This window comes from Nonomuraea sp. NPDC049378 (genome assembly GCF_055586745.1).
The window spans coordinates 7,481-52,911 of the sequence record NZ_JBVJHP010000001.1; the positions used below are offsets into that span (position 1 = coordinate 7,481).

32 protein-coding genes are annotated in these 45,431 nt (G+C 74.0%); 25 read left to right on the forward strand and 7 right to left on the reverse strand.

Features of this window, described 5'->3' with window-relative positions; genetic code table 11:
* Positions 1 to 880: glycoside hydrolase family 3 C-terminal domain-containing protein (locus tag ACZ6SA_RS00035; protein ID WP_465825706.1), on the forward strand; the 880-nt coding region annotated here is incomplete at its 5' end.
* 109 nt (positions 881 to 989) lie between these two features.
* On the opposite strand, the gene ACZ6SA_RS00040 is transcribed toward ACZ6SA_RS00035, so the two are convergent.
* Positions 990 to 1,712 (reverse strand): phosphotransferase, encoded by a 723-nt coding sequence (locus ACZ6SA_RS00040; protein WP_465825708.1) that lies wholly within the window; start codon positions 1,710 to 1,712, stop codon positions 990 to 992.
* 300 nt (positions 1,713 to 2,012) lie between these two features.
* Here ACZ6SA_RS00040 and ACZ6SA_RS00045 point away from each other — a divergent pair, with 300 nt between their 5' ends.
* From ACZ6SA_RS00045 to ACZ6SA_RS00055, 3 genes are all read left to right on the forward strand, one after another.
* A complete protein-coding gene (locus ACZ6SA_RS00045; RefSeq protein WP_465825710.1) occupies positions 2,013 to 2,576 on the forward strand; it encodes a matrixin family metalloprotease in 564 nt (187 codons plus the stop codon).
* Positions 2,576 to 3,352 (forward strand): hypothetical protein, encoded by a 777-nt coding sequence (locus ACZ6SA_RS00050; RefSeq protein ID WP_465825712.1) that lies wholly within the window; start codon positions 2,576 to 2,578, stop codon positions 3,350 to 3,352. Before ACZ6SA_RS00045 ends, ACZ6SA_RS00050 begins: the two co-directional genes overlap by 1 nt.
* A gap of 78 nt (positions 3,353 to 3,430) precedes the next feature.
* Entirely contained in the window at positions 3,431 to 4,567 is a 1,137-nt protein-coding gene (locus tag ACZ6SA_RS00055) for an FAD-dependent oxidoreductase (RefSeq protein WP_465825714.1), read from the forward strand.
* A 21-nt stretch (positions 4,568 to 4,588) separates the two neighbouring features.
* On the opposite strand, the gene ACZ6SA_RS00060 is transcribed toward ACZ6SA_RS00055, so the two are convergent.
* Positions 4,589 to 6,217: an AMP-binding protein gene (locus tag ACZ6SA_RS00060; protein WP_465825715.1), complete on the reverse strand. Its 1,629-nt coding sequence runs from the start codon at positions 6,215 to 6,217 to the stop codon at positions 4,589 to 4,591.
* A gap of 199 nt (positions 6,218 to 6,416) precedes the next feature.
* Between ACZ6SA_RS00060 and ACZ6SA_RS00065 the strand changes: the two genes are divergently transcribed.
* Positions 6,417 to 6,890, forward strand: coding sequence for a hypothetical protein (locus tag ACZ6SA_RS00065; RefSeq protein WP_347642256.1), 474 nt, complete (start codon positions 6,417 to 6,419; stop codon positions 6,888 to 6,890).
* Positions 6,891 to 6,901: 11 nt separating this feature from the next.
* The gene (locus tag ACZ6SA_RS00070) at positions 6,902 to 7,696 is read left to right on the forward strand and encodes a hypothetical protein (RefSeq protein ID WP_347642255.1); all 795 of its coding nucleotides are present in this window, start codon (positions 6,902 to 6,904) and stop codon (positions 7,694 to 7,696) included.
* Between the two features lie 23 nt (positions 7,697 to 7,719).
* Here the strand turns inward: ACZ6SA_RS00070 and ACZ6SA_RS00075 are convergent, their stop codons facing one another.
* Positions 7,720 to 9,423 (reverse strand): PP2C family protein-serine/threonine phosphatase, encoded by a 1,704-nt coding sequence (locus tag ACZ6SA_RS00075; protein ID WP_465825717.1) that lies wholly within the window; start codon positions 9,421 to 9,423, stop codon positions 7,720 to 7,722.
* A 288-nt stretch (positions 9,424 to 9,711) separates the two neighbouring features.
* Between ACZ6SA_RS00075 and ACZ6SA_RS00080 the strand changes: the two genes are divergently transcribed.
* Complete coding sequence (locus ACZ6SA_RS00080; RefSeq protein WP_465825718.1) at positions 9,712 to 10,167, forward strand: GNAT family N-acetyltransferase; 456 nt, start codon at positions 9,712 to 9,714, stop codon at positions 10,165 to 10,167.
* A gap of 70 nt (positions 10,168 to 10,237) precedes the next feature.
* Here the strand turns inward: ACZ6SA_RS00080 and ACZ6SA_RS00085 are convergent, their stop codons facing one another.
* A complete protein-coding gene (locus ACZ6SA_RS00085) occupies positions 10,238 to 10,978 on the reverse strand; it encodes an SDR family oxidoreductase (protein WP_465825720.1) in 741 nt (246 codons plus the stop codon).
* Between the two features lie 226 nt (positions 10,979 to 11,204).
* Here ACZ6SA_RS00085 and ACZ6SA_RS00090 point away from each other — a divergent pair, with 226 nt between their 5' ends.
* The 11 genes from ACZ6SA_RS00090 (at position 11,205) to ACZ6SA_RS00140 (ending at position 33,974) form a co-directional block, all read left to right on the forward strand.
* Positions 11,205 to 13,934, forward strand: a complete 2,730-nt coding sequence (locus ACZ6SA_RS00090; RefSeq protein WP_465825722.1) for an AAA family ATPase — start codon at positions 11,205 to 11,207, stop codon at positions 13,932 to 13,934.
* A 166-nt stretch (positions 13,935 to 14,100) separates the two neighbouring features.
* The gene (locus ACZ6SA_RS00095; protein ID WP_465825723.1) at positions 14,101 to 15,843 is read left to right on the forward strand and encodes a DJ-1/PfpI family protein; all 1,743 of its coding nucleotides are present in this window, start codon (positions 14,101 to 14,103) and stop codon (positions 15,841 to 15,843) included.
* A gap of 154 nt (positions 15,844 to 15,997) precedes the next feature.
* Positions 15,998 to 17,044 (forward strand): SAM-dependent methyltransferase, encoded by a 1,047-nt coding sequence (locus tag ACZ6SA_RS00100; protein ID WP_347642248.1) that lies wholly within the window; start codon positions 15,998 to 16,000, stop codon positions 17,042 to 17,044.
* Positions 17,045 to 17,261: 217 nt separating this feature from the next.
* Entirely contained in the window at positions 17,262 to 17,561 is a 300-nt protein-coding gene (locus ACZ6SA_RS00105) for a muconolactone Delta-isomerase family protein (RefSeq protein WP_443150696.1), read from the forward strand.
* Positions 17,562 to 17,772: 211 nt separating this feature from the next.
* Complete coding sequence (locus ACZ6SA_RS00110; protein ID WP_347642246.1) at positions 17,773 to 18,165, forward strand: hypothetical protein; 393 nt, start codon at positions 17,773 to 17,775, stop codon at positions 18,163 to 18,165.
* Positions 18,166 to 18,411: 246 nt separating this feature from the next.
* Positions 18,412 to 19,914: a class I adenylate-forming enzyme family protein gene (locus ACZ6SA_RS00115; protein ID WP_465825725.1), complete on the forward strand. Its 1,503-nt coding sequence runs from the start codon at positions 18,412 to 18,414 to the stop codon at positions 19,912 to 19,914.
* A gap of 70 nt (positions 19,915 to 19,984) precedes the next feature.
* Positions 19,985 to 26,518, forward strand: a complete 6,534-nt coding sequence (locus tag ACZ6SA_RS00120) for an amino acid adenylation domain-containing protein (RefSeq protein WP_465825726.1) — start codon at positions 19,985 to 19,987, stop codon at positions 26,516 to 26,518.
* Positions 26,519 to 26,567: 49 nt separating this feature from the next.
* Entirely contained in the window at positions 26,568 to 32,063 is a 5,496-nt protein-coding gene (locus tag ACZ6SA_RS00125; protein WP_465825727.1) for an amino acid adenylation domain-containing protein, read from the forward strand.
* A complete protein-coding gene (locus tag ACZ6SA_RS00130; RefSeq protein WP_465825729.1) occupies positions 32,060 to 32,332 on the forward strand; it encodes an MbtH family protein in 273 nt (90 codons plus the stop codon). Before ACZ6SA_RS00125 ends, ACZ6SA_RS00130 begins: the two co-directional genes overlap by 4 nt.
* Positions 32,329 to 32,598 carry an acyl carrier protein gene (locus tag ACZ6SA_RS00135; protein ID WP_443150690.1) on the forward strand — a complete coding sequence of 90 codons (270 nt, stop codon included), beginning with the start codon at positions 32,329 to 32,331 and terminating at the stop codon, positions 32,596 to 32,598. The genes ACZ6SA_RS00130 and ACZ6SA_RS00135 overlap by 4 nt, the downstream gene beginning before the upstream one ends.
* A complete protein-coding gene (locus ACZ6SA_RS00140; protein WP_465825731.1) occupies positions 32,595 to 33,974 on the forward strand; it encodes a condensation domain-containing protein in 1,380 nt (459 codons plus the stop codon). Before ACZ6SA_RS00135 ends, ACZ6SA_RS00140 begins: the two co-directional genes overlap by 4 nt.
* 229 nt (positions 33,975 to 34,203) lie before the next feature.
* Here ACZ6SA_RS00140 and ACZ6SA_RS00145 read toward each other — a convergent pair whose 3' ends face one another.
* Entirely contained in the window at positions 34,204 to 34,734 is a 531-nt protein-coding gene (locus tag ACZ6SA_RS00145) for a hypothetical protein (protein ID WP_465825733.1), read from the reverse strand.
* Positions 34,735 to 35,048: 314 nt separating this feature from the next.
* On the opposite strand from ACZ6SA_RS00145, the gene ACZ6SA_RS00150 reads away from it, so the two are divergent.
* On the forward strand, positions 35,049 to 37,181 hold the full coding sequence (locus ACZ6SA_RS00150) for a SpoIIE family protein phosphatase (protein ID WP_465825734.1): 2,133 nt from the start codon (positions 35,049 to 35,051) through the stop codon (positions 37,179 to 37,181).
* A gap of 67 nt (positions 37,182 to 37,248) precedes the next feature.
* Complete coding sequence (locus ACZ6SA_RS00155; RefSeq protein WP_465825736.1) at positions 37,249 to 37,698, forward strand: hypothetical protein; 450 nt, start codon at positions 37,249 to 37,251, stop codon at positions 37,696 to 37,698.
* 22 nt (positions 37,699 to 37,720) lie between these two features.
* Here ACZ6SA_RS00155 and ACZ6SA_RS00160 read toward each other — a convergent pair whose 3' ends face one another.
* Positions 37,721 to 38,635: a LysR family transcriptional regulator gene (locus ACZ6SA_RS00160; protein WP_465825737.1), complete on the reverse strand. Its 915-nt coding sequence runs from the start codon at positions 38,633 to 38,635 to the stop codon at positions 37,721 to 37,723.
* Between the two features lie 105 nt (positions 38,636 to 38,740).
* Here ACZ6SA_RS00160 and ACZ6SA_RS00165 point away from each other — a divergent pair, with 105 nt between their 5' ends.
* The 3 genes from ACZ6SA_RS00165 to ACZ6SA_RS00175 all read left to right on the forward strand — a co-directional run bounded on the left by ACZ6SA_RS00165 (position 38,741) and on the right by ACZ6SA_RS00175 (position 41,165).
* Positions 38,741 to 39,565, forward strand: a complete 825-nt coding sequence (locus ACZ6SA_RS00165) for an isocitrate lyase/PEP mutase family protein (protein ID WP_465825738.1) — start codon at positions 38,741 to 38,743, stop codon at positions 39,563 to 39,565.
* Between the two features lie 70 nt (positions 39,566 to 39,635).
* Positions 39,636 to 40,544: an aldo/keto reductase gene (locus ACZ6SA_RS00170; protein WP_465825740.1), complete on the forward strand. Its 909-nt coding sequence runs from the start codon at positions 39,636 to 39,638 to the stop codon at positions 40,542 to 40,544.
* 87 nt (positions 40,545 to 40,631) lie between these two features.
* Positions 40,632 to 41,165 (forward strand): GrpB family protein, encoded by a 534-nt coding sequence (locus ACZ6SA_RS00175; RefSeq protein ID WP_465825742.1) that lies wholly within the window; start codon positions 40,632 to 40,634, stop codon positions 41,163 to 41,165.
* 3 nt (positions 41,166 to 41,168) lie between these two features.
* On the opposite strand, the gene ACZ6SA_RS00180 is transcribed toward ACZ6SA_RS00175, so the two are convergent.
* Complete coding sequence (locus tag ACZ6SA_RS00180; RefSeq protein ID WP_465825744.1) at positions 41,169 to 43,004, reverse strand: bifunctional copper resistance protein CopD/cytochrome c oxidase assembly protein; 1,836 nt, start codon at positions 43,002 to 43,004, stop codon at positions 41,169 to 41,171.
* A 210-nt stretch (positions 43,005 to 43,214) separates the two neighbouring features.
* Here ACZ6SA_RS00180 and ACZ6SA_RS00185 point away from each other — a divergent pair, with 210 nt between their 5' ends.
* Both ACZ6SA_RS00185 and ACZ6SA_RS00190 read left to right on the forward strand, forming a co-directional pair.
* The gene (locus tag ACZ6SA_RS00185; protein ID WP_465825746.1) at positions 43,215 to 44,330 is read left to right on the forward strand and encodes an acyltransferase family protein; all 1,116 of its coding nucleotides are present in this window, start codon (positions 43,215 to 43,217) and stop codon (positions 44,328 to 44,330) included.
* 93 nt (positions 44,331 to 44,423) lie between these two features.
* Positions 44,424 to 45,293, forward strand: a complete 870-nt coding sequence (locus ACZ6SA_RS00190; protein ID WP_465825748.1) for an aldo/keto reductase — start codon at positions 44,424 to 44,426, stop codon at positions 45,291 to 45,293.
* The last annotated feature ends 138 nt before the right edge of the window (positions 45,294 to 45,431 follow it).

The following is a 45,431-nucleotide window of genomic DNA, read 5'->3' on the forward strand; positions in this document are numbered from 1 at the left end:
AGTCGAGGCGGCGGTCGAGGCGGCGGTCGAGGCGGCGGTCGAGGCGGCGGTCGAGGCGGCGGTCGAGGCGGCGGTCGAGGCGGCGGTCGAGGCGGCGGTCGAGGCGGCGCGGCGGGCGGAGGTGGCCGTGGTCGTGGTCGGCACGAGCCCGGAGATCGAACGGGAGGCGGCCGACCGGGCCACGCTGGCGCTTCCCGGCGCGCAGGACGGGCTCGTGCGTGCGGTGGCCGCCGCCAACCCGCGCACGGTCGTCGTCGTCAACGCGGGCGCGCCCGTGCTCATGCCGTGGCGGAACGAGGTGGCCGCCGTGCTGCTGGGCTGGTTCGGCGGGCAGGAGTTCGGCGACGCCCTGGCCGACGTGCTGCTCGGGACGGCCGAGCCGGGCGGCCGGCTGCCCACCACCTGGCCCGGTGAGGAGGCGGACGTGCCGGTCCTGCGGACCGCTCCTGCGGACGGGGTGGTGGTCTATGAGGAGGGCGTCCATGTCGGCTACCGCGCATGGCTGCGCGCCGGAACCGCGCCCGCCTACCCTTTCGGGCACGGGCTCGGCTACACGAGCTGGGAGCTGACCGACCTCGCCGCCACCAACGGCGAGGTGAGCCTGACCGTGCGCAACACCGGCGGGCGCGCGGGCAAGCACGTGGTGCAGGTGTACCTGTCACGGGAGTCGAGCGCGGTGGACCGGCCGGTGCGCTGGCTCGCCGGATACGCGGTGGTGCGCGCCGTCGCGGGGCAGTCCGATCGGGTCACGATCCCGCTCCCGCGCCGCGCGTTCCAGCATTGGGACGGCGGCTGGCGGACCGAGCCGGGCGAGTTCACCGTCCACGCCGGCTCCAGCGTCGCCGACCTCCCCCTCACCGCCCGGATCAGCGCGCCGTAGGGCGACCGGCCCTCCCCGACCAGTCCTCCCCCACCACCCCGATCCGCGTTCCGCAGGGCGACCGGCGGGTAGGCGCTCTCCCGATCCCGCCGGCGGGCGCGGATGCGCGCTAGCGCGGGAAGTCGTCGAGTTCGCGCACGGCCTGGTCGAGGTCGTCGGCGACGCCGCGGCGCAGCAGCCTGGCGTAGAGCCCGTCGCCGGTGACGCCCAGCCGGCGGATCAGGGCCGCACGAGCGCGCATCTGCGCCTGGGCGTCGTCGATGAGGGTCTTCGTGCGGCCCTTCCATCCGTACGCGTCCAGGAACCGGCGCAACCGCGCGGGCCGCGTGTCGAACTGGGTGAACCCCTCCGCGGCGGCCACGTGACGGGCGTGCAGCGGCACCCAGCACAGCGCCAGCGCCGCCACGTCGGAGTCCACCGTGGTGGGGCCGGCGAAATCCCAGTCGAAGAAGCCGACCAGCCGCCCGGCGTGGTAGGCGGCGTTGAACGGGCTGGCGTCGTTGTGCGCGATGACCAGCCCGGGCTCCCACGGCCGGCCGGTGCGCCAGTGAGCGTCCGCGGGGGGCACGAAGTCGGCCACCGTCTCGTGGTACGACCTCAGCCATGAGGCCACCTGCACGAGCGTGTCCTCGGTGCGGGTCCACCGGGGCCACACCAGGGCGTCGCCGACGGTGTCGCCTTCGAGATAGGTGAGGATCTCGCATCCGTCCGCGTCGATGCCGAGCACGCGGGGAGCGCCGTCGAATCCTCTGTTCTCCAGGTGCCGCAGCAGCTGGTGAACGGACGCCGTCCACGCTCGCACCGGCCGCCGGACCTGGGATCCCACGCGCACGGCGCCCCCGTCGTTTCCGCCTCCGAGCCGACTCCCGGTCACGAGCGCCTCCCAACGGGCTCCGGCCGGGCGGCTCACGTCGATCGATGGTTCCCTGCTCCGTCCTTGCCCCCCGTGAAATCTCGCACGGGACCGCGTCCGCAGCAAGGCCACGGACGGCCGTTCCCGGACGCCCGGGAGGCGGGCGTGCTCACGACGCCGGCGCGTGAGGACGGTGGTTCGCGAACGGAAACAGAAAGGAAACACCGGCCGCCCTAGAAAGATCGTGTTCCGCAATGCCGCGATCGAGGAGGTTTCCTGGTGAGGCATGCTCCCCGTCACCACCGGACGGCCACGGGCGTGGTCGTCGTGGGGCTGGTCGCCGCTGTTGTACCGCTGTCCGCCACCCCTGTGTCGGCGCACAGGAAGGACTACGGGCAGAAGTGGTCGAACTTCAGCTATCACCACGTGACCAGCTACAACGATCAGTGGAAACCGCCCATGACGAAGGCGCCGCAACGCTGGTCGGGACACGCCAGGGTGGCCCTGCACAACGCTTCGGGCGCCAACTGCAACGTCAAGGTGGGACGCTACAGCTCGTCAAGCTTCGGGCACTACTACAGCTACCACGTCAACGGCGGGTCCACGGGCTGCTACATCACGCTCAACGCCCGCACGATCGCCAACAGGGCCAGCCGGTTCCAGAACTACGTGCACAGCGTCTTCACGCACGAGCTCGGCCATGCGCTGAGCCTGGGGCACAACGAGCGCAACGACTCGATCATGTGTAAGTGCCGCAACCGGAACACCATGACGCGCCGCCAGTCGCACGACAACAGCGACGTGACGGATTACTACACCACCGGCTACACGAGGAAGTTCTGATGGCGAAGCGACACCTTGCCACGCTCGCCTTGGGCGCGGGCCTCGTCTTCTCTGTGGCGGGATGCGGAGGCGGAGCCGCCACGACGACGGCGGTCTCCATGGACCGGGCCGGCGCGCGGGAGGCGGTCGTGTCGGCCGACTATCCGGCCTTCGCCTCCGTGAAGGAGATGTGGGACGACGCCGACCTCGTGGTGCAGGCCAACGTCACCGGCATGCGAACCGCGAGGGACAAGCCCTCGAAGATCCTCGAACCCGGCGACGAGGGATACGACGACCCCAAGGCCAACCCCCTGTACGGGCTCACCCCCGATGAGCTGGCCGAGGCCAGGAAGGTGGCCGAACAGGAGGTCGGCGACATCGTCACCATCGCCACGGCGGACATCACCCACGTGTTCAAGGGCGATCCTGCCGGCGTGCGCTCCGTCGAGGTCCGGCAGCTCGGCGGAGAGCTCGGCGGAGAGCTCGGCGGAGAGCTCGGCGGAGAGCTCGGCGGAGAGCTCGGCGGAGAGCTCGGCGGAGAGCTCGGCGGAGAGAAGCTGACCGCGCTCGACGAGGTCAAGCTCGCCCAGGACAGGAGTTACCTGCTGTTCCTGCACGCCTGGGACGACACCGGGGACCACACCATGGTGAGCCCGGAACAGGGGCAGTACGTCGCGACGGGCCCGGACGGCAGGGTGGCGACGTCCGCGAAGCCGGGCGACACGTACGCCCCGCTTCCCGGCAACCGGCTCCAGGTCACCCGCGCCGCCCTTGACGAGCTCGCGAAGTCGGACTGATCGGCGCCCCGGCCGGGCCGGCGACCCAAGGCTCTATAAAGTGTAGTACTACATTTTGTAGAGCCTGGGAGGCCGCCGGTGCGGGTGCTTGTAGCAGGAGCGGGGATCAGCGGGCTGGCGGCGGCGCGGGGACTGCTCGCCGCCGGGCACGAGGTGGTGGTGCTGGAGCAGGCGCCGGGGCTGCGGCTGGGGGGCGGGGCCATCACCCTGTGGTGCAACGGCACCGCCATCCTCGGGGACGTCGGCGTCGACCTGGAGGGCACGGGGCAGCGGCTGACGGCGATGCGCCTGCGGACCGCGGGCGGCCACCCGGTGCTGGAGCTCGACCTGGAGGCGCCGGCGGAGCGGTTCGGGTCGGCGGCCCGGGTGCTGCCGCGCGGCTCGCTGATCACCCTTCTGGACCGCGGGCTGCCGGAGGGCACCGTACGGTTCGGCGCGCGGGTCACGGAGGTGCGGGCCGACCGCGACGGCGTACGGGTGCGGACACGGGCGGGCGAGGAGCACAGCGGCGACTTCCTGGTGGGCGCCGACGGCGTGCACTCGCGGGTGCGGGCCCACGTCCTGGGCGACGCCCCGGCGGCGCTGACCGGCGCGGCGATCTGGCAGGGTCTGACGCCGGCCCCGTTCGACCTCGGATCGGTCACGACGCTGATGGTCGGCCGGCAGGGCGACTTCGGGTACGCGAGCGCGGGCGACGGGCTCATGCAGTGGTTCTTCGACGTGCCGTGGTCGCCTGACGCGCCGAGGGAGGACAAGCCGCTGGAGATGTTGCGCCGGCGGTTCGCGGGGTGGGCCTCCCCGGTCGAGCAGGTGCTGGACTCGCTGCGCGACGGCGACGCCGAGTTGTTCCCGCACACCCGGCACAAGGTGCCGTGCCGCTGGGGCGAGGGGCGGTGCGTGCTGCTCGGGGACGCGGCGCACGGCATGCCGCCCGTCGGGGCGCAGGGCACCAACCAGGCGCTGGAGGACGTGGCGACGCTGGTGGACTGCCTGGCCGCGGTGGCCGATCCGGCCGACGTCGTCGGCGTGTACTCCGCCAGGCGCAGGCGGCGGGCGGCCCTGGCCTCCACCGTCGCCTCGAACACCCTCGCCGTGTCCGGCCCGCGGACGCTGATGCAGAGCGAGCGCCTCATGCGCATGAACGGCGCCGCACCGCCGCGGCTGGCCACCCGGGGGTTCGGCCGCCTGCTGAGCGCCCTCAGCGACCGGATCTGACACCCTTCGGCGGCGGGGGTGTCAGTCCCGCCGCCCCATCTCCTCGATCACGCGCCGGGCCCACGCCACTTCGAGCTTTCCCGTGGGCGTCCTGCGCAGCGCCGGGAGGAGCACGACGGCGCGCGGGACCTTGTACCCGGCCAGGCCGCGGCGGACCCAGCCCTGGAGCTCCCGCTCCGTCAGGGTGCCGTCCGGGGTGGCGACCACCGCCGAGACGCGCTCGCCCCACGTCTCGTCCCGGACGCCCACCACGATGCAGTCCGTCACGCCCGGGTGGGCGAGCAGCGCGTTCTCGACCTCCTGGGGGAACACCTTCTCGCCGCCCGTGTTGATCACACCGGAGCCCCTGCCGAGGAACCGGATCGCGCCGTCCGCCTCGACCTGCGCGAGGTCGCCCGGGATGGAGTGGCGGACACCGTCGATGACGCGGAACGTGGCCGCGGTCCTGGCCGGGTCCTTGTGGTAGCCGAGCGGCAGCGGGCCGGCGTAGGCGAGCACCCCCGTCTCCCCGCTGCCGGGGACGACCTCGGCGCCCTCGGGCGAGACGACCTTGGTCGCGGGGACCGGCAGGAAGCGGCTCGGCAGGTCGCCGGCGGAGGAGGTGACGGCGAAGGCGAACGGCCCGCCCTCGCTGGAGGCGAGCGCGTCGATGACGGTGACGTCGGCGCGCGCGTGCAGGGCCCGCTTGAGGCCGTCGCTGAGGACCGTACCCGAGCTGATCACCGACGTGAGCGACGCGAGGTCGTGCGGCCTGCCGGCCTCCTCCGCCGCGACGAGCTCGTCGACGAGTGGCCGGCAGACCGCGTTGCCCGCCACGATGATCGTGCCCGCCCGCTGCGCGGCGACGGTCTCCCAGACGTGCCGCGCGTCGAGCCCGCCCTCGCGCGTGGTGATGACCCGGCCGCCGGTGAGCAGGGCGCCCATCGCGTTGAACAGCCCGGTGGCGTGCATGAGCGGGACCACCGGCATCGTCGCGGGCGCCCGGCCCCGCGCACGCGCGCTCTCCGCGATCCGCGCCGCCTCGTCGAGCGTCGAGGGCGGCTCGGACACGCCCAGCGGCCGGAAGACCGGCACCGTCAGCGAGTGCAGCAGATCGCCCTGCCGCCAGATGACGCCCTTCGGCCGGCCCGTGGTGCCGCCGGTGTACATGAACAGCCGGTCCGAGCTCGGCCGCGACGCCGCGGGCCTGGGCTCCGTGACGGCGAGGAGATCGTCCAGGCCGGCCGCGGGAGGGCCGGCGGCGCCGTCCGCGGGCGCGCCGGCCCGTACGAGCAGGCGCAGCGTGGGCACCGTACGCGCGGCGTGGCCGACGTGGGCGGCCAGCTCGCCGCTGAAGACGATCGCCGCCGCGTCGGCGTCCCTGAGCACGGCGGACAGTTCCTCCCCGGTGTAGCGGTAGTTCGCGTTGACCGGCACGGCGCCGAGCTTGAACGCCGCGAACACGGTCTCGAGGTAGGCCGCGCCGTTGTGGAGGTAGCAGGCCACCGTGTCCCCCGGCCCGACCCCGGCCCGCTCCAGCGCCGTGGCCAGCCGGGCCGCCCGGTCCTCGAACTCGGCGTAGGTGCGGTCCCCCCCCGGCTCCGCGATGGCCACCGCGCCGGGAAGGCGGCGGGCGACGGCCTCCCAGATCGTGCCGATGGAGACGTCCATGGATCAGTCTCCCTCCCGGCCGCGCCGGCGCCGCCCGCGCCACATGGTAGGCACGGACCTGATCCGGGCGACACCGCCCAAATGACCGGGCGGTGGGTGGACAAATGACGTAGCCGCCTGGATTCTCCCTCTCGCGGGGGACGTTCCTCCCCGGGCCAGGGGAAGAGGACCGCGGCGAGCGGCGTCTACGGTGACGGCCATGACGCGTTCTGATCGGCCACGACGCTGGCCCGCGTACGCGGTGGCGGGGCTGTTCCTCGGTTACGCCGCCGGGAAGGCCGCCTTCGCCACGCAGGCCCGGCTCGGGTTCCCCGGCGGCCCGCCGGTTCCGGCCTCCGAGGCCGCGAGCTACTTCATGGACGCGGCCACGGCGCAGTGGCTCGCGACCGCGTCCGGGGTGGCGGGGGCGGGGATCGTCCTCCTCACGGTCCTGCCGCTGGGCCGCCGGGTGCCCAGATGGCTGATGCTGCTCGTGCTCGCCGGGATGGCCGCGGCCGTCGGCGGCGGCGCCGGCATCATGGCCGTGGACGGGTTCGTCGGCGTCGGCGTGGGCTGGCAGTGGTACCACGGGCTGCTCGGGATCGCCGTGATCGTGTTGTTCCTGGAGACGATCCGGTCCTACGCCACGTCGACCGGGCGGCGGCGATTTGTCGGCGGTCGGACCGGGCCCTAAAGTCACGCCACGTGAGACTTTTCATGATCACGGCGCTGGCGGGCACCCTCGCCGCGCCGCTGACCGGGCCGCCGACGAGCGCGGCCGCCGGGGGAACGACGGTCCACCCCGTCGACCGCAAGGAGCTGACCGCCAACCCGCTCTACCAGGCGGGTCCGCTGCCCAGGACGACCTGCGGGGAGTCCCCGGTCAGGCGCGGCGACCGCAAGCTGGCGCGCGCCTACGTCAACGCGGTCGTCGCCTGCCTGGAGCGCACCTGGAAACGGCACCTCACCGGCGCCGGGCTGCCGTACGAACCGGTCCGGGTGCGGCACATGAACCGGATCCCCAGGAACCACTGCGACCTGGCGGTGGACGGCGCCGACTCCCAGGCGTGGTACTGCGAGGAGACCCGCACACTGATCTTCCAGATCGGCGAGGAGTGGGCCGCCAACCCCTCCGACCTGTGGCTGTTCCACACGGCCGCCTCCATGTACGCCTACCACGTGCAGTATCTGACCGGCATCTCGGCCGCCCTCGGCGAGCTGTCCGCCGACGGAAAGGCGGAGTACCGCGAGCAGTCCCGGCGCTACTTCCTCCAGTCCGCCTGCCTGGGGGGCGCCTTCATGAAGAGCGTCTGGCCCATGAAGGGGCGCTCCGCGAAAGACTGGCACCGCTTCAAGTCCCTTCCGGTCGGCGACCAGGACGGCAGGAACAGCTGGTACGGCACGACCGCCACGGTCCGCTCCTGGGTGGCGCGCGGTTTCGCCACCGGCCACCCGGGTTCGTGCAACACCTGGGAGGCCGCGTCCGCCAAGGTGACCTGACCTGCTCCTCCCCCCCGCGCCGGTCAGCCGGGGATGCGCAGGGCGAGCATGGCGACGTCGTCGTCGTTGTCGGAGGGGCGCACGCCGGCGAGGAGCGCGTCGCAGATCGAGCCGAGCGGCTGGTCGACCAGGGACGAGGCGTACCTGGCGAGCCTGGCCAGCCCGTCGTCGAGTGAGTGGCCAGGAGACTCGATCAGCCCGTCCGTGTAGAGCAGCAGGACCGAGCCCGGCGGCAGCTCGACGGCGGCGTCCTCGCGCGCGGCAGGCAGCCCGGTGCCCAGCATCAGGCCGCTGCCGTCGTCCAGGAAGCGGGCCCGCCCGTCGCGTTCGACCAGGAGGGGCGGCAGGTGGCCCGCGTTGGTCCAGCGCAGCCGCCAGGCGCCGGCCGGCTGCTCCACCCGGGCGAAGATGACGGTGGCCATCGTCGTCTCGGCCATCCGCACCACCGCCTCGTCCAGCCGGTTCACGATCTCGCTGGGAGGCTTCTCCACCTCCCCGGCGTACGCGCGCAGCATGTTGCAGACCTGGGCCATGCCCGCCGCGGCGTCGAGGTCGTGGCCGACGACGTCGCCGATCACCAGGCCAGTCGCTCCGTCGGACAGGACGAAGGCGTCGTACCAGTCGCCGCCGACCTGGGAGGCGTCCGGCGCGGGCAGGTAGCGCCCGCTCATCAGCAGGCCGGGCACGCGGGGCAGCGTCGGCAGCAGGTGGCGCTGCATGGTCTCCGCGACCCGTCGCTGCCGCTCGTACAGGCGGGCGTTGTCGAGCGCGAGCCCGGCACGGCGGGCGATGTCCTCGACCAGCAGGAGGTCGGCCGACGTGAACGCCCCGGACCGCTCGGAGCGCCCCAGGGTCAGGGCGCCCACCACCTCCCGGACGCCGCGGATCGGCACGATGGTCGCGGAGTGCATGCCGGTCTCCTCGAACAGCTCACGCTGCCTCACCGCGATGTCCGAGTCGGGACTCCCCTGGTAGTCCTGCGGCCCCACCAGCGCGGGGGTGACTCCGCGCAGCGCCCGCGACAGGGGCATCGACGATTCCTGCGGCACCGGCGGCATCGGTCCTTCCAGGTCCCGCCGGTGCACCCGTACGCCGTGCTCGTAGTGCACCACGGCGACGCGCGCCACCCCGCCCTCCTCGGTGAGCAGGTCCACCACCCCCCAGTCCGCCAGCAGCGGCACGACCAGGCGGATGAGCTGGCGCACGGTCTCGTCGACGTCCAGGCTGGAGGTGAGGGTCGCGGTCGTCTCCGCCAGCAGGGCCAGCCGGTCCAGCTCCGGCATCGACGACGCGGACGGCCTGGGTTGCCCCTCGGCGTGGGTGGGGGCGGATTCCCCGTGGAAGAGCACCAGCGCGCCCTCGCCTCCCTCGCCGATCCGGCAGGGAGTCACCATCCAGGAGACCGCGATCAGCGAGCCGTCCCCGCGCTCCATCCATTCCTGGTGGCCCTGCCTGGTCTCGCCGGAGATGAGGGCCTGCCGCATCACGCACCGGCTCCGCGGCAGGGATTCGCCGTATTTCCCGCGGTGCAGCAGGTCGTGGGCGTCCTTTCCCAGCAGGGTCGAAGCGGCGCGGTTGAGCATCTGCTCCGCCCGGGGGTTGATGCCGACGATGTGCCCCGCGTCGTCCACCACGTACGTCGCGGCGTCGGAAAGGTCTCGCAGCTGGAAGGTGCGCTCTCCCTCCGCCGCCAAGGACCGTCCGGCGTCCCCTGCTGGAACGTTCATGGGCGGCTCCTTCCCCCGTGCTGCGATCTCTACCCAGCGACCTCCCATATCACCATCTACCTATTACGGACATTTCATGACAGCGTGCGCTTATCGCGCGAACCGGCGCCGGCAGGGCTCCTCAAACGCGACCGGCCTACCAGTCGCCCGGATAGAGCTGGCCGCGGATCGCTCCGCCGGGGAACTGGGCGGTGCATGCCGGCCGGAGCGCGCCCGCCGCCCCCTCCGGAACCCGGCCGGCGCCGGCCTGGCACGCTATGCCTGACACCCGGCCGTAGGGAGACGTATATGAAGATCGTGGTCGACGACCTGTCCAGCCCGGAGATCGCCATATTCCTTGACGAACACGTCCAGCAGATGCGGTCCATCACGCCCTTGGAGAGCAAGCACGCGCTCGACCTCGACGGGCTGCGCGAGCCCGGAGTCACGTTCTGGTCGGTCATGGACGGTGACGCGGTCGTCGGCTGCGGAGCGATCAAACGGCTGGACGCCGGCCATGCCGAGGTGAAGTCGATGCGCACCTCGCAGGCGCGACGGCAGAGCGGGATCGCGTCCCTCCTGCTGGATCACATCATCGCCGAGGCCCGCCGCATGGGTTTCACCCGGTTGAGCCTGGAGACCGGCTCGGCCGAGTTCTTCCTGCCCGCCCGGAGGTTGTACGAGAAGTTCGGCTTCGCCTACTGCGAGCCGTTCGCGGACTACGAGCCCGACCCGCACAGCGCGTTCATGACGAGAACCCTCTGACGCGCGATCGGCGCACGGTACGGGCCCGCCAGGGACGCCGGCCCCTTCCGCGTTTCCTCGTGTGTGATCGCTACTTCCGCGGGCGGAGCCCGGAGGAGTCGCGGCAGGGTCCGGAGCGGGCGTACAGCGCCCTGCCGGTGATGGCGGACGCGGCGTCCGAGCACAACCACAGAACGGTATGCGCGACACCGTCAACGCCGCCGTCCGGACCGATCTCCGCGCCGCCCGGACCGACGCCCGCGCCGGCGAGCGGACCTGCGACCGGGCCGGTCGCCACGGCGTTGACCCGGACGCCGGAGCCGGCCAGGTCCAGCGCCGCCTCGCGGGTCATCTCGATCACGGCGGCCCGCGGGGCACCGGACGGCACGAGGTTGACGATGCACCCGCCGGTCCGGCGCATCGCCGGGATCTCGTACTTCAACGCCAGGGACAGGCCCCGCACCTGAGCGGCACAGTCGCACCCGCCGTCGCACCCGGCAGCGGCACAGGGAGCGGCGGCGCCGGAGGCGGCAGGGCGGCAGGCGATGTCGTTGCAGGCGGCGTCGAGGCGGCCGAACGCGCCGAGCGTCTGCTCGACCAGCCGCCGCACCGACACCGGGCTGGCCAGGTCCGTCGGGACGGCGACCGCCTGGCCGCCCGCCGCGCCGAGGTCGGCGGCCAGCGCCGCGAGGGCCTGGCCGTCGCGGGCGGCGAGCACCACGCTGGCGCCCGCCCTGCTCAGCGCGCAGGACGTGGCGGCGGCGCCGTGACCGATGCCGTGCCCGGCGCTGGCGACGATGGCGGTACGGCCGCTCAAGGCTCCGCGCGTCATGGTGGCCTCGCCCCCGGTTCGTCTCGCAGGTCCGGTACGCACCCGACGCTAGGAGCCCACCGCCGCACCCCGCATCGGCGAAATCGCCGGTCTCGTCACCCCGCCGTTGCGGGATCCCCCGCGCCCGCACGGAACAGCCGCTTCGAAGCGTCCACACCACGCACGCCGAAGAAGGTCCCGGCTTGGGATGTTTGTCATGGGTGCCGGTGCTTTCTATGCTCGGCATGTGCTGGGGCGAGCCGACGAGACGGAGTTGCTGGACTCGTTGTTGCGGCGCGCCGCGGACGGGCACGGCGGCGGGGTGGTGCTGCACGGCGAGCCGGGCATCGGCAAGACGGCGCTGCTGTCGTACGCGGAGGAGCGGGCCGCCGGTTTCCAGGTGCTCCGCGCGGTCGGCGTCGAGCCCGAGGCGGATCTCGCGTACGCGACCCTGCACCAGCTCCTCATGCCCGTGCTCGGTTCGGTCGGCGCGTTGCCTGGGCCGCAGGCGCAGGCGCTGAACATCCTGTTCGGGCGGGCGCACGGCGGCGCGCCCGATCCGTTCCTGGTGGGCCTGGCGAGCCTGTCGCTGCTGTCCCTGCTGGCCGGGGAGCGGCCGGTGTTGTGCGTCGTCGACGACGCGCACTGGGCGGACCAGCCGACGCTCAAGACGCTGGCGTTCGTCGCTCGCCGGCTGGACGACGAGCCCGTCGCGCTGATGCTGGCCGCGCGGGCCGACGAGGGCCACGGCACCGACCTGCCTCACCTGCGCAGGGTCCCGCTCATGGGCCTCGGCGGGGAGGCGGCCACGGCGCTGCTGGCCGAGCGCGCGGGCGGGCGGCGGCTGACCGACGGCGAGCGCCGCCACCTGCTGGCCGCCACCGGCGGCAACCCGCTGGCCCTGCTGGAGCTGGCGGGGAAGGAGCTCCCGCCGGAAGGAGCGCAGGAGCCGCCGGCGTTGACCGACGAGTTGCGGCGCTCGTTCCTGAGCCGGGTCCGTGCCCGGCACGCGGAGGCGTTGCCGCTGCTGCAGCTGGTCGCCGCCGACGGTTCAGGCAGCGTGGAGACGATCGAGAAGGCGGCCGTCGAGCTGCGACTCGACGCCGGGCCGCTGCACCGGGCGGAGCTCGACGAGCTGCTGACGTACGACGGGCCGAGGCTGGTGTTCCGGCATCCGCTGATGCGGTCGGCGATCTATCACAGCGCCACGCCGGGGCGGCGCGCGGCGATCCATCGTTCCCTCGCCTCGGCCTTCGACGCTCCGGCCGACCAGCACCGGCGGGCCTGGCACCGCGGTCAGGCCGCGACCGGCCACGACGAGGAGGCCGCGGAGCTGCTCGAACGCTCGGCCGAGCAGGCCGCGCTGCGCGGAGGCCCGGCGGCGGCCATGGCCGCGCTGTCGCGCGCCGCCGAGCTCACCGCGGCCGGCCCGCACCGGGGCCGGCGGTTGTGGAGCGCGGCGCGCGCCGCCGTTCGCGGGGGGTTCACCGCCACCGCCGGGGAGTTGCTCGACCGGGCCGAGCGCGAGCCCCGTCTGGACGAGGTGGACCGGATCTCCGTGGCCGCGATGCGGGCCGTGGTGACCGAGTTCATCGGCTCTCCCGAGGACGCGATGGACCTCGTCAGGCCGTGGATCCCGCGGGCGCTGCGGGTCGACCGGCGCCGCTTCACCCCGACCGTCGCGATGTACGGCGACCTCGGAACCCGTACCAACCGGCCAGGGGCCTGGTCGGAGCTCGCCGGCTGGCTCGACGAGGGCATGCCGGAGCAGGACGCCCGGGACGGAGAGGGCGGTCCTGAGGAGGCGGTGCTGCGGCTGCTGCGCGCCGCCTGCCTGGCCCGCGCCGGCCACGACCCGGGACCCGCCGTACGGGACGGCGCCGGCGTGGACGCGCTCACCGATCCGATCACGATGACCCTGGCAGGGGCGATCGCCCGGGGGCTCGGCGACCGCGAGCTGAGCCGGCGCCTGTACCAGAACGCCGGGCGGCTGGCCCGCGCCGGCGGCTCGCTGGGCGCCCTCGCGTGGAACCTCGAGTACCAGGCGGCCGACGAGCTCGCCCGCGGCAGGCTCGGGCTGGCGGAGGCCCACGCCGAGGAGGGCTGCGCGTTCGCCGCCGAGGTCGGCCAGCCGAACACGGCCTGCCGCAACCGGGGGCTGCTGGCCTTGTGCGCCGCGATCCGCGGCCGTCCCGAGGCCGGTGAGCTGGCCGCGGAGGTGCTGGCCGAGGCGAGCGAGCGCCGGCTGGCGGATGCGACGGCGTACGCCAGGCGGGCCCTCGGGCTGGCGGAGCTGGTCGCGGGCAGGCACGGCGAGGCCGCGCGGCACTTCGAGGCGGTCGGCGGGTGGGACGCGGACCAGCCTTCGGACCTGGCGATGGGCCTGGTCCCCGATCTCGTCGAGGCTCTGGTCAGGGCCGGCGAGCACGACCGGGCCGCCGTGGCCGCCGCCCGCTACGCGCGGTGGACGGAGCACACCGCGTCGCCGGAGCTGGGCGCGCTCACGGCGCGCTGCCGGGCGCTGGTCCGCGACGACGGCGGGGCCCACTACGCGGAGAGCCTGCGCCTGCACGCGCTGGCCGACGCCCCGCTGGAGCAGGCCCGTACCGAGTTGCTGCTGGGCGAGCAGTTGCGGCGCGACCGGCGGCGCTCCCAGGCGCAGCAGCACCTGCGCGGCGCCGCGGAGACCTTCCGCCGCATCGGCGCGATCGCCTGGGCCGATCGGGCGCTGGGCGAGTTGCGCGCCACCGGCGAGTCGGCGCGCGCCCCCGAGGCGGGGGCGCTGACCACGCTCACCCCCCAGGAACTGCGCATCGCGCTGGCCGTCGGCGAAGGGCTGACCAACCGGGAGATCGCCGCGCAGCTGTTCCTCAGCCCGCGCACCGTGGACTACCACCTGCGCAAGGTCTTCCAGAAGGCCGGCCTCACGTCGCGGGCCGAGCTCATGCGCATGGTGCTCGCCGAACGCCCGACGTAGGGCCCGACGTGGGGCCCGACGTGGGGCCCGACGTGGGGCCCGACGTGGGGCCCGACGTGGGGCAGGGCGCAGGACCGGCGTGATGACCGGCGACTTCACTGATTCGGTGGCGCGCCTGCCTTCCTAGCGTGAGGGGCCTCAACGTCCTTCACGTCAGGAGCCCGGCATGACGAACCACGAACGTCGTCCCGGCGGGGTACGCACCGCCGCCCGCCTCGTCTGGCACTACCTCGAACTGGTCATCGCGGCGGCCCTCGGGATGGTGCTGCTCGACCCCCTGTGGATCTCGGTGCTGGAGGTCGCCCGGTTCGACGTCTACCTCCTGCTCATGGCGGCCGGCATGGCCGCCGGTGTGGCGCTCTGGATGCTGGTGCGCCGGCATGCCTGGCCGCGGATCGCCGAGATGAGCCTCGCGGTGTTCCTGCCGTTCCCCGTGCTGCTCGTTCCCTTCTGGCTCGGTGTGTTACCGGCCGGTCCGGTGACGCTCATCGGGCATGTGATCCCGATGGCGCTTCTGGCGGCGGCGATGATCTGGCGGCGCGCGGAGTACGCGGATCCCCGGCACCGGTTCAGGTTCCGGGGCAGGTGGCTCCGCGGGACGGCCGTCGTCCTGGCGGCGCTGTTGCTTCCCGGCGCGGTCTCCGCGGTGAACACCGTCGGCAAGTTCGGCGACCTGTACACGGCCCGCGCGGACGCGGTGACCGTCCGGCCGGCGCCGAAGGAGCACGACCCGGCCAAGCCGACGGTGGCCCTGCTGGCCGGCGGCAGCGGCACGAACGTGGCGGACCTGCTCGGGCCGTACGAGGTGCTGGCGGGCACCGGCCGGGTCAACACCTACGTCGTGTCTCCCGGCTCGCGGCCGGCGCCCCTGACCGGCGGCCTGGATCTGGTGCCCGACCTGACCTTCGGCGGGCTCGCGCGGCTGCTGAGCAACCGGAACGACAAGCTCGACGCCATGGTGGTCCCCGCCATGGACGACCCCGGCCCCGCCGAGCTGGGCTCGATCACCCGCTGGCTGCGGGAACAGTCGGCCGCCGGCGCGGTGGCGATGAGCGTCTGCAACGGGGCTCGCACGCTCGCGGCCAGCGGGCTGCTGGACGGCAGGCCCGCGACCTCCCACTGGTTGCGCATGGCCGGGCTGCGCGACGACTTCCCCCGCGTCGGGTGGGTGACCGGCGTGCGCTACGTCGACGACGGGAACCTCATCACCACGGCCGGCGTGTTGTCCGGCATCGACGGCGCCCTGCGCGTGCTCGAACGGCTGGTCGACCCCGGCACCGCGCGGGAGGCGGCGCGCAGGGTGCACTGGCGGCACTACTCCCCCGGCGCTTCCACGCGGATCCCCGCGTCCGAGCTCCAGCCGCCTGACGTGGTGGTCGCGCTCAACTCCTCCTACCAACCGGGGCCTTCGTCCATCGGCATCCGGGTCGCCGGCGGCATCGGGGAACTGGAGCTGGCCTCCGCGTTCATCTCGTACACCGAGCACGCCATGGTCGGGCGCACCGTCGCGCTGGGCGACGGGCCGTTCCGCTCCAGGCACGGGCTGACCTTCGTGCCGCGCTCGACGGTCGCGGCCGCGGCGGACGGGCTCGACCGCCTGCTCGTGCCCGGACTGGACGCCGCGCGCGCGAAGGCGGTGGACGGCGTGGCGGGGCTGCGGCCGGAGTACCTCCACACCGAGGAGGAGTTCGCGTTCGATCCGGTGCTGCGCGACATCGCCCGTACGTACGACGTGCAGACGGCCCGCTGGACGGCGAAGACCTTGGAGTATCCGGTGGCCGGCGTCGGGCTGAGCGGCAGCGCCTGGCCGTGGCCGGCGACGATCGTGCTGCTGGTGCTGGTGCTGCTGGGGGGCTCCGCCGCCGTGGTCGCCCGGCTGGTGGTCCGCCGGATCCGCACGCGCCACTGATGGGCGAGTCGCTCCTGCGCGCGGGCTGACCTCCCGCTCCCGGAACCCTGCCCGGAACCCTGCCCGCCCGGCGCGTGCCTTGGCCATGTCAGGGCATGTGCCGACGTTGGGGGTCGAGACCGGTGGAAGCCGGCCTGACAGGAAGGAGACGGGGATGGACCGCGAGAAGGTCAACGAGTTCCTGGGGCGGGTCGTGGCCGACATGGCGGCCACCGAGGCCGCCGGCTCGGTGGTGGTCGGCCAGCGGCTGGGCCTCTACCGCGCGCTCGCGCAGGGCCCGGCGACACCCGAGGAATTCGCCGAGCGCACCGGCTGCCACCCGCGCTACCTGACTGAGTGGCTGCGGGGCCAGGCCGCCGGCGGGTACGTCGGCTACGAGCCGGAGACCGGCCGGTTCTCGCTGAGCGAGGAGCAGGCGTTCTGCCTGGCCGACCCGGACGGCCCGAACGTGCCGGCGGCGTTCCTCATCGCCCTGGGGATGCTGCGCTCGGAGCCGCGCATCACGGAGGCGTTCCGCACGGGCGCCGGCGTCGGCTGGCACGAGCACGACGAGGACGTCTTCGTCGGGTGCGACGCGTTCTTCCGCGCGGGGTACACGGCGGAGCTGATCCCGCACTGGATCCCGGCGCTGGAGGGGGTCGACGCGAAGCTCACCGCCGGGGCCAGGGTCGCCGACGTCGGCTGCGGCCTCGGCTCGTCGTCGCTGCTGCTCGCCAAGGCGTACCCGCGCACCACGGTTCTCGGCTCGGACTACCACACCGAGTCGATCGCGCTGGCGCGCAAGCGGGCCGCGGAGGCCGGGCTGGCCGACCGGGTCGGCTTCGAGGTCGCCGGCGCACAGGACTTCAGCGGCACGGACTTCGACCTGGTGGCGATGTTCGACTGCCTGCACGACATGGGCGACCCGCTCGGCGCGGCCCGGCGGGTGCGCGGGGCGCTGGCTCCTGACGGTACGTGGCTCCTGGTGGAGCCGCTGGCCGCGGACCGGGTCGAGGAGAACCTCCACCCGCTGGGGCGGCTGTACTACAGCGCGTCCACGTTCCTCTGCGTGCCCAGCGCCCTGTCCCAGCCGGGCGGGTACGCGCTGGGCGCGCAGGCCGGGAGCGCCGCGATCCGCGAGGTCGTCACGGAGGCGGGCTTCACCCGGTTCCGCGAGGCGGCGCGGACGCCGTTCAACCTCGTGTACGAGGTGCGCCCTTAGGCGGGCACGTCAGCCGCCCGGAGGTCACAGGCCGTACTCCTTCGCGGTGACGTACGTGACGCCGTCCTGGCGCGGGGGCCGGGCCTACCGCAGGGGATCCCGCCGCCACATCGGACATTTGTCGCGGTGAGGCCGGTTCCGATGCCCGACGACACGCGCTCACGCGTCCGGTTCTACTGGTGGGCCAGGACGTCGCCGCCCCGTCGACAGGAGAGCCATGGAATTCCTGGTGCGCACGGAGAACCTGCTGCCGCCCGACACGCCCGACCACACCCGCGACCGCCTGCGCAGCGCCGAACGCGAGCGGGCCCAGGAGCTGCGCGACGCGGGCGTGCTCAAGCGGCTGTGGCGGGTTCCCGGCCGCAACGCCACCGTCGGTCTCTACGAGGCCGGCGACCCGGCCGAGCTGCACGACGCGCTGGCGTCGCTGCCGATGTGGAAGTGGATGGACGTGACCGTCGAGGCCCTGGCCACCCACCCGCAGGAGCGGAAGGAGCCTCGCGGCTTACGAAAGTGACACGAGTCATCCTGCTCCTGGCATAGAGCATCCGGGCCGTCCGCCGGGCCGGCCAAGTGTTGGCCAAGCCCTCTCGGGAGCGTGCCGGCCTGCGGGACTTCTCCCTCCATGAGCGGTCACAGTGGGTGAGTTCACGCCTTTCTTCCCGGAGCGGAACCAACACCCACGACACGGCGAGCGCTCCGGGCTCTTGCGGACAAGGGAGTCAGACATGCTCGAGCGCGTCCTCACCGCTACCGCGGCGACCGCGGCGACACTCGCTCTGGCCGCCGCCCCCGCCCTGGCGGGTGACGGGCCCCGGGTGGCCACCTACGACGCGCGCGAAGGCTCCGTCCTGGTGGACGCCGACCGCAAACGGATCACCGTGTGCGACAAGGTCCGCGACGACACCTCCATCAGGACCGAGTACACCACCACCCGCGACCAGGAGTGGACCGCCCAGGCGCCCCAGGGCGGCTGCCGCACGCGCCGCACCTGGCTCACCAGGATCACCGGCTTCCGCTTCTGCACCGGCCACATCAACCTGGGCCGCATCGCGTGGGACGGGTGCCGCCAGCGCGTCAGGACGCCCGCGGAACTCCGAGCCTGGCCCAGGCGCCGCTGAACCCGGTGGCCCTTCGGCCACCACTTTCGTGGCCCTGGACGAGACCCCGCAATCGAAAGTTTCGGCTACAGATTAAAATTTTCCCTGTTGCATCGGCCCCCGAATTGCCTATTCTGCCGGAGAAGAAGAGCGATCCGGGGCGTCGGCCGGCCTGGATCGTGCGCGCGGACCGCCGATGTTGCCGATGCCGCCGATGCTGCAGATCAGGGAACAGATCATGGTGTCGAAACTTTTCGGGAAACAATCGTGGTAGGTCACGACCCCCGGCTCACGCTCCCCGACGTGCTGGCACGCCGCGCGCAGGAGGAGCCCGACCGTCTCGCGCTCGTGGTGGCCGGGGCCGGGGAGCTGTCGTTCGGCGGCTGGGACCGGCGCGCCGACACCATCGCCCACGCGCTGATCGACCGCGGGCTGCCGGCAGGGCACCGGGTCGGGCTGCTGTTCGACGAACGGGACTGGATCGACTTCGCCGCCGCGTGGTGCGGCGTCATGCGGGCCGGGTGCGTCGCCGTACCGCTGTCCGGCCGCCTGGCACCCGCCGAGGTGCGGCACGCGCTGACCGACTGCTCCGTGACCGCCGTCCTGCACGGCTCCGGCGCCGAACCGCCCGACGTCGGCGTGTGGCAGGCCGTCGCGGCCGAGCTCGGCGGCGACGGCACCCCCGTACGGCGCGGCGTCTCCCCCGGCGCGCTGGCGCAGATCATCTACACCTCCGGCACGACCGGGCGGGCCAAGGGCGTCGGCGCCACCCACGCCAACCTCGCCTACGGCGTCACCACGAACCCCCGGCGTCGCAAACTCGCCCACTCCCGGCACTTCCTGCACGCGTTCCCGATCGGCAGCAACGCCGGCCAGACCATGCTCGTCAACGCCCTGGAGGCCCGGCCCGCCGCGCTGACCCTGCCGATGTTCACGCCGGCCCGCTTCGCGCGGCTGATCGAGTCGTACCGCGTGGGCACGGTGTTCGTCGTGCCCGCCATGGCCATCGAGCTGCTCAACGCCGGGGTGCGGGAGAGGTACGACCTGTCGAGCGTGCGGCTCCTCGGCTCCACCGCGGCCAGCCTGCCGCCCGCCGTGGCCGCGGGCATGGCGGAGGCGTTCCCCAAGGCGACGATCGTCAACTACTACACCTCCACCGAGGCGGCACCGGCGCAGACCGTGATGATCGTCGACCCGGCCAGGCCCGCGTCGGTGGGCCGCCCTTCGGCCGGCGGTGAGCTGAAGATCGTCGGCCGGGACGGCGGGCCCGCCCGGCCCGGCGAGCAGGGAGAGGTCTGGTTGCGCTCCCCCGCCGGGACCCGCGCCTACTACCGGGACCGGCGGCTGACCGACGACGTCTTCAAGGACGGCTGGGTGCGCATGGGCGACGTCGGCTACCTCGACGAGGACGGCTACCTCTATCTGGTCGACAGGGAGAGCGACGTCATCAAGTCGGGCGCGCACAAGGTCTCCACGCTGCAGGTCGAGGCCGCGCTGTACGAGCATCCCGCGGTCGCCGAGGCCGCCGTGGTCGGGATCCCGCACCCGGTGCTCGGCCGCGTCACCGGCGCCGCCGTCGTCACCCGCCACCCCGTCACGGCCGCCGATTTGCGCACGTTCCTGCTCGACCGGCTCGCCGGGCACGAGCTGCCGAGCCGGCTGTTGTTCCTGCCCGAGCTGCCGAAGAACCACGTCGGAAAGGTGGTGAAGCCCCGGCTCCTCGACCTGCTCGGCCCCACGGACCCGCCTCCGGCGGCCGGCTCCCCGTGAGACCCCCTGGCAGCGCCGGCCGGCTCATGAAACGGCGGCCCGGCCAGCGGACGGAACAGAGAGAATGCACATGACGCACCGCCAGGAAAGCCTTCCCGCTACCTTCGCCCAGCAAGGCATGTGGATCGGCGCGCACATGGGCGCCGGCCCGGCGTACCACATGCCGCTCGCCCTCTGGCTCCACGGTGACCTCGACGTGGCCGCCCTGGTCGCCGCGTGCGCCGACGTGGTCGCCCGGCACCCCGTGCTGGCCACCACCGTCGTGCGGCAGCGTGACGAGCTCCGCCTGGCCCCCGCCGCCGAGCCTCCCGTGACGTTCGCCGCTCCGGCCGGGCGCGACGCCCTCGACCGGCTGGTCGCGGACGAGATCGCCCGCCCGTTCGACCTGGAGACGGGGCCGACCGCCCGGTTCACCCTCGCGCCCGCCGGGCCGGCGCGGCACCTGCTGCTGTTCGTCGCCCACCACCTCGTCTTCGACGGGATGTCGAAGGACATCCTCGTACGGGACCTCGCCCGCTGCTACGCCGCCCGCCGCGACGGGCACGACCCACGGGTGCGGCCGCTGTCCTTCACCGAGGCGGCCGCCGCCGGCCACGAGCGCGTCGCGGGCGCGCTGCCCGCCGCCAAGGAGTTCTGGGCTCGGCGCCCCGCTGAGCCCGGCCGGATCGTGCTGCCGGGGCCGCTGCGTCCCACGCCCCGGTTCGGGGTCGGCGTGGAGATCGGCGCCGGAGTCGACCGCGAGCTGGGCGGGCACGCCGCCGAGGTGGCGAGGGCGGCCGGGGCGACGACGTTCGAGGTGCTGCTCGCCGCCGTCCACGCGCTGCTGTTCCGGTACGGGTCGGGCGGCGGCGCGGACAGCGACACCGGAAACGACGCGGGCGGCGGTGCCGGGACGGTGGCGGTGGCGATCGACGTGACCACGCGCGGGCCCGGGACCCGGGAGCACATCGGCCCGTTCGTCACCGAGCTGCCCGTGTCGTCCCGCCCGGCCGGCGAGCAGCCGTTCCGCGAGCACGTCGGCGCCGTACGGGCCGAACTGCGCGAGCTCTACCGTTTCCGCGAGGTGCCGCCCGCCCGCGCCCTCGGCGGGCCTCCGGCCGTCCTTCCCGTGTCGATCAGCTACCGCAGGCGGGAGACGGCGTCCGAACAGGAGTTCCCCGGCCTGGAGGTCACGGTCGACCGCATGATGTTCGCCGGAGGGTCGCGCAACGCCCTGCACCTACAGGTCGTCGACGGGCCCGGCGGGCCGGCCGCGAGCCTGCGCTTCGACCCGGCGGCCCTCGACCGCGGCACCGCCACCCGGTTCGCCGGCGGCCTGCGCGCCCTGCTGCGGCACGCGGCAGAAGACCCGGGCGTACGCCTGGCCGACCTGGACGTCCTGCCCGGCGACGAGCGGCGGCTGATGGTCACCGGGTGGAACGACACTGCGGCCGCCTATCCCGCCGGAGCGACGCTGCTGGGACTGTTCGCCACGCAGGTGGACGCCCGCCCGGACGCGCCCGCCGTGACGTTCGAGGGCAGCTCGCTCACCTACGCCGAGCTGGACGCCGCCTCCGACCGGCTCGCCCACCGGCTGCGGCAGGCGGGCGTGGAGCGCGGCGAACTGGTCGCCGTACACCTGCCGCCCTCCTCCTTGCTGCCGGTCTGCCTGCTCGCCGTGCTGAAGGCCGGCGCCACGTACCTGCCGCTCGACCCCGGCCATCCGGCGGAGCGGCTGTCGATGATCGTGGCCGACGCCCGGCCGCGGCTGCTGCTGTCGGAGACGACCGCGGCCGGATACCTGCCGGCGCCCGTGCTGGTCGTGGGCGAGGAGCACGGGAGCGCCGTCACCGGCGGGCGTCGTACGGCGCCGCGGCCTCCCGCGCCGGCCGCAGGCGACGAACCGCGGACCGGCCCGCCGGCCCCGCCGCCCCGGCCGCCGTCGGCCGGCGACCTCGCGTACGTGATCTACACCTCAGGCTCGACCGGCCGGCCGAAGGGCGTCGAGGTCGGCCACGGCAACCTCGCCAACCTGCTGCTCGCGATGCGCGACCGGCTCGGCGCCGGGCCGGGCGACACCTGGCTGGCCCTCACCTCGCCCGCCTTCGACATCAGCGCCCTCGAGCTCTACCTGCCCCTGATCACCGGCGGCCGGGTGGTCGTCGCCCCCCGCGGCGCCGTACGCCGGCCGGAGGCGCTGGCCCGGCTGGCCGCGGAGCAGGGCGTCACGCACGTGCAGGCCACCCCGTCGGTCTGGCGGCTGCTGCTGCCCGGCGGGCTCTCGGGGACGACCGCGCTCGCGGGCGGCGAGGCGCTGCCGCCCCGGCTCGCCGCCGAGCTGCGCACCCGCTTCGACCGGGTGGTCAACGTGTACGGCCCCACGGAGACGACCATCTGGAGCACCGCCGGCGAGCCGGGCGAGACGGTCACCATCGGCCGGCCCATCGCCAACACCCAGGTCCACATCCTCGACGCCCTGCTGCGTCCCGTCCCGGTGGGGGTCACGGGTGAACTGTGCGTCGGCGGCGCCGGCGTGGCGCGCGGGTACCGGGGCAGGCCCGGCCACACGGCCGAACGGTTCGTCCCCGACCCGTACGGGCCGCCCGGCGCCCGCCTGTACCGGACCGGTGACCTGGCCCGCTACCGGGCCGACGGCGAGATCGAGTTCCTCGGCCGGGCGGACGGCCAGGTCAAGCTGCTCGGCCACCGGGTGGAGCTCGGCGAGATCGAGGCGCGGCTGCGCGAACACCCGCACGTCGCCGAGGCGGCGGTGATCGTCAGGAGCGAGGGGCCCGACGATCACCGCCTCGTCGCGTACGTGGTGCCCGCGCCCGGCCAGGCCCCTGAGCCCGCCGCGCTGGCCGCCCACCTGGGCCGTACCCTGCCGTCCGCGATGTCGCCCGCCGCCTACGTCCTGCTGGACGGCCTCCCGCTGACCCCCGTCGGCAAACTCGACCGTGCCGCCCTTCCCGGCTCCGCGCCCCGCCCCGCCGCCGCACCTCCCACCGGTCCGCCCCAGGACGCCGGCCGGGCCGAACGGGCCGGGGGGATCGAGGGAGCCGGGAGCCCCGGCCGGGTCGGCGAGGACGGGCCGGCCGACGAGGTGCGCCGGATCTGGCGGGAGGTGCTCGGACTGGATGACGGGGACGAGATCGGCATCGGCGACGACCTGTTCGACCTCGGCGGCCACTCGCTCACCATGACCCAGATCACCGCGAGGATCGGCGAGAGCCTCGGCGTCGAGGTGTCGCTGGACGCCTTCTTCGACGACCCCACGATCGGCGGGCTCGTCGAGGAGATCGCCCGCCTGCGGGAGGAGGACACCGGCGCCGGCGGGGAGGGGCACGCCGCCCGGCAGGAGATCCGGCCCCGGCCGGCGGGGACGAACCCGCCGTTGTCGTCCGCGCAGGAGCGGCTGTGGTTCCTGCAACGGTTCGACCCGGACGACGCGTCGTACACCATGTATCTCGTGCTCCGGTTACGCGGGGCGCTCGACACCGGCGCGCTCCAGGCCGCGCTGGACGCGGTGGTGGCGCGGCACGAGAGCCTGCGCACGTCGTTCGCCGACGTCGACGGCGGGCCGGTCGCCGTCGTCCACCCGCCGGGGCCCGTGCCGGTCGAGCGTCTCGACCTGACCGGCTCGCCCGGCGCGGAGGAGCGGGCCAGGAGGCTGGTCGCCGAGCGCACCAACGCGCCGTTCGACCTGGCCGGGTCGCCGCCGCTGCGGGTGAGCCTGCTCGCGCTCGGCCGCGACGACAACGTGCTCTGCTTCGTCCTGCACCACATCATCGCGGACGGCGCGTCGCTGGGCGTGCTGTTCGACGATCTGTTCGCCCTCTACCTGGCCGAGGTCGAGGGGCGCGAGCCCGTTCTCGCGCCCCTGCCCGTGCAGTACGGCGACGTCGCCCTGTGGCAGCGCGAGCGGGAGTCCGGCGCGGCGGCCGGTGAGTCGCTGGAGTACTGGCGGCGCCGCCTGGCCGACCCGCCCGCGCTGGACCTGCCCGCCGACAAGCCGGGCGCGGAACGGCCCGTGGGGGCCTTCCACCCGTTCCGGATCCCCGAGGACGTCGTGGAGCGCCTGGACCGGCTGGCGCAGGAGCACGGCGCGTCCCTGTTCATGGTGCTGGTGGCCGCCTACCAGGTGCTGCTGGCCCGGCACACCGGCCAGAGCGACGTCCTGGTCGGCACTCCGTGGGCGTCCCGTGACCGGGTGGAGCTGGAGCCGGTCATCGGCTATCTCACCGACACCCTGGTGCTGCGCGGCGACCTCTCGGGCGATCCGGCCTTCCGCGATCTGCTGGCCGCCACCCGCCGCGGCGTGCTCGACGCCCACACCCACCGCACCGTGCCCTTCGAAAGGCTCATCGGCGAGCTCGGCGTGCCGCGCGACCTCCACCGCAACCCGCTGTTGTCCACCATGATCATCCTGCACAGCCAGGCGGGCGACGGCACCCCGCCCGAGCGGATCGGCGAGCTGGACGTACGGTTGTTCGACGGCGGGTACCGGCAGGCCAAGTTCCCGCTGTCCCTGGAGACCTGGCGGGACGACGACGGGCTGCGCGCCGTGCTCGGCTACGACTCCACCCTGTTCCACGCGGCCACCGCGGAGGGCCTGGCGGACCGTTTCACCGTGCTGCTGCGCGGCATCGCGGACGCCCCCTGCACCCCGGTCTCCCGGCTCCCGCTCCTGACCGGCGCCGACACGGCCGCTCTGGCCGCCCGCGCCGCCGCACCCCCTCACCACACGACTGGACCGGGCCACGGCTCGCCCGCACCGGCCTCCGACGTGCACCGCCCGGCCGGCGGCATGCCGGAGCCGGGGTACGCGGCGGCCGGGCTGGTGCCGGAACTCTTCGCGAGGGTCGTCGCCACCGCGCCCGAAGCCACAGCGCTGGTGTGCGGCGAGGAGCGGGTGAGTTACGCGGAGCTGGACGCCAGGGTGGCGCGGCTGGCGGCGGCGCTGCGGCGGCGCGGCGTGGCCGACGGGTGCGTGGTCGGCGTGTGCCTGCCTCGGTCGGTGGACGCGGTGACCGCGCTGCTGGCCGTCTGGCGGGCCGGCGGCGCGTACCTGCCGCTCGATCCCGATCATCCCGGCGAACGGCTGGCCTTCCTCGTCGAAGACAGCGGCGCCCGCCTGGTGGTGAGCGACGCCGCGCTGGCCCCCCGGATGCGGAGCACGGTTCCCGTGCTCGTCCCCGCCGGCCGGCCGGACAGAGGGGACGGGCGGTGGCTCGGCGGGTGGGAGAGCGTCGAGCCGGGCGACCCGGCGTACGTGATCTACACCTCCGGTTCGACGGGCACGCCGAAGGGGGTGCTGGTGGAGCACGGCGCCCTGGCCTCGCGGGTGCGCTGGATGCGGGAGGCGTACGGACTGGGCCGGGACGACCGGGTCGTGCAGTTCGCGTCGCTCGGTTTCGACGCCCACGCGGAGGAGCTGTACCCGGCGCTGGCGGCGGGCGCGTCCGTGCTGCTGCTCCCCGGCGGCGCCCTCACGTTGCCGGACGTGCTGCGGACCCCGCACGGCCGTCAGGTCACCGTGCTGGACCTGCCGACCGCGTACTGGCACCGCCTGACCGAGGCGCCCGGCGACGTGGCCTGGCCGGACGCGCTGCGGCTGATGATCATCGGCGGCGAGCAGGCGCAGGCCGCGGCCGTGGCACGGTGGCGGGACCGCTTCGGCGACGCGGTCACGCTGATCAACACGTACGGGCCGACGGAGGCGACGATCGTCGCGACGGCGGCCGTCCTCGGCGCCGCCGGCGCCGGCCGCCCGCCCATCGGCCGGCCGGTGGCCGGCGCGACCGCGCGTGTGCTCGGCCCCGGCGGGGAGCCCGTGCCTCCCGGAGCCCCCGGCGAGCTGTGCCTGGGTGGCGCCGGGCTGGCCCGCGGCTATCCGGGCTCTCCCGCGCTGACCGCTGAGCGGTTCGTGCCCGACCCGTACGGCCCGCCGGGGTCGAGGCTGTACCGGACCGGGGACCGGGTGCGGTGGCGACCGGACGGGAACCTGGAGTTCCTGGGCCGTTTCGACGGCCAGGTGAAGGTGCGCGGCTTCCGGGTGGAGCCCGGGGAGGTGGAGGCGGCGCTGCTGGCCTGCCCGGGGGTGCGCCAGGCGGCGGTGCGGGCGGACGGCGAACGCCTGGTGGCGTACGTGACCGGGCCTGCCGAGCCGGACGAGCTGCGCCGGCGCCTGGCGGCGAGCCTGCCACCCCACCTGGTCCCCGGCGGCTGGGTACGCCTGGACGCGCTGCCCCTGACGATCGCCGGCAAGGTGGACGTGTCCGCCCTGCCGCAGGCCGCGCCCGAGCCGGCCCCCGCGCACGTGCCGCCCCGTACGGACGCCGAGACGCTCGTGGCTGAGGTGTGGGCGCAGGTGCTCGGCCTGGACGCCGGCCGGATCGGCGCGCTGGACGACTTCTTCGCCCTCGGCGGCCACTCGCTGCTGGCGACCAGGGCGGCGGCGCTGCTGCGGAACGCGGTCGAGGTCGACGTGCCGATCCGCACCCTGTTCGACCAGCCGACCGTCGCCGGGCTCGCGTCCGCCGTCGAGGTCCTGCTGATCGAGCAGCTGTCAGGCCTGTCCGACGCGGAGGCGGCCCGCCTGCTGGAGACGGAGGTGCCGGGATGAACGAGGCACGCGGACGGGCGAACCGCCCGGACGACGCGGAGGAGAGTACGTGACGCGCCCTGATGCCCTTTCCGGCGCCAAACAGGAGTTACTGGCGCGGCGGCTGCGACGGGGTACGGCGGCGGCGCCCCGCCGTACCGTCCCGCCCCGGCCCTCCGGGGAGCCGCCGCTGTCGCACGCGCAGGAGCGGCTGTGGTTCCTGGAGCAGTTCGCGCCGGGCACCACGCAGCTGACCATCCCCATCCGGCTGCGGCTGCGCGGCCCGCTGGACGTGCCCGCGCTGGCCGCCGCGCTCGACGCGGTGGCGGCCGGCCACGACGCGCTGCGCACGCGGTTCCCCGCGACGTGCGACGGCCGGCCGAGGGTGGAGCTGGCCGAAGGGGGCACGCTGCCGCTGACCGTGAGCGACGCTCCCGACGAGGCCGCCGCCAGGGCACGGGCGGAGGAGTTCCTGGCGGCGCCGTTCGACCTGGCCGCCGGGCCGGTGGCGAGGGCGCTGCTGGTACGGCTGGCCGCCGACGACCACGTGCTGGTGATCGCGGTGCACCACATCGCCGCCGACGGCTGGTCGGCCGACCTGCTGCTGCGCGAGGTGTTCGCCCGCTACGACGGCGCCGCGCCGGCCGCCCCCGAGGTGGGGTACGCCGACTACGCGGCCTGGCAGCGCGGCCTGCCGCCGTCGCGGCGCGACCTGGACTTCTGGCGGGAACGGCTGGCCGGGCTGGAGCCGCTGGACCTGCCGGCGGACCGGCCGCGACCGCCGGAGCGCACCTACGCCGGCGCGGCGCACACGTTCCCGCTGGACGCCGAGGTCGCCGCCGCGCTGGCGCGGCTGGGCCGCGAGCACAGCGCGACGCCGTACATGACGATGCTGGCCGCGTTCGCCGCGCTGCTCGGCCGGTACGCGGGCACCGACGACGTCGCGGTGGGCTCGCCGGTGGCCGGCCGTCAGGTGCCGGAGCTGGACGGCGTGATCGGTTGTTTCGTCAACATGCTGACCATGCGGGTGGACCTGTCGGGCGACCCGGCGTTCGCGGAGCTGCTGGAGCGGGTGCGCGACGCCGCCGTGGACGCGTACGCCCACCAGGACCTGCCGTTCGAGCAGCTCGTCGCGGAGCTGGACCTGCCCCGTGACGTGTCCAGGTCGCCGTTGTTCGGCGTCATCCTCGCGATGCAGAACTACCGTGGCGCCTCCGTCGAGGCGCCGGCCGGGCTGTCCGTGGCGGACTTCCCCGTGGACTCCTGGGCCACCCGCTACGACCTGGAGCTCTACGTCGGCGACGGCTCCGGCGGGATGTTCGTCTACAACAAGGACCTGTTCGACGCGGCCACGATCGAGCGGCTGGCCGGGCACCTGCGCGCCCTGCTGGAGCAGGTGGCGGGCCGGCCGGGGCTGCGGCTGTCCGAGATCGACCTGCTCTCCCCCGGCGAGCGCCGCCTGGTCGTCGAGGGCTGGAACGACACCGCCTGGAGGTTCCCCGGCGAGGCCACCCTGCACGGCCGGATCGAGGCCCAGGCGGCGCTCACGCCGGACGCGGTCGCGGTGCGCTTCGAGGGGCGGTCGCTGACGTACGCCGAGCTCTCCGCGCGGGCGGACCGGGTCGCGCACACGCTGCGCGATCTCGGCGCGGGTCCCGGCTCGGTGGTCGCCGTCTGCGCGGAGCGTTCGCTGGAGCTGCTGCCCGGGCTGCTGGGCGTGCTCAGGGCCGGCGCGGCGTACCTGCCGGTCGATCCCGGCTATCCGGCGGAGCGGGTGGCGTTCATGCTGGCGGACGCCGCGCCGGCCGTCCTGCTCACCCAGAGCACGATCCGCCCGTCACTGCCGGAAACGGCGGCCGTCACGCTCGACCTGGACGACCCGGACGCCTGGACCGGCGGCCCCGGGCCGCTTCCCGCGGTGCGGCCGGACGACGTCGCCTACGTCATCTACACCTCGGGCTCCACCGGCCGGCCGAAGGGCGTGGCGAACACGCACGGCGGCATCGCCAACCGCCTCGACTGGATGCAGGAGCGGTTCGGGCTGGGCCCTGGCGACGTGGTGGCGCAGAAGACGCCGCTCAGTTTCGACGTGTCGGTGTGGGAGCTGTTCTGGCCGCCGCGCTGCGGCGCGAGCCTGGTGCTCGCCACGCCGGGCGGCCACAAGGACGCGGCGTACCTGCGCAAGCTGATCGTCACCGAGGGCGTGACCACCGCGCACTTCGTGCCGTCGATGCTGGCGGTGTTCCTCGGCGAGGAGGGGGCGGCGGGCTGCGGCTCGCTGCTGCGGGTGATCTGCTCGGGTGAGGAGCTGCCCGCCGACCTGGCCCGCCGCTGCGTCGCCACGCTGCCGGGAGCCGAGCTGCACAACCTGTACGGCCCCACGGAGGCGGCCGTCGACGTGTCCGCCTGGCACTGCCTGCCCGGCACGCTCGCCTCGGCGGCCCGGGTGCCGATCGGCGCGCCCATCGCCAACACCGCCCTTCACGTGCTCGACGCGACGATGGCCCCGGTGCCGGTCGGGGTGCCGGGCGAGTTGTTCATCGGCGGCGCGGGACTGGCCCAGGGGTACCTGAACCGGCCGGGGCTGACCGCCGAGCGGTTCGTCCCGGATCCGTTCGGACCGCCGGGCTCGCGGCTCTACCGCACCGGCGACCTGGCCAGGCGCCGCCCCGACGGCGCGCTGGAGTTCCTCGGCCGGCTGGACGGCCAGGTCAAGCTGCGCGGCCTGCGGATCGAGCTCGGCGAGATCGAGGCGGCGCTGCGCGCGCTGCCCGGGGTCAGGGACGCGGCCGTGGTCGTGCGCGAGGACCGCCTGGCCGCCTACCTCGTCCCGGACACCCCCGAGAACGAGCCGCCCGGCCGGCCGCACGACGAGCCCGGCGGCCAGCCCGACGACCGGCCCGACGACCGGCCCGACGACCGGCCGCCGGACCACGCGGCCGTGCGGGCCGGGCTGAAGCGCACGCTGCCCGACTACATGGTGCCGAGCGCGTACGTCACCCTGGACTCCCTGCCGCTCAACCCGAGCGGCAAGCTGGACCGCCGGGCCCTGCCCGCTCCGGTCGCCGGCCGTGACGCCGGCGTCGAGCTCGTCGCGCCCGGGACTGCCACCGAGGCGGCCCTGGCCGCCATCTGGGCGGACCTGCTGGGTCTCGACGTGGTCGGCGTGGACGACGACTTCTTCGACCTCGGCGGCCATTCGCTGCTGGCCACGCAGGTGGTGGCGCGGCTGCGGGCGCAGACGGGCGCCGGGGTCAGCGTGATGGACGTGTTCAAGCACCGCACCGTGCGCGAGCTGGCGGCGCTGGCCGACACCCCGGCCGAGCGGCGCGGGCCGCGTACGCTGCTGCACCGGCTGACGCCCGAGCACGGCACGCCGCCGGTGCTGACGTACGTGTGCGTGCCGTACGGCGGCGGCAGCGCCGTCGTCTACCAGCCCCTGGCCGACGCCCTGCCCGACGGGAACGCGTTGTGGTCGGTGGCGATCCCCGGCCACGACGTCGGCGTGGACGAGGAGACGTCGTCCTTCGACGATCTGGCCGCCGGGTGCGTGCGGGAGATCCTGGACAAGGTCGAAGGCCCGGTCGCGCTGTACGGGCACTGCGGCGTCGGCTCGGCCCTGTCCGTGGAGATCGCCCGCAGGCTGGAGGCCGCGGGCCGGCGGCTCGTCGCCGTCTACATCGGCGGGATCTTCCCGTTCGCCCGGCCGAAGGGCGCGCTGCTGTCGCGGATCGCCCGGTTCGCCGAGGCCGAGCGGCTCCGCGGCGACCAGCGCTACGTCAACTGGCTGATCTCGCTCGGCCTCGACATGAACGAGGTGGACCCCGCGCAGGCCCGCCGCATCGTACGGAACATGCGCCGCGACTCGCGGGAGGCGGAGGACTACTACACGCGCCTGTTCGCGGCCGGCACCGAACGGCTGGACGCGCCCGTGATCAGCATCGTGGGCAGCGAGGACCCGGCGACCGACTACTACGAGGAACGTTTTCGCGAATGGCACTTCCTGTCGTCGACGTCGGCCGTGGTGGTGCTCGCGGAGGCGGGCCACTTCTTCCTGAAATATCGGGCGGACGAGCTGGCCGCGATCATCACCGCCACCCATGACGCGCTGGACGAGCCGCCCCGGGACCGCGACCCCGGCGCCACGTGGTGGCTGCACGACGTGTCGCACTCCGGCACGCCGCGCGCTCCGGCGGGAGCCCAGCCGAGCATCCCGAGGTTCCTGGCCGTCGCGCTGAGCCAGCTCGTGTCGGTGACCGGGTCGGCGCTGACCGAGTTCGCCGTGCCCCTGTGGATCTACACCACGACGGGCTCCGTGGCGAAGTTCGCGCTGATGGCCGTGGTCGGCCTGGTGCCGGGCATGCTGGTCGCGCCGCTCGCGGGTGCGATCGTCGACCGGGCGAACCGGCGCACGGTCATGCTGGCGGGCGACGTCGCGGCGTTCGCCATCCAGCTCACGATGGGCGTGCTGCTGTGGACGGGGAACCTGTCGGCGGAGATGATCTACCCGTTGCTGGGCTGCCTGTCGGTCGCGCTCACGTTCCAGCGCATCGCCTACTTCTCGGCGATGCCGCAGCTCGTGCCCAAGGTCTATCTCGGGCACGCGGTCGGCATCATGCAACTGGGCAACGGCACCGCCCAACTGCTCGTACCGATCTTCGCGGTCGGGCTGCTCGCCACCGTCGGGCTCGGCGGCATCCTCCTGCTGGACGTGGCCGGCTACGCGGTCGCGATCGCCGTGCTGCTGGTGGTGCGCTTCCCCGGCAGCATGCCGTGGCGGCGCAGGGAGTCGATGAAGGCGGAGATCCTGGGCGGGCTGCGCTATTCGCTCGGCCACCGCGGCTTCCGCGCGATGTTGCTGTTCTTCGTCGTGCTGAACGTGTTCCTCTCGCCGCTGCTGCTGATGTTCGGGCCGCTGGTGTTGTCGTTCGCGGGACTCCCCGACGTGGGCCGGATCTCGTTCCTGGCGGGCGTCGGCACGTTCGCGGGCGCGCTCATCATGATCTTCTGGGGTGGGCCGCGCCGCCTGCGGCTGCGCGGGGTGCTGCTGTGCACGCTGGCCCTGGGCGTCTTCTGCCTGGTCACCGGCTTACGCGCCGACCTGGTGGTGATCGCCGCCGGCGTGTGCGGCATGACGGCCTGGCTGACCCTGCTCAACGGCATCTACGCCACCATCGTGCAGGTCAAGGTGCCCCAGCGGTTCCACGGCCGGGTGTTCGCCATGAACACGCTCGTCGCCTGGTCCACGCTGCCGATCGGTTTCGGCCTCGTCGCCCCGTACGCCGCCTCCGTACTCGACCCGCTGCTCCTCGACGGCGGCGCGCTGGCGCCTACCGTCGGCGCGCTCATCGGCACCGGTCCCGGCCGCGGCATCGGGTTCATGTACGTGCTCTTCGGCGTCGCCATCCTGGTGATCGCGCTGGTCGCGATGCGGATCCCGGCGCTGACCCGGTTCGACCGCGACGTGCCCGACGCCGTCGCCGACGACCTCGTCGGCGTCCAGGCCCTGCGCGGCGCCACCCCCACGAAGCCGCTGGAGAAGACGACGACGGAGGCAGCACCGTGACGCAACGACACCAGGTGGTCGTCAACGACGAGGACCAGTACTCGCTGTGGCCGGCCGACCGGCAGCCCCCTGACGGGTGGCGGGCCGAGGGGTTCGCCGGCTCGAAGGAGGAGTGCCTGAGCCACATCGACCAGGTCTGGCGCGACATGCGCCCGCGCAGCGTACGGCTGCGCCAGGAGGACGCCGGGGGCGACACCGCGGGCAACACCGCGGGCAGGGGCAACACCGGGGGCGACACCGCGGGCGACGCCCCCGGGGGTGCGTGGTGACGGCGGACGCGGGACGGCTGGAGCGGGAGCTGGCCGACCTGATCGCCGGCGTGTCCGGCGGCGAGATCAGCCCCGAGGAGGTGCTGGCGGGCGAGCATCCGCTCTCGGCTCTCGGCCTCACCTCGCTGGCGCGCATCCACCTCATCGACGAGATCGAGGACGCGTACGGCGTCGACGTCGACCTGCGCGGCGATCTGCCGTCCTTCGAGCACGTCGCCACCCTTGCCGCCGCCCTGGCGTCGCTCCTGGAAGGAGACCCGGCGTGACCGGGCGCGCCACGGTGGCGTTCGGCGGGCCCCGGGCGGGCGAGGCGGCCCTGACGTGGGGGCAGCGGCTGATGTGGCGGGCCGTGCACCTGATGGGGGACAGCCAGTCGTTCCTCAACTGCCCGTGGGTGCTGCCCGTCTACGGGCGGCGTGACCTGCCCGCCGTGCTGGAGGCGCTGCGCACGCTGATGGAACGGCACGAGAGCCTGCGCACCACGTTCGCCGGCACTGCGGACGGGCCCGTCCAGCGGGTGGCGCGCGGCGGCGAGCTGACCGTGGAGCTGGTGGAGGCCGGGCGGGAACGCCCGCTGAGTGCCGCCGAGCGGATCGCCGGCGAGCTGGGCAGGACGGACTTCGCGCACGGCGAGGATCTGCCGCTGCGCTGCGTGGTCGTGCTGGACGGCGGCCGGCCGAAGGCGCTGGCGTTCGTCTTCTCCCACCTGGCGGTGGACTTCCAGGCGCTCGGCCTGCTGTCCGCGGAGTGGCGGGCGCTGCTGCGGGGTGAGGAGCTGCCGCCGCCCGCGTGGCAGCCCATGGACCAGGCGGTCCTGGAGCGCGAGGAGGCGTTCCAGGCGCGTTCCGCGCGCTCGATCCACCACTGGCGCTCCGTGCTGAACGAGGTGCCGCTCGACGTGTTCGACCATGCGCCCCACGAGCCGGAGGAGCCCCGGTTCATCGAGGTCGGCATGGAATCGGTGGCGCTGGCCGCCGCGGCGGAGCGGCTGGCGGCGCGCTGGACGATCGGCACCACCAGCGTGCTGCTCGCCGCGTGCGCCACCGTTCTCGCCGAGGTGAGCGGCCGCCGGCGGGCCGTCATGCAGCTGGTGCACAGCAACCGGCGCGACGCGCGTACCCGCTCCATGGTCGGGACCGTGGGGCAGGACGGCCTGTTCGTGCTCGACCTGCCCGCCACCGACTTCGCCGCGACGTGCCGGGCCGCGCAGCGCAACGCCCTGGTGGCCTACCGCAACGCGCACTACGACCCGTTCGCGATGCGGGCCATGCGGGAGGAGGTCGGGCGGCGCCGCGGTCGCGAGCCGGACCTCGACGCGTTCTTCAACGACCGGCGCGGCGCCGGCTCCTGGCCGAGCCTGCCGCGCGCCGGCTCCGACGAGGACGTGGCCGGGCTCACCGGGAAGACCCGTCTCCATGTCGCGGACGCGTGGCCGGGGGTGCGGTTCAAGGTGTTCTTCACCGTGGGGACGGCCACGGACACCGGTCAGCTCAGCCTCATCGTCGACACCGCCTGTCTGCGGCGGGACACGGCCAGGGCGATGTTGCTCGCCGTCGAGACGCTGCTGGTCCGCAGCCTGGCCGGGGACGTGATGATGGGCGAGGTGCCCCGGCTCTGCGGGATCGGCGGGGCCGGGCCATGAACGCCTGCCGCCGCGGGCGCACCGCCTCCGCGCGCATCCGGGCCTCCCAGGAGCTGCGGCATCCGGCCCTGGCCGAGGCCGGCGACGACCCGGCCGCCGCTGAGCCGGTCGAGCGGCGAACCGCTTGGCCGGCACGCCGGCCGGGTTCCGCAGAGCGTCGATGATGCTGGTGCCGAGCTTGACGCGCTCCGTGAGCGCGGGTGGTGCGCTATGACGGACGACGTGCCGATCAGGTCGGGAAGTCCTTCGGGTTGACCGAGCGCGTCCTGGCGTTGCCGCCCCTGACCTGGTTGAGCGTCAGGCTCCAGCCGCTGGTGGAGGTGAACCTCAGCCGCTGGTCGAACCGCTGGTAGGAGGCGTTCCTGGTGAACTTGCGCTGCTTGGTGTTGAAGCGGTAGCCGGTGGTGAAGTAGATCCGGTAGGTGCCGTTCCTGATGTCGTTGATGCTCGCGGACGACCGCGCGCGGACGTAGATGCTCACCGCCTTGGTCCTGCCCTTGACCAGGGTGACGACGCCGTCCTTCGAGGTGCCGTTCCTGATCTTCAGCCGTCCGCCGCCACCGGTGTAGCGGTCATAAATGATCTTTCCGTTACGCGGGCGCGCAGCGGCGGTCGAGGCGGCCGCCTGCGACACCGAGACGACCGCCTGCCCGCCGGTCGCCGCGGCCGCCCCCGCGGAGGGCGCGGCCAGCATGCCGCCGGCCAGCGCGACGGCGACAACACCGGCGCGCAGTGGGGTTCCTTCGAGAAGTCGCTTCACGGTGAACATCTCCCTGGGGGTATGTGATCATGCCAAATGTAAAGAAACTAATCATGATCGGCCACCTAGTAGATACCAGGATGGACAGGGCGGCCATCGCCGAACCGCAGGAGTCTTCGGCTGTTCACCCGTACGTCACCCGAAAGTCTGTCGCATTTGTTAGCCATCGTCCGGAACACCCAAGTTTCCGCAACCTTGTCATCAGAACCCGGTAATGCGGGTTCTTGATCTGAAGTAGGGGCACTTACCGTTGGCCTATGGCTGGTCATGGGAGCGCAGCACCGTCGTCGTCACGAGCCGGAGCGAGGTAGGCCGTGCAGGACGGCGTCGTCAGCGCTGCCGCGCACCATGCCTTCGAAGTGGACGAGGTGCTGGCCCGGGCCGTACGCGACACAGGGGCGCACATCGGGGCGGTCTACCTGCTGGCCGACGACGGCCAGGTCCTGCTCATGGAGACGGAGACCGGGCTGCCCGCCCAGATCGTCAAGCCATGGACGCGGGTGCGGGTGAGCGCGGGCGTCCCGGTGTCGGCCTCCGTACGCGAGCGCCGGCTCGTCTGGGTTCCGGGTTACCAGGAGCTCGCCCACCGTTACCCGGCGACGGCGATCGCGCTGCCGTACCCGTTCGCCGCGGTCGCCACCCCGATCCAGTCGAACAGGGACGTGTGGGGCTCCCTGGTCCTGATGTGGCCGCCGTCGCACCCGCCGGACCTCGCCCCGCACGAGCGGGACACCATCGACGACGCCACCCGCAGGCTCGGCGACCTCATGGAGCAGGCGGCCCGCGACGGGCGCCCGCCGCGCTCCGGGGACGAGCCGCGCGTCCTCACCCCCGCGTGGGCCGGGGTGCCGGACGTGCACCATGCCCTGGCCTCCGCCGGCTATCTGGACCGGCTCCGCGACGGCTGCGTGGGCCTTGACCTGGACGGCCGGCTCACCTTCGTCGGCGCGGGGGCGGCCGGCCTGCTCGGCGAAGACCTGACGGGCAAGCTGGGCGAGCCGCTCTGGGAGGCGGCGGCGTGGCTGAAGGACCCGCTGTTCGAGGACCGCTGCCGCGCGGCGGCCGTCAGCCAGGAGGCCACGTCCTGCCTCGTCCGGGGGCCGGCCGGCCGGCCCCTGCACATCAGCCTGCATCCGGACCCGTCCGGCCTCAGCCTGTACATCACCGAGGCGGCGGCCGACCGATCGGCGCGGCGGCGGGACGCGCCCGGCGCCGGGAGCGTCAGCCTGCCCCGCGCCGACGTCTTCTACAACCTGCTCCACCTCGCGGCGGCGCTGAGCCGGACCCTCGACGTGCAGGAGATCGTCGACATGGTCGCCGACCACGTCATGCCGGTGTTCGACGCGCAGGCGCTGGCGATCATGGTGGCCGAGGGCGGGAGGCTGAAGGTCGTCGGCTCGCACGGCTACGATCCCGGCGTCCCCGAACGTTTCAACCGCCGGCGGCTGACCTCGGCCAGCCCTTCGCAGGACGTCCTGCGCACCGGCGAGCCCGCCTTCCTCTCCGACGCGGACGAGTTGCGCCGGAAATATCCGCGAGCCGAGGTCCGCGACGGGATGGCCGCCTGGGCGTTCCTGCCGCTGCGCACCTCCGAGACCGTCGCCGGCGTGTGCCTGCTCTCGTTCGACGAGCCCTACCCGTTCACCGACGAGACGCGGGCCAGCCTCACCGCGATGGCCGGGCTCATCGCCCAGGCCCTGGACCGGGCCCTGCTCTACGACGCCAAGGACCGGCTCGCCCACACCCTCCAGACCTCGCTCCTCCCCCGCAGGCTGCCCCGGATCGACGGTCTGGACGTGGCCGCCCGTTACGTGCCCGCCACCCGCGGCGTGGAGATCGGCGGCGACTTCTACGACCTGATCCGTCTGGGCGACACCAAGGCCGCGGCGATCATCGGGGACGTCCAGGGCCACAACGTGACGGCCGCCGCGCTCATGGGGCAGGTCAGGACCGCCATCCACGCCTACGCGGCCGCGGGGGCGAGCCCGGGCGACGTGCTCAAGCTCACCAACCGCCTGCTCATGGACCTGGACCCCGACCTGTTCACCAGCTGCCTGCTCATCTACTTCGACCTGCGGCTGCGCACGTTGTGGGCCGCCAGCGCGGGGCACCCGCCGCCCCTGCTGCGCCCGCCGGGCCAGCCCGCCGAGGTCGTCGACGTGCCCGCCGGCATCCTGCTCGGCGTCCAGGCCGACGCCGAATATCCCACCGTCCAGGTGCCGTTCCCGCCGGGCGCCGTCCTCGCCCTCTACACCGACGGCCTCGTCGAAACCCCCGGCGTCGACCTGGGCCAGGCCATCGGCGAGCTCGCGGAACACTTCGGCCGCGCCGCGGGCGAGCCCGTCCACGAGCTCAGCGACACGCTGCTCAACCACGCCCCGCACACCAGCCAGCGCGTCGATGACATCGCGCTCCTCCTGGTGGAGCACCGCGCGCCCGCGGGCTGACCCGTTTCGTCCCCGCCGTACGGGGCAGGGGCGGGGCCGCCTGAGGCGGACCGAGGAGGTGTGACCCATGGCGAAGATCTGGCGAGGGCGCCCCGCGGCCGGCGGGGACCGCGGCCGGCCGGGCGTTCACGGCGCACCGCACACGGCCGGCAGCCGGTCCCCGGGCATTCCCAAGCCGGACGAGGGGCCCACGTACGGGCGGGGAACCGGTGGCCGGCCCTTGTGGAGCGAACGCGACCGCGACGCCGAGCGCATCCGCGCGCTCCTGCGCCGGTCGGGGTGCGCCGCGACGGGCGGCGCCGACGGGTTCGCCGTCGAGGGCGGGCACGACGGCGTCTTCCTTGTCACCTTCGCCGAGCGGTACCTGCCTGCCGGGGACGGGCTGGGCGCCTGCGTGCGCGCGCTGGTCCGGGCCGGCATGTCGGTGGAACGGCAGCCGGGCGACGGGCGCGCGCTCCGCGTCAGAACCCGCGGTGCGCTCCCGACCGCGATGAGAGCCCGCCGCCCGCGCTCCTGACCGCGGGACGGGAGGCGGGCGGTCAGTCCAGCAGCTGGGGCGTGTGGTCCTTCAGCACCCGCAGGAACGCCGCCGCCGGCCCGCTCTGGTAGCCGCGCCGCCTGCGGATGACGACCACGGGCAGTGCGGCGTCCAGGTCCGCCACCTCGACCGCCCGCAGGCTGCCGATCCGCAGCTCCTCCTGGACGCTGCTGACGGGCATGAGGGCGACGCCGAGACCGGCCTGCACCAGGCGCTTTTGCGCGGTGAGGCTGTCGACCCTGGTGATCGGGGCGCCCACCAGCCCCGACGCGGGCAAGCGGTGGTCGAGGAGGTGGCCGAAGGAGTCGGGCTGGCCCCGCTCGGGCGGGAAGCCCAGCCACCGCTCGCCCTCGAACGCCCGCAGGTCCGGCAGGCGGCGGGCGGTGACCGGATGCGCGGCGGGCACGACGACCAGGAGCTTCTCGACGCCGAGCGGGATCGACTCCAGCTTGGGGTCGGCGTCGGGGAAATAGCGCAGGCCGAGAGACGCCTCGCCGCCGCGGACGAGCGCGCTCACCTCGCGGCTCGTCGCGGTGCGCAGCTCGACCGAGGCCTCGGGGAACCTCGACTCGAACGTGCGCAGCGCGTCGACGATGTGCGAGTCGGCCAGGGTGCCGACGATCGCCAGGCTGAGGGTCTGGGCGCCGCCGGGCCGCTCGATCGCCTCGCGTACGGCCCGCTCTCCGTCGCGCATCGCGGCCAGGGCGGCCTCCGCGTACGGCAGGAGCGCCCGGCCCGCGTCGGTGAGCGCCACGCGGCGGCCGGTCCGCTCGAACAGGGCGGCGCCCAGCGACTGCTCCAGCTCGCGGATGCGGCGGCTGATGGCGGGCTGCGACCGGTTGAGCTGCCTGGACGCCTCCGTGAACCCGCCCAGCTCGGCGATGGCGGCGAACGCCTCGATCTCCTCGACTGTCACTCCATCAGTATTCCTGATAGGACGCATCATTACCATGCATTTGACTGATACATCGAGGAGGGGCGAGAGTGAAGCCGTCACCGCAGCTCACGACGGGAGAGCACCATGACCGACCAGACGGCCCGCGCGACGCGGTTCCGGGCCCTCCACGAAGGCCCCGGGCCGCTCCTGCTCCCCAACCCGTGGGACGCCGGCACGGCCCGGCTGCTGGCCTCCCTGGGCTTCGACGCCCTGGCCACCACCAGCCTCGGCGTGGCCAACCAGGCCGGCCGCGCCCGTGCCACCCGGCAGGACGTCCTCGACAACTGCCGCGTCCTCAGCGAGGCGACCCCGCTGCCCGTCAACGCCGACCTGGAGAACGGCTTCGCCGACGACCCCGCCGAAGCCGCCGAGATGGTCGCGGACGCGTGCGCGTGCGGGGTGGCCGGCGCGTCCATCGAGGACGCCACCGGTGACCGCAGGGCACCGATCTACGACTTCGGGCTCGCCGTCGAGCGCGTGCGGGCGGCCGTCGAGGTCACGCGCGGGCTGCCCGTCCCGCTCGTCCTGACCGCCAGGGCGGAGGGCCTGCTGTACGACGCCGGCGACCTCGACGACGCCATCAGGCGCCTCCAGGCGTTCGAGGAGGCGGGCGCCGACGTCCTCTACGCACCGGGGTTGCGCACGCTGGACGAGATGCGGGCGGTCGTCTCCTCCGTCGGCAGGCCGGTGAACGTGGTGATGGGCTTCGCCGACCCGGCGATCACGCTGGAGCAGCTCGCCGAGATCGGGGTGCGGAGGGTGAGCATCGGGGGCGCGCTCTCCCGGTTCGCGCTCGGCTCGTTCCTCGACGCCGCCAGGCAGATGCGCGACGGCCGGTTCGGGTTCGTGGCCGACGTGCCCCCGATGTCCGAGATGTACCGCGCGTTCCAGCCGTACTCCACCCCCTGAAGGACGCCTCGACGGCCCATGGCATGATCGGCGGCAGGACCATCGCCGGGCGCGTGACAAGGAGCGGGACATGACGGATCAGCAGGGCCGCCGGGTGCCCGGCCTCGACGGGCCCCTCCAGCCGCTGACCGTCGGCACGTCGGCGCTCGGCGCGAACCCCGGCGACGAGGCGCTGGCCGAGGAGATGGTGTCGGGCCGCTTCCGCCAGCTGGACACCTCCAACAACTACGCAGGCGGGCGCTCGGAGGCGCTGATCGGCGCCGCGCTCAAGCAGGCGCCCGACGGCGTGACGGTCTTCTCCAAAGCCGACCGCGACACCGGCACCGGCGTGTTCGACGGTGACCGGGTCATGCGGTCCTGGGAGGAGACGATCTCCCGCCTCGGCGTCGAGACGTTGCCGATCTACCACCTGCACGACCCGATGACCATCACGGTCAGCGAGGCGATGGCCCGCGGCGGCGCCGTGCCCGCCCTGGTGGCGCTGCGCGAGCAGGGGCTCGTCGGCGCGATCGGCATCGCCGTCGGGGGCGGCACCATGGTGGAGGACTACATCCGCACCGACGCGTTCGACGCGGTGCTCACCCACAACCGCTACACCCTGGTCGACCGGCGTGCGGAGGAGATCCTTCGGCTCGCCACGGAAAGGGACATGACGGTCTTCAACGCCGCTCCGTTCGGCGGCGGCATCCTGGGCGGCTCGCCACGGCACGCCACACGCTACGGTTACCGGCGGGTCTCCCCCGAGTTCGCGGCGCACGTCGAGCGGCTCAAGGCGCTGTGCGAGCGGTGGGGCATCACGCTCGCGGCGGCGGCCCTGCACTTCTCCCTCGCCGAGCCGCGCATCCACTCCACGGTCGTCGGCGTCACCTCGGCCGAACGGCTGGCCCAGCTGGAGAGCCTCGCCGGCACGGTGATCCCCGACGGGTTCTGGGCGGACCTGGCGGCGCTCGGCTCCCCTCCTCCCTCCCCGATCGACTGACTGGCGCCGTTTGGCCACCCGCCGCCGGATGGCGGAGAATCTCCCGGCATGACCCACCGGTCACGCGAACAAGGAGCTGGGGCAGGCATGACGGTTGACATCGTGGACTACGACGCGGCGTGGCCATCGCTGGCGGAGCAGGCGTGCGAGGAGCTGGTCGCGGCGCTGCCGGGCGTCTTCCTGGAGATCGAGCACGTGGGGAGCACGTCCGTGCCCGGCCTCGCGGCCAAGCCGATCATCGACCTGATGGCCTCGGTGCCCGCCCTGGAAGCGGTGGCCGACCGCGAGCGGGCGCTGACGGCCCTCGGCTACCGGAGCGAGGAGACGGGCATGCGGGAGCGGCTGTTCTACTTCCGTGCCGACGCCTCTGGCCGGCGCAGCCACCACCTGCACGTGGTGACGGCCGGCACGTGGGACACCCGTAACGAGCGGCTGCTGCGCGACCACCTCAGGGCCGACCCGCGAGCGGCCGCCGAGTACGCCGCGCTCAAGCGCCACCTGGCCGGCGGCGACGTGGACGCCGCGGCCTACACCCGGGGCAAGACCGACCTGATCCAGCGGCTCGTCGACGAGGCCCGCGAGGCGCGCGGCCTGCCCCGCGTCCCGGTGTGGGAGGAGTGAGCGTCAGCCGCCGCGCGGCTCCGCGATCCGGGTGCGGGCCCGCGCCCGCGCCGCCTGCCGTTCCAGGGCCAGCCGCACCGCCAGCGGCGCGAAGGCGAGCAGCGGCACGATCAGGTAGACGGCCCCGGCGAGGCGCTGGTCGGCCTCCGGCACGCCGGCCGGGGCCACCTGCAGGAACCAGGCGGCCGCGACGCGGGGCCCGGCCAGCAGGTACGCGCCGAGGGCCAGGTGCACCGCGGCGGCCACCGCCAGCAGCCGGGCCCGCGCGGCCCACGGGAACGGCCGGGGCAGCGGGTCGGCTCCCGCCAGCACCCACGACACGGCCAGCCCGAGGCCGAGGAACAACGCCTCGGTGGCCAGGTGGGAGCCGTAGGCGGACAACGACCAGGGCAGCCACGCGGTCCCGTACAGCAGCAGGAACAGCACCGGGTAGGCGGTCAGCAGGAGGGCCGGCCGGGTGATCCGCCGGCCGAAGGCGCGCGAGCCGAGGTGGCCGTACTGGGAGGAAGCGGTCGTGGCCCGGCCCGCCAGGGTGACGGGCGCGCCCAGGCAGAGCAGCAGCGGAGCGATGACGGTGAGCGTGACATGCTGCAGGGCGTACGCGGACGCCATCGCCCGCGCGTAGCCGCCGACCCCGCCGACCAGCACCAGCGCGACCAGTGCCAGACCTGCGTGCCAGGCGATCGCCCGGCCCGCGGGCCACGCGGCCGTCCTGCGCATGCCCGCGAGATATCCGGCGGCGGGCAGGGCGAGCAGCAGCAGGACCAGCGGATCCAGCCGCGCCTCGGTGACCAGCGCGCCCGGGGTGAACGGCGCGAGCGTGAACTCCAGCATGCCGTGCGCCACGTGGCCGCCGTCGCCGCCCGCGGGCGGCGGGGTGCGGGACAGGCCGACGGCCAGGCCCATCGCCGCCGCCATCACGGCCGCCTCGCCGACCGCCAGCCGGACGAAGGTGCGCCGCACCCCGCGGTCCGCCACGCCCGTGACGGTGCGGCGGCGGTGGTTCCAGCCGAACCATCCGAGGACCGCCAGCACGGCGACCTTGCCGAGCAGGAGCAGGCCGTACGCGCTCTGCCACAGGTCGGACGGCGTCCCCAGCCGCACCCACCCGCCGGCCAGCCCGGAACAGGCCACCGCGACGAAGCAGCACAGCGCGATCGTGCTGAACCGGGACAGCACCACGGGCAGATCGCCGGACCGGCGGAAGTGCACCAGCACCGCGCACAGTCCGCCCGCCCACACCGACACGCCCACCAGGTGCGCCATCAGCGCGGAGATCGCGATGTCGTGATCGGCCGCCGAGGAGGCGTGGCCCACGTACGCGGGCGGCAGCAGCGCGCCCACGGCCGGCACCAGCGGGATCCACCGGGGCAGGCGCGGCACGAGCGTGGCCAGCGCCACGACGAACGTCGCGGCCACCACGACCAGCAGCGCCCGGGTCTGCGGGAGCGACGTGCCGTAGCCGAGGAGGTGCGCGGCGGCGACGACCCGCGCCGGAGGCAGGGCGAAGAAGGTCGACAGGGTCAGCACGTAGCCGGCGAGGGAGGCGAACGCCCAGCCGAGCGCCCACCAGCCGGCCGCGCGCACGCATCGCGCCGGCTCCGGCGAGCCCGCGGGGGCCAGGACGCCCGCGGCCAGCAGGGTGCCGACGCACCCCGCGGCGCACAGATCGTGCCCCAACCGCACCAGCGGCAGGCCCCACTCGGCCAGCGGCCCCGCGGAGGGCAGCCCGGCGATCTCCGGCGTGCCCGCGCCGCCGCCGAACCACAGGACGGCGACCAGCACCACGACGCCCACGCCGACCACGACACCGGCATGGACTCGCGCGGAAGCCCTCATAGCCACCCCGCAACGTCCGTCGGGACCACCCGGCCGAGGACGCCAGCGGTCCCGGCGACCGTGGTGCGTGGCCCACATGCTCCCACAGCGGACGACCCGTGACCATGCTGGCGGCAACGCACATTTGAGGTACGCACCGTCCGGCAGGGCGGTTCACCGCCATCCTCACCAAAGGCGGCAAATAGTCACTTATGACCTAGAATCCGTCAGATGTTCGCGGCCCCCCACCGGCTGGCCTGGCTGGACGCCCTGCGGGGGCCGGCAGCGCTGGCCGTCACCATGCACCACGCCGGCTGGACCTACATCCCCGCCGCCTGGGCCGAAGTGGACCGCCTGATCGATTTCGGCACGTGGGGCGTGTTCGTGTTCTTCCTGGTCAGCGGGTACATCATCCCCGCCTCCCTGGAGCGGCGCGGGGACCTGCGCGCCTTCTGGGCCGGCCGGGCCTTCCGCCTCCTCCCCCTGCTGCTGGCCGCGTGCGGCCTGGTGCTCCTGCTCGCCTGCGCCGGCCTGCTCGCCCCCGAACCCGGACTCGGCCGGCGGCCACCGGCGCTGGTCCTGCTGGGCAACCTGACGATGCTGCAGGAGCTGCTCAACCTGCCCGCCGTCATCGGCGTGATGTGGACGCTCTCGTACGAGATGGCGTTCTACCTGATGTGCGTCGCGCTGTTCACGGTCCGGCAGGCGCAGCGGTCGGCCGGGCTCGCCGCCGGCCTCGCGCTGCTGGCCGTCCCCCTGGGACTGCTGCTGCCGAAAGCCTCGATCAACGGCGCCGCCGACCTGGCGGCAGCGCTGCTCGGCCTCTCGGCCGTCGCCGCCATCGCGGCGACCGCCTTCGGCCGGGGGCGGGCCCAGGCCGTCGCCGCGGTCGCCGGCGGCCTGCTCGGACTCGCGCTCGTGATCCTCGGCAGCCGGGGCGGCACCTGGCAGGGCATGATCATCCTGGCGTCGATGTTCGCGGGCACGGCGGTCTACCGGGCCGAGCGCGGCACGATCTCCTGGCGTGCCGCCGCCCTCGCCACGGCGGCGGTGCTGGCGTGCGGGATCCCCGCCAAGGACGATCCCGCCTGGGCGACGGCGCTCGTGCTGGCCTTCGGCACCTTCGCGCTCGGGCTCGCGCTGCGCGGGCGGGCGTTCCCCCGCTGGCTGCCGCAGCTCGGCGTGATCAGCTTCTCCCTCTACCTGCTGCACCCGATCCTGCTGCACGTGCTCCCGGACCTGGCGCTGTACTTCCTCGTCCTGATCCCGCTCAGCCTCCTGACCCACCGTCTCATCGAGGCCCCCGCCCAGCGCCTCGGCAGGCACCTGACCGCCGCCCGCCCGTGACGCCCGGACACGTGGGCCCGCCGGCACCGCACCTTCCCGACGCGCCCGGCGGGGGATTGACCTGGAGCGCACTCCAGCCGACAAGGTGTACTCATGCGCAATTCCCGCACAACACGCGCCATCGGCCGGCGCCAGGTCTCAGCCATCGGGCTCGGCGCCATGCCCATGTCGGTGGCCGGGCACATGCCCGACGAGGCCCAGTCGATCCGTACCATCCTCGCTGCCCTGGACGCCGGCGTCACCCTGATCGACACGGCGGACGCGTACACCCCTTCGCACGACGACGTCGGCCACAACGAACGCCTGGTCGCCAAGGCCCTGGGCCTGTGGGCGGGCGACGCCGGCACCGTGCTCGTCGCCACCAAGGGCGGGTGCATCCGCACGCCGGACGGCGGCTGGGGCAGGGACGGCCGCCCGTCGCACCTCAAGCAGGCCTGCGACCGCTCGCTCAAGGCCCTCGGCGTCGACAGCATCGGCCTCTACCAGCACCACCGGCCCGACACGGCGGTCCCGTACGAGGAGACCATGGGCGCGCTGAAGGACCTGCTCGACGCCGGCAAGATCCAGATGGCGGGCATCTCGAACGCCGATCCGCAGCAGATCAGGCTCGCCCGCGACATCCTGGGCGACGGCCTGGCCAGCGTGCAGAACGAGTACTCGCCGCGGTTCCGCTCCAGCGAGCCCGAGATCGACGTCTGCGCCGAGCTGGGCCTGGCCTTCCTGCCCTGGTCTCCGCTGGGCGGCATCGGGCGCGCCGGTGAGCTGAGCGAGCGGTACGCCGCCTTCTCCGAGATCGCCAAGGACCGCGGCGTCTCCCCGCACCAGGTCTGCCTGGCCTGGGAGCTCGCCCGCAGCCCCGTGGTCATCCCCATTCCCGGCGCCAGCCGCCCGGAGAGCATCCTCGACTCGATCGCGGCCGTGGATCTGGAGCTCAGCGCGGAGGAGCTGGCCCGCCTCGGCTGAGGCACCCGGCGGGCGCCGCCGTGCACGCGGGGGCGGCCGACGCCGGCACCGGGGGGGACCCCGGCAGAGGAGAGGCGAAAACCCCCAAAACGAAAACCCGGTGGCGATCCCATCTGAACCTCCCCACCTCGCGCCCAT

What these genes read in the sequence shown, in the direction of transcription:
- ACZ6SA_RS00050 (WP_465825712.1), top strand. Translation starts at nt 2,576, where the DNA reads ATGGCGAAGCGACACCTTGCCACGCTCGCCTTGGGCGCGGGCCTCGTC.
- ACZ6SA_RS00060 (WP_465825715.1), bottom strand. Translation starts at nt 6,217, where the DNA reads ATGGACGTCTCCATCGGCACGATCTGGGAGGCCGTCGCCCGCCGCCTT.
- ACZ6SA_RS00065 (WP_347642256.1), top strand. Translation starts at nt 6,417, where the DNA reads ATGACGCGTTCTGATCGGCCACGACGCTGGCCCGCGTACGCGGTGGCG.
- ACZ6SA_RS00075 (WP_465825717.1), bottom strand. Translation starts at nt 9,423, where the DNA reads ATGAACGTTCCAGCAGGGGACGCCGGACGGTCCTTGGCGGCGGAGGGA.
- ACZ6SA_RS00080 (WP_465825718.1), top strand. Translation starts at nt 9,712, where the DNA reads ATGAAGATCGTGGTCGACGACCTGTCCAGCCCGGAGATCGCCATATTC.
- ACZ6SA_RS00085 (WP_465825720.1), bottom strand. Translation starts at nt 10,978, where the DNA reads ATGACGCGCGGAGCCTTGAGCGGCCGTACCGCCATCGTCGCCAGCGCC.
- ACZ6SA_RS00095 (WP_465825723.1), top strand. Translation starts at nt 14,101, where the DNA reads ATGACGAACCACGAACGTCGTCCCGGCGGGGTACGCACCGCCGCCCGC.
- ACZ6SA_RS00100 (WP_347642248.1), top strand. Translation starts at nt 15,998, where the DNA reads ATGGACCGCGAGAAGGTCAACGAGTTCCTGGGGCGGGTCGTGGCCGAC.
- ACZ6SA_RS00105 (WP_443150696.1), top strand. Translation starts at nt 17,262, where the DNA reads ATGGAATTCCTGGTGCGCACGGAGAACCTGCTGCCGCCCGACACGCCC.
- ACZ6SA_RS00110 (WP_347642246.1), top strand. Translation starts at nt 17,773, where the DNA reads ATGCTCGAGCGCGTCCTCACCGCTACCGCGGCGACCGCGGCGACACTC.
- ACZ6SA_RS00120 (WP_465825726.1), top strand. Translation starts at nt 19,985, where the DNA reads ATGACGCACCGCCAGGAAAGCCTTCCCGCTACCTTCGCCCAGCAAGGC.
- ACZ6SA_RS00155 (WP_465825736.1), top strand. Translation starts at nt 37,249, where the DNA reads ATGGCGAAGATCTGGCGAGGGCGCCCCGCGGCCGGCGGGGACCGCGGC.
- ACZ6SA_RS00165 (WP_465825738.1), top strand. Translation starts at nt 38,741, where the DNA reads ATGACCGACCAGACGGCCCGCGCGACGCGGTTCCGGGCCCTCCACGAA.
- ACZ6SA_RS00170 (WP_465825740.1), top strand. Translation starts at nt 39,636, where the DNA reads ATGACGGATCAGCAGGGCCGCCGGGTGCCCGGCCTCGACGGGCCCCTC.
- ACZ6SA_RS00175 (WP_465825742.1), top strand. Translation starts at nt 40,632, where the DNA reads ATGACGGTTGACATCGTGGACTACGACGCGGCGTGGCCATCGCTGGCG.
- ACZ6SA_RS00180 (WP_465825744.1), bottom strand. Translation starts at nt 43,004, where the DNA reads ATGAGGGCTTCCGCGCGAGTCCATGCCGGTGTCGTGGTCGGCGTGGGC.
- ACZ6SA_RS00185 (WP_465825746.1), top strand. Translation starts at nt 43,215, where the DNA reads ATGTTCGCGGCCCCCCACCGGCTGGCCTGGCTGGACGCCCTGCGGGGG.
- ACZ6SA_RS00190 (WP_465825748.1), top strand. Translation starts at nt 44,424, where the DNA reads ATGCGCAATTCCCGCACAACACGCGCCATCGGCCGGCGCCAGGTCTCA.